This window comes from Paraburkholderia tropica (assembly GCF_914484835.1).
GTDB lineage: Bacteria > Pseudomonadota > Gammaproteobacteria > Burkholderiales > Burkholderiaceae > Paraburkholderia > Paraburkholderia tropica_A.
This window is the reverse complement of record NZ_CAJZAR010000048.1, coordinates 57672-115342: the sequence shown is the minus strand read 5'-3', so window position 1 is coordinate 115342 and position 57671 is coordinate 57672. Positions and strand designations below refer to the sequence as shown.

Here is a 57671-nt window from a genome sequence, read left to right as displayed (position 1 = left end):
CGCGCAGCCCGCGAGGCGCTGCGGGAGGCTGGCGTGCACACGCCGGACGTGCAGGATATGTGGTGCGGCGCCCAGCAAGCCGCGCATGCCGCGGGCGAAGCCGTGGCGCGCGCAGTTCACGGCGCGCAGGCGCAGACGCAGACTGCCGCGCAAACCGAGGCCGCGCGGCCGCCGATGCGCGAATCGCGCGTCGGTCCGCGTGCTGCCGCGTGGGCGGCGGGCGAATGGCATCGCGATGACTATCTTGCCCCGGGCATGTCGCGGCCGCTCGCTTACGGGCTGTATCTGCCGCCGGGGCTCGACACCACGGACATGCCGCTCGTGGTCATGCTGCACGGCTGCAAGCAGACGATGGATTCGTTCGCGGAAGGCACGCGCATGAACCTGCTGGCCGACAAGCACGGCTTCGCGGTGCTCTACCCGGAGCAGTCGGCGCAGGCGCATCCGCATCAGTGCTGGCACTGGTATGACGCGCGTCAGGCGGCGGGCGGCGGCGAGGTGACGGCGATCATCTCGCTCATCGATTCGCTCGCGCAGACGCACGGCTTCGACCGCTCGCGCGTCTATCTGGCGGGTTTGTCGGCGGGCGCGGGGCTGGCTTCGATGCTGGCGGTGCGCGCGCCGGGCCGTTTCGCGGCCGTGGCGCTGCATTCGGGACCGGCGTTCGGCGAGGCGCGCTCGGGCGTGTCGGCGCTAGACGTGATGCGGCGCGGATTGCATCACGATCCGGTCGCACTCGTCGACGATCAACTGGCGGGCCGCGCGTATCCGGGCATGCCGGCGCTGATCGTGCAGGGCGACGCCGATGCGGTCGTCGCGCCGGTCAATGCCGAGCAACTCGCGGCGCAATTCCTGCGTCTGAACGGTCTCGCCGATGCGGATGGCGTGCGTCGGGGCGTCGTGTCGCACGAAAGCGAGGGCGACGGCTACACGCTGCACGACTATGCGCGCGACGGCGCGAGCTTGGTGCGCCTGTGCCGCGTGAGCGCGCTCGATCATGCGTGGAGCGGCGGCGACGATACCGTGCCGTTCCACTCGTCGGCAGGCCCGGACGCCAGCGCGATGATCTGGGACTTTTTCGCATCGAAGCGCCGCGAAGCCGTGGCCGACGACTTCTACGAGGACGGCGAACTGGCCCAAGGCGCGGGCTGAGCACGGCAATTCGGCGGCAATTCGTTGAACAGATGCGACAATCCGTGTCGCATTAAGGGTTTACCCTAGTCAGGGTTTTCCCTATAATGGCTCTATTCCTTCCGCGGGCGAGTGCCCAAATTATCGGAGCCAGACCATGTACCTGATCAGCCGCTTTTTCCTGTTCCTCACGAAATCCGCCGAAACCTCGCGCAAAGAGCGCGAAGAAGCCTATCTGTCTGAATCGGCCGACATTTACGATCTGGAATTCCGCATGCGCAAGCTCGACCGCGAGAAGACCGGCCGTCAACCGTCGTGGATGAACCACTACGGCTAAGCCGGTCGGCGCAATCGCGTCGCCCTGGTTGCACTTGCAGTTGTTGCAGTATCCGCAGTTCCCAGTCGAAGTCCGAAAAGCAAACGGGGCGCACCATGGCGCCCCGCGGGTGTGACCAGCCGCATCGCGCGGCAGGCTTTAGCGTCCCGAACCCGGCGAATTCGACGAATCGGGCAGATCGGCGGCGGTTTTTTCCTGCACGCCGTAGCAGCCGCGATAGGTCGCGTAGAACGAGCAGTAGAGCATCGTCGTGACCAGAATGAGCGCCGGCATCAGGATCGCCAGCGCGAAATCACCGGCGCCCAGCGCGCGCAGCAGCGCCGACAGTCCCAGCGACACCCCGATCGACACGGCGAACCACAGCGCGCCGTACACCACGAACGCCCCCTTGTTGCGCCAGCAGCTCACGATGCTGAAGAACATCGCCTTGACCGGCGGCACGTCGTGCCACGCGGTCAGCACCGGCGCGAACCAGAACATCATCGAAACCGGCACGTAGGCCGCCAGCGAGGCGAGCACGGCGAACGGCACATTGGTGTTTTCCAGCGCCTCGGTGTCGAGCGAGCCGCCCAGCGTCATCAGGCGCAGCAGCGTGCCGCCGTCCACGAGCGCCGATGCCGCGAGCACCAGCGTCATCGCCACCACGTAAATCCCGCCCAGCACGAACAGATGCTTCGTGACCGCTTGCCCATACGAGCGGAAACCGTCGACGAGAATGGTCGGAAACACCGGCTTGCCCGCGATGGTGTCGCGGCATGCGGCCATGAAACCGACGGCGATGCCCGGCACGAAGATGAGCGGCAGCACGCCGCCGATCACCGGGACCGCGGAGATGAGCGTCATCGCCAGCAGATACGCGAAGAACAGCGTGAGAAAGGCGAGCGGATTGCGGCGGAACAGCCAGATGCCCTGGCGGAACCACACATAACCCTGCTTCGCGGGGACTTCGATCAGTTGCATGTACGGTGGGAATGTGCGTGAAAGGCGTCGGGCACGCCGGCGCGGCGCGCGCGCAGGATGCGCTCGAAATGGCCCGGATCGTGCGGCTTGAGCAGCTCGGCCGAGCGCGGCAGATAAAAATCATACAGGCGCGAGACCCAGAAGCGGTACGCGCCCGCGCGCAGCATGTCGGTCCAGTGGCGGCTTTCCTCGGGCGTGAACGGACGCACGGTCTGGTAGGCGCGCAGCATCGCTTCGACGCGCGCGGCGTCGAGTTCGCCGGTCGCGAGGTCGACGCACCAGTCGTTCACGGTCACGGCCACGTCGAACACCCACTTGTCGCAGCCCGCGAAATAGAAGTCGAAGAAGCCGCCGAGGCGCACCGTGTGGCCCGTTTCCGGGTTCGCGTGCGCGAACAGGGCGTTGTCGCGGAACAGATCGCAGTGGCACGCGCCGCCGGGCAGCGCGGCGTAGTCGTCGCTCGCGAAGAATGCCTGCTGATGCGCCAGCTCGCTTTCGAGCAGATCGCGCTGCGCGCCGTCGAGGAACGGCGCGACGGTCGGCACGGTCTCCTGCCACCAGGGCAGGCTACGCAGATTCGGCTGGTCGCCCGTGAAGTCGCGGCCCGCGAGGTGCAGACGCGCCAGCATCTGGCCGACTTCGGCGCAATGCTCGACGCCGGGCGCGAGTTCCGGCGCGCCGTCGAGCTTCGTGACGATGGCTGCGGGCTTGCCGTGCAGCAGGCCGAACAGCGCGCCGTCCTTGCGCGGCATCGGGTCGGGCACCGGCACGCGGTGCGAGGCCAGATGGCGCATCAGGTCCAGATAGAACGGCAGCTGCTGCGCCGTGAGCTTCTCGAAGATCGTCAGGACGTACTCGCCGCGCGTCGTCGTCAGGAAGAAGTTGCTGTTTTCAATGCCGGACTGGATGCCGCGAAATTCGACCACGTCGCCAAGATCGTAGTCGTGCAGCCAATGGGCAAGCTGGGTGTCGGTGACAGCGGTGAAGACGGCCATGCCTGAGGTCGTGAGGTGTTCGTAATCGGGGCCCGGTTCGCGGACGTGGCCGCTCGCGCCAGAAAGGTTTCAGGGGCGGCGTGCCAGGCGGGAGGCGGCGCGGACAGCGCACGCCGCCCGCGCGCGAAGGGACGTATCAGTAATGCAGGTTGATCGACGGCAGGCGCGTGCTGGCCTGGCCGTTCTGGCGGACTTGCGGCGAGGTGTCGGGGTTCGAGCTCATCGTGTAATGCGTGCCGAACTTCGATTGCACGTTGATCTCGACGGGCTTGCCCTTGTCGCGGTATTCGGTGATTTCGGTGCCGGTCGGGCTGACCTCGTGAAAGCTCGGCGTGCGCGGCACGTCGTTGATGTCGACCTTCGAGCTGACGCGCGCAGCCGGACGGTTGATCTTCTCCAGATTGGGCAGGCCGGCCCGTTCGTTCTCGGACTGGGCAGGCTGGGCGGACTGGGCCTCGACGGCGGTCTGGGCGTCGTCGGCCGGCGCAGCCATGGCGAACCCGCTGAACGCGAGCGTCGCCGCGGCGGCGGCTAGAAGGTGCGACTTCATTGTGATTCTCCTGTCGACCAGACCTGGCAGGTCAACGCCGTCATCTGGTCCCATGCAAGGGATGGGATCCTCCAATTCTAGCAAATTCGCGCCCCGATTCGCGTGTCGGGCCGCGCTTGCGGGGCGGCTCGCGTGCCCGCGCGGCGGGCCTCGCGCCGGGACGGGAAATCGCCCGCCTGCGCACAGGGCGATGTCAGATTGTCCTGCTTCCGTGCTAATGTCGTTCAAACGAACCAGGGCATACGACAATGAACAACGATATCAACGGGCGGCCCTTCATGACGCCACCACACGACTTTCCCGTCGAAGCCTTCGAAGACGCCGCCGACGCCGTCGCGCGCCTCGCGGCCATCTATGAGGCGAACACCTCGTTCCTGCGCGATGCGTTTGCGCGCTACCGCCGCGGCGAAGCGTTCGAGCGGCGCGTGCGCGCATGCTATCCGTTCGTGCGCATTCGCACGGCAGTGAACACGCATATCGACTCGCGGCGCTCGTACGGTTTCGTGGCGGGCCCCGGCGAATTCGAAACCACCGTCACGCGCCCGGACCTGTTCGGCAACTACTATCGCGAGCAGTTGCGCCTGCTCGCGAAGAACCATCACGTGTCGATCGAAGTGGGCGTCTCGGAGCAGCCCATTCCCGTTCACTTCGCGTTCGCCGAAGGCATTCACCTCGAAGGCGATCTCGACCGCGAGCGTCTCTTCGCGATGCGCGATGTGTTCGATACGCCCGACCTCGCGCAACTCGACGACCGCATCGTGAACGGCACCTACGAACCGGCGCACGGCGAGCCGTTTCCGCTCGCGTTGTTCACGGCGCCGCGCGTGGACTTCTCGCTGCATCGGCTCAAGCACTACACGGCCACGGCGCCCACGCATTTCCAGAACTACGTGCTTTACACGAACTACCAGTTCTATATCGACGAGTTCGTGAAGCTCGGCCGCGCGATGATGGCGCGCACCGACGACGCCGATCTGCGCAACTACCGCAGCGAATACACCTCGTTCGTCGAGCCTGGCGACGTGGTCACGTACAACGCGAATCTCGGCGAGCAGGACGACGAGGGCACGACGCCGGCGCGTCTGCCGCAGATGCCCGCGTATCACCTCAAGCGCGCGGACGGCAGCGGCATCACGATGGTGAACATCGGCGTGGGACCGTCGAACGCGAAGACGATCACCGATCACATCGCGGTGCTGCGCCCGCACGCGTGGATCATGCTCGGCCACTGCGCGGGGCTGCGCAACACGCAGCGTCTCGGCGACTACGTGCTGGCGCACGGCTATGTGCGCGAGGATCACGTGCTGGACGCCGATCTTCCGCTGTGGGTGCCGATTCCCGCGCTCGCCGAAGTGCAGGTGGCGCTCGAACGCGCAGTCGCGCAGGTCACGCGGCTCGACGGCGTGGAACTCAAGCGCGTGATGCGCACGGGCACGGTGGCGAGCGTGGACAACCGCAACTGGGAACTGCGCGATCATCGCGAACCGGTGCAGCGCCTCTCGCAGAGCCGCGCGATCGCGCTCGACATGGAAAGCGCGACGATTGCCGCGAACGGCTTCCGCTTCCGCGTGCCGTACGGCACCTTGCTATGTGTTTCGGACAAGCCGCTGCACGGCGAGCTGAAACTGCCCGGCATGGCCGATTCGTTCTATCGCGCGCAGGTCGATCAGCATTTGCAGATTGGCGTGCTGGCGATGGAGATCCTGCGCACGAACGGGCTGCATAAGCTCCACAGCCGCAAGCTGCGCAGCTTCGCGGAAGTGGCGTTCCAGTAACGCCGGGATTGGGCGGCGGGCGACTTTGCGCGATGCGCCGTTGCGTATCGCGCTGCCCGCCGTTCAAGCCGGCGCGGCGCACATGACGCTTGCGGGCAGACGCGCGTAGCGGCCGCCGTCGATGCGGATGGCGAGGTTGCGCGACTTCACGGTCATGGCGATACGCGTGAAGGGATCCACGGGAACCGCCGTGGGCTGCCGATAGCACACGCGCCGCAGCGCTGACTCGGCAGCAGCTTCCTGGTCGAGCAGCGCGTTCATCCGGTCGACCGAGCATAGCCAGCGGTGCAAGGCATACGATCCGATGATGCCAACGACTATTGCCGCAGCCGGGATGCCGAACAGGACTTCTACGGGCCATTCATTCATTTTCTGTACCGCTCCAGTGTGATTTTGGACAAGGTGAGTAGCGTGGCCAGCGCGTAAGCGGTGCAACTCAGCTTGTGAGGTGTGCCCCATGTTTCTCCAGCACCGACGCTGCCTTCGGGATGGAGGCTCAGCAGCCACATCGCAAAGATGCCGCACGATAAAACTAGCGCAAAGAAGGCAATGCAGTGATCGAGTATCCAGATCAAGTTATTCGCGCAGTTTCGACGTCTGGCCAGGCGATTTCGATGCGCCCAGCGGCGGCGCGCCGCGAATCGCGTGAGCGAAGGCGCGGGCGGTAAGGGCAGCCGTGGGCGGTGCGTGATCGAGAGATTCATGCACGGCAGCACCACGGCGAGCGCAGCGGCCATCATCGCCGGCGTGAAGAATTCCAGCGCGTGACAGGCGGCGCGGCCGCGTAGCGCGCAGATCTCGTCTCGCAACTTGTATTCGATGAGGATGAGCGCGAGCGGCGCGATCACGACGATCGCGGTCACGAGCAAATTCCAGCCGTATGTCCACGCGCGCGGCTCGCCTGTCTGCGCCGCGATGCAGTCGGATTGCGGTTCTACCGGTTCGATCAATTCGTCACCTGCCGTCGCCTGTTGTCCTTCGCTTCACTGTAGTCACGCGGTGCGCGTCCGAAAGCGCGTGACGCGGGCATGCAACAGGAAGCGGCCGTGCCGTGTGCGCTCGTGCAAGCGGCGTGCGGAAAAGGTCTGAAAACCGGGGTGGCAGGCCATTCGGCCTGGTGTGCGGGCGCGGGGCCGCTGTGGGCGCGTCGGCGGCGCGAGACCCGTCCGCCGAACGGGTGCGGCGAAGTTGACGGCGCACTCGTCGGCGAAGTCGTCGGCGAACTTGCCAGCAGGCGCAACGACAAACGGCGCTGCGCAAAAAAAGAGCCGCTCGTCAGCGGCCCGGAAATCGTGCCTTGCATCACACGAGTGAGACAAGTTTCACTCTAGGCGACGGATTGCTGCACTGCAAAATCAGCGCGCATAATCTTCAGAAGAAATCGTGGCAAGCATTGCGTGCTGTGTGTTTGGCGTCGCGTTGCAATGCAGTGTCCACGCAGTGTCCGCGCAGTGTCCGCATATTCAAATCGCATTCCGAATCAATCCGGGGCAGCCGCGTCGCGATTGTTCACTGCCCGAATCCGCTCAATCCAATCAGACTGCCCGCCGCCAGCAGCCAGAGCGGATGAATCTTCGTGCGGAACGCGAGCACGGCGCAGACGCCGGTGATCGCCCACGCGATCCACGTCGGGTCGGAGGCTTTGGCGATCAGCACGGCGCTTGCCGCCACGAGTCCCGCCGTGACCGGCACGAGCCCGCGCTGCGCGATGCGGCGCCACGGCCGGTCCTTGAAGCGGTCCCACGCGTGGAGCGCCGCGATCGTCACGAGCGAGGACGGGCCGAACTTGGCGATCGAGGTCACCAGCATGCCGGCCCAGCCGGCCACGTGCCAGCCGACGAGCGTCACGACCATCATGTTCGGGCCGGGCGCGGCCTGCGCGAGCGCGAACAGCGCGCTGAATTCGCTGGCCGGCATCCAGTGATGCACCTCGACGACCTGGCGCTGCATCTCCGGCAGGATGGTGTTGCCGCCGCCGAACGCGAGCAGCGAAAGCTGGCTGAAGATCGCGGCGAGCGCAACGAGTGTCGAAGTCATCGCGCACCGCCTTCGCGACGCGCGGCGCGCGCGGCCAGCGCGATGCCGAGCGGCGTCAGCACGAGCATCGTCGGCAGGAGCGGTATGCGCAGCGCGGCGATCGCCACGAAACCGAGCAGCGCGACCAACGCCGCCGCCTTGTCGTGACGCAGCGGCAGCACGATCTTGAGCGCCATCGACACCAGCAGTCCGGCCGCGGCCGCCGCGAGCCCGACGAACAGATGGCGCACGTGCGGGTCGTTCTGCGTGCGCTCGTAGAGCACGCCGAGCCCGATCACGACGATCGACGGCCCCGCGATCAGGCCGAGCAGGCCCGCGAGCGCGCCGCGCCAGCCGTGAAAGCGCATGCCGATCGCCACCGACAGGTTGATGACGTTGCCGCCCGGCAGGAACTGGCACAGGCCGAGCAGATCGGTGAATTCCGCGCCGCTGAGCCAACGGCGCTGCTCGACGATGGTGCGCCGTGCGAGCGGCAGCGCGCCGCCGAACGAGGTGAAGCCGAGGCCGAGAAAGCCGAGGAAGATTTCGCGCGCGCTGGGTGCGTGCGTGGCGCTCTGCGGCGCGGCATCGGCCTGATTGGCGGGGGCGGTGGAATCCGGGGGCGCGACGGCGGGCGTATTTTTCATGCGGGGACCTCTGAGGCAAGCCGTGAGCGTAGCGCCGATCGGCCTCGCCACAAAACGATTTTTTAGGCGTTCTCTTGTGATCTAGAATCACAAGCATGACACGCTCGCTTCCTCCCTTTCCCGCGCTGCGCGCGTTCGAAGCCGCCGCGCGGCACAACAGTTTCACGGCCGCCGCCGGCGAACTCCATGTGACTCACGGTGCCATCAGCCGTCAGGTTGCCGCGCTGGAGGCGTGGACGGGCGTGCAGGTGTTTCATCGGCACGGCAAGCGCGTCGCGCTCAACGAGCACGGCCGCCGCTATCTCGCCGCCGTGCAGGCCGCCTTCGACGACATCGCGCGCGCCACCGAGCAGTTGCGCGACACGGGCGCCGTGCGCGTGCTGCGCGTGAACGCGCTGCCCACCTTCGCGATGAAATGGCTGCTGCCGCGTCTTTCGCAGTTTCAGCGGCTCGCGCCCAATGTCGAACTGCGGCTGTCGACGTCGAATGCGCCGGTCGAGACGCTCGATGCGTTCGACGTCGCCGTGCGGCGCGGTCCCGCGCATTGGCGCGACTGCGCGAGCGGCCATTTTCTCGACGAAATGGAGTTGCCCGTTTGCAGTCCCGCGCTGCTCAAGCGTGCGCCGATCCAGCACGCCGACGACCTCGCGCGTCACGTCTTGCTGCATTCGGACACGCGTCCCGACGCGTGGCGCGCATGGCTCGCGGCAGCGGACGTGAAGGCGCGCTGCCGCAAGAAGCAGTCGTTCGATCACTTCTATCTGGCGCTGCAGGCGGCCGTGGATGGACTGGGCGTGGCGCTCGGCCCGCTGCCGCTGCTCGACGACGAACTGGCGTCGGGGCGGCTCGTCACGCCGCTCGCCGGTCCGCTGCTGGACGCGCGAGGCTATTGGTGGGTGGCGCGCCGCGAAGTGGCGGACGTGCCCGAGGTCGCGCAATTTTGCGGCTGGCTGGAGGAGCAGGCGCGCGCCCAGCCGGCGCAGGTCGCGGCGGCTTGATATCACGACCGATATCACGATCGATGTGGCGATCGCGGCGAGTGCGAACACGCGCCTGCAAGCCCGAAGAAAGCTGCAGAAATAAAAGCGGCGCGATGCCTGGCAGCGATCGCGCCTCGATAGCGATAAAGCGACGCTCACGCCGCGCGGGCCTCAAACCCGCGCGCCGCGACGTCAAGCTCGTTGCATCACGCCATCACAGATAGAACATGCGGTCTTCGTCCGAGTCGCCGCGCGTGGGATGTTCCTTCTCCCCTTCCTCGCCGCTGTCCTCGTAGAACTTCAGCACAGCTTCGAGCACCTGGTCCGGGTCGTCGATCACCTGCATCAGATCCATGTCTTCGGGATTGATGAGGCCCATCGGCACGAGCGCCGAGCGGAACCACGCGAGCAGGCCTTCCCAGAACTCCGCGCCCACCAGAATGATGGGGACGTGACGCGACTTCTTGGTCTGGATGAGCGTGAGCACTTCGGCCAGTTCGTCGAGCGTGCCGAAGCCGCCGGGCATCACGATGACCGCGTCCGAGTTCTTCACGAACGTGACCTTGCGCGTGAAGAAATGGCGGAAGCGCAGCGAGATGTCCTGCCACTGATTGCCCGACTGCTCGTGCGGCAACTCGATGTTCAGACCGACCGAAGGCGACTTGCCCGCGTGCGCGCCCTGGTTGGCCGCTTCCATGATGCCGGGACCGCCGCCGGAGATCACGGCGAAGCCCGCGTCGGACACTTTTCGCGCGATCGTGCTCGCCAACTGGTAGTACTTCGAGTCGGGTTTCAGGCGCGCGGAGCCATAGATGCTGACCGCTGGCCGGATCTCGGACAGGTATTCGGTCGCCTCGATAAACTCTGCCATAATCGTGAACATCTGCCACGATGCGCGCGCCTTCTTGGCCGTTGCGCGCTCTTGATCTGCGAGTGAACGCAGACTCGGAATCACTTTTCTCTTGTCCATAATGCCTGAAGAACTACGCGTGGAAACGAAGCTACAAACTGAGCTGGAAGGTAAGACCTTATTACTGGTCGACGGCTCCAGCTATCTCTATCGGGCCTTCCATGCGATGCCGGATCTGCGCGGTCCCGATGGCGAACCCACGGGCGCGCTTTACGGCATCATCAACATGCTGCGTCGAATGCGCAAGGACGTTACGGCAGAGTATAGCGCGTGCGTGTTCGATGCCAAGGGCAAGACGTTTCGCGACGACTGGTATCCCGAGTACAAGGCCAATCGGCCGTCGATGCCGGAGCCGCTCGCAGCACAAATCGAGCCCATCCACACGGCGGTGCGCGCGCTCGGCTGGCCGCTCCTGATGGTCGAAGGCGTGGAAGCCGACGACGTCATCGGCACGCTCGCGGCGCAGGCCGAAAAGCTCGGCATGAAGGTCATCGTTTCCACCGGCGACAAGGACCTCGCGCAGCTCGTGACCGACCGCGTCACGCTCATCAACACGATGACGAACGAAATGCTCGATCGCGAAGGCGTGATCGCGAAGTTCGGCGTGCCGCCCGAGCGCATCATCGACTATCTTTCGCTGATCGGCGACACCGTCGACAACGTGCCGGGCGTGAACAAGTGTGGCCCGAAAACGGCCGTGAAGTGGCTCACGCAATATGACTCGCTCGATGGCGTAATCGCGCACGCGGACGAAATCAAGGGCGCCGTGGGCGGTTATCTGCGCGACGCGCTCGACTTCCTGCCGATGGCGAGAAAGCTCGTCACGGTGGAAACGGCCTGCGATCTCGCACCGCATCTGGAGTCGATCGACGCGTCGCTCGTCACGCGCCCCGAAGCGCGCGAGGAACTGCGCGATATCTTCGCGCGTCACGGCTTCAAGACCTGGCTGCGCGAAGTGACCGAAGCGAGCCAGCAGAGCGAGACGGTGCCCGCCGCCACCCAGGGCAACGCGCCCGCCCAGGACGCGAACGTGCAGCCCGCCTTGTTCGTCGACGCGCCGCGCCACTACGAAACCATTCAGACGTGGGAGCTGTTCGACGCCTGGCTCAAGAAGATCGAAGCCGCCGAACTCACCGCGTTCGACACCGAAACCACGGCGCTCGATCCGATGGTCGCGAAGCTCGTCGGCATGTCGTTCTCGACCGAGCCTGGCGTGGCCGCGTATCTGCCGCTCGCGCATCGCGGTCCCGACGCGCCCGAGCAATTGCCGATCGACGACGTGCTCGCGCGTTTGAAGCCCTGGCTCGAAAGCGCGCAGCACAAGAAAGTCGGCCAGCACATGAAGTACGACGAGCAGGTGCTCGCGAACTACGGCATCGAACTGGCCGGCGTCGAGCACGACACGCTGCTCGAATCGTACGTGCTCGAATCGCATCGCACGCACGACATGGACAGCCTCGCGCTGCGCCATCTCGGCATCAAGACGATCAAGTACGAAGAGGTCGCGGGCAAGGGCGCGCAGCAGATCGGTTTCGACGAAGTGGCGCTGGAAACGGCCGCCGAATACGCCGCCGAAGATGCCGACGTCACGCTGCAACTGCATCGCGCGCTCTATCCGCAGATCGCGCCGGAGAAGGGCCTCGACTACGTGTATCGCAGCATCGAGCTGCCCACTTCGCGCGTGCTGCGCAAGATGGAACGCAACGGCGTGCTGATCGACACCGAGCGGCTCGACAAGCAGAGCGCGCAGATCGCCGTGCGTCTCGTCGAACTCGAACAGGAAGCGTATGCGCTCGCGGGCGGCGAATTCAATCTCGGTTCGCCCAAGCAGATCGGCCAGATCTTCTTCGAGAAGCTGCAGTTGCCGATCGTGAAGAAAACGCCGAGCGGCGCGCCGTCCACCGACGAAGAAGTGCTGCAAAAGCTCGCCGAAGATTATCCGCTGCCGAAGCTGCTGCTCGAACATCGCGGCCTCGCCAAGCTGAAATCCACTTATACGGACAAGCTGCCGCGCATGGTCAATGCGCAGACGGGCCGCGTGCATACGAATTACGCGCAGGCCGTCGCGGTCACGGGCCGTCTCGCGTCGAACGATCCGAATCTGCAGAACATTCCCGTGCGCACCGGCGAAGGCCGTCGCATTCGCGAGGCGTTTATCGCGTCGCCGGGCTGCAAGATCGTGTCGGCCGACTATTCGCAAATCGAGCTGCGCATCATGGCGCATATTTCGGGCGACGAATCGCTGCTCGCAGCCTTCGCGCGCGGCGACGACATTCACCGCGCGACCGCCGCCGAAGTGTTCGGCGTGACGCCGCTCGAAGTGAGCAACGATCAGCGCCGCATCGCCAAGGTCATCAATTTCGGCCTGATTTACGGCATGAGCGCGTTCGGGCTCGCGTCGAATCTCGGCATTACGCGCGACGCGGCGAAGCTCTATATCGACCGTTATTTCGCGCGCTATCCGGGCGTCGCGCGCTATATGGACGAGACGCGCATGGACGCGAAATCGCGCGGCTATGTGGAGACGGTGTTCGGCCGCCGACTGTGGCTGCCCGAGATCAACGGTGGCAACGGTCCGCGCCGCCAGGCTGCCGAGCGCGCCGCCATCAACGCGCCGATGCAGGGTACGGCCGCCGACCTCATCAAGCTCTCGATGATCGCCGTGCAGAAGTGGCTCGACGAGCGCAAGATCGGCACGAAGATGATCATGCAGGTGCACGATGAACTGGTGCTCGAAGTGCCCGACGCGGAACTCTCGGAAGTGCGCAAGTGCCTGCCGGAACTGATGTGCTCGGTGGCGAAGCTGAAGGTGCCGCTCGTCGCCGAAGTGGGCGTGGGCGCGAACTGGGAAGAGGCGCACTGAGTTTGTTTTTTACGTGCGCGCTTTACGCGCACGCTGAAGCCGCACCGTAACGAAGAAGCCGTAACCGCGCGAGCGGCATCGCGCAAGTGGGCGGAGCACATGCTATGCATGTGCTCGCCGGCCTTGCCGCCGCGCGTTCCGTCATCCGACAATGAACCGACGGCCGAAGGCCGCCGCTGTTTGCAGACTGTGTATCGAGGCAGGCACGCGGCGCGCATCGGACGTTCTATCGCCAATCGACATGCACGGAGAAACTATGCATCGCTTTATCGTAGTGGGAGGAGGTGCAGGCGGGCTCGAACTGGCGACGCGGCTGGGCGACCGTTACGGCGAAACGCGCGCGAAGCGCGGCCGTACGCACGCCTCGGTCACGCTGGTCGACCGCAATCCCACGCACATCTGGAAGCCGCTGCTGCACGAAGTGGCGGCGGGCAGCATGGACCCGTTCACGCAGGAACTCGAGTACGCGGCGCAGGCGCGCTGGCATGGCTTCGAGTTTCAGCAGGGCGAACTGATCGGCATCGACCGCGCGGCCAAACGCATCACGCTCGGCGTCGTGAACGACGAAGACGGCGCCGAACTGCTGCCCGAACGCGTGCTCGAATACGACACGCTCGTGCTCGCCATCGGCAGCACGACGCATTTCTTCGGTGTGCCAGGCGCGGCGGAAAACTCCATCGCGCTCGATACCGTCGCGCAGGCCGAGCGCTTTCGCAAGAAGCTCATCGCCGCCTGCATGCGCGCCGAACATCAGACGCCCGAACCCGTCACGCACGATCACGAAGGCAAGCAGGAGCCGCGCGTGCAGGTCGCGATCGTCGGCGCGGGCGCGACCGGCGTCGAATTGTCGGCGGAATTGCGCAACACCGCGCAGGTGCTTTCGGTGTACGGGTTGCACAAGCTCGATCCGAGTCACGACGTCGGCATCGTGCTGATCGAATCGGGGCCGCGCATTCTGCCCGCGCTGCCTGAGCGCGTGTCGTCGGCCACGACCGAATTGCTGGAGAAGCTCGGCGTGCGCATTCTGAGCGGCGAGCGCGTGACCGAGGTCGCGCCGGGCGTCGTGCGTACGGCGAGCGGCAAGGCCGTGCGCGCCGATCTCACGGTGTGGGCCGCCGGCATCAAGGCGCCGCAGATTCTCTCGGAACTCGACGGCCTGACCGTCAACCGGCTCGGTCAGCTGATCGTGCGCCGCACGCTGCAAACCGAGCTCGACGACAACGTCTTCGCGCTCGGCGACTGCGCCGCCTGCGAGTGGCCCGGCAACGAACGCGGTGTGCCGCCGCGCGCCCAGGCCGCGCACCAGGAAGCCTCGTTCCTGTTCCGCTCGATGGGGCTGCGGCTCGAAGGGCGGCCGCTGCCCGAGTTCACGTATCGCGACTTCGGCTCACTCGTGTCGCTCGGTCACTTCAGCGCGGTCGGCAGTCTGATGGGCGGGCTGATCGGCGGCAGCATGCTGATCGAAGGCCTGTTCGCGCGCTTCATGTACATGTCGCTGTACCGGCTGCATATCGCGGCGCTGCACGGCTACGCGCGCATGGTGCTCGACACCGTCGCGCACTGGCTGCGGCGCACGACGCTGCCGCGCGTCAAATTGCATTGATCCCACGATGCGCCTGCGGGCGCATTTTTCTTTGATGGCGCTGTTCTTATCGCGAGGAGCGTTGCATGCTCAAGCCCGAAGTCGATAGCCTCGTCCCGCACGTGCCGTTCGATCGGCGCACCTTTCTCAAGGCCGCGCTCGGCAGCGGATTCGCCGCTGCGGTGCTGCCGGTTTCCGCGCAGACCATCCACACCGATAGCGAAGGCCTCGACGCGGGCGAGATCGCGTTCCACTCGAACGGCACGCTCATTCCGGCGTATCGCGCGCAGCCGCGCGGCAAGACGCATCTGCCGGTGATCATCGTGATTCACGAGATTTTCGGCGTGCACGAGCATATCGCCGATGTCTGCCGCCGCTTTGCGAAGCTCGGCTATCTGGCCATCGCGCCGGACTTCTTCGTGCGCGAGGGCGACGCCTCGGTGTATCCGACGATCCAGCAGATCAACGAGAACATCGTGAGCAAGGTGCCCGATGCGCAGGTGCTCGGCGATATCGATGCGGCCATTGCCTGGGCGGGCGAGCATGGCGGCGATGTGAAGCGCGTGGGCGTCAACGGCTTTTGCTGGGGCGGGCGTTACGCGTGGCTTTATGCGGAGCACAATCCGCGCATCAAGACGGCGGTGGCGTGGTACGGGCGCGTGGTGGGCGATCACAACGCGAATACGCCGCAGAATCCGCTCGATCTCGCGGGCAGTCTGCAAGTGCCGGTGCTGGGGCTGTACGGACGCCAGGACACCGGCATTCCGCAGGACACGCTGGAGCAGATGAAGGCAGCCATCGCGCAGGGGCCGCAAGGCGCGCGCGGCTCGCAGTTCGTCGTCTACGACGACGCGGGGCATGCCTTTTTCGCCGATTACCGGCCGAGCTATCGCAAGGCCGATGCCGAGGACGGCTGGAAGCGCGCGATCGCGTGGTTCAAGGAACACGGCGTCGGTTGAGGCCGACGCCGTTCATCACACAACGCTCTCGCGTCGATCAGGGATTCGGCCCGGTCGCCACGGGTCGTGACGGATCGGCGACCCATTCGCTCCACGAGCCGCCGTACAGCGCCGCGCCATGCATGCCGGCGATCTCCATCGCCAGCGCGTTGTGGCACGCGGTGACGCCCGAGCCGCATTGCAGCACCACGTGCTCGGGCGTAATGCCCGGCAGCAGCGCCGTGAATTCCTCGCGCAGCGTGTGGGCCGACTTGAAGCGGCCGTCGTCGGTCAGGTTGTCCTTGAAGAAGCGATTCTTCGCGCCGGGAATGTGGCCGCCGACCGGATCGATGGTCTCGTTCTCGCCGCGATAGCGGTCGTTGGCGCGCGCATCGACCACGGTGAGTTCGTGCGACGTGAGATTGCGCACGAGGGCCGCCGCATCGACGGTCACCTGCAGCGGCGCGCCTGCCTTGAAGGTGCCTTGCGTGGCCGCGGGCACATCTTTCGCGAGTGGCAGGCTCGCGGCTTCCCAGGCTTGCAGGCCGCCGTCGAGCACCGCGACCGAGTCATGGCCGAGCCAGCGCAGCAGCCACCAGAGCCGCGCCGCGTACGAGCCGCCTTGCGCGTCGTAGGCCACGACCTGCTGGCCCGCGTTCAAGCCCCAGCTCGCGAGCGTGGCGACCAGCGAGGCGCGGTCCGGCAGCGGATGGCGGCCGTTCGTGCCGGTCTTGGCGCCGGACAGATCGCGGTCGAGATGCAGATAGCGCGCGCCCGGCAGATGACCGGCGGCATAGGCCGTTTCGCCCGCGCTCGGATCGGCCAGATCGAAACGGCAGTCGAAGACGAGCACGCTGCCCGGCGCGGCGCTCATGCGCTCGTGCAGGTTGGCGGCGGAGATCAGCGTGGTGTAGTGAGTGTGGGGCATGACGGCTCCTGGTATCGTGCGCGGCCGCCGGATGTGCGTGTGCACAGCGTGGGCCCGATGCCGTCAGTCTAAACAAAAAGACGGGCCGTAGCCCGTCTTTCCGTGATGCATGCGGTAGCGCGAAGGCGCTCGAACCGTGCCTAGATCGTGCCCAGTTCGCGGCGCAGAAACTCGTGAAAGTGCTGCATGCCGTCTTCCATCGGGCTCTGGTACGGGCCGACTTCCGAGACGCCGCGCTCCATCAGCGCGCGGCGGCCGGCGTCCATGCGCTCGGCGATCTCGTCGTCTTCGATGGCCGTTTCCATATAGGCGGCGCGCTCGGCCTCGACGAACTCACGCTCGAACAGCGTGATTTCCTCGGGGTAATAGAACTCGACGATATTGGTGGTCTTCTGCGTGCCGTTCGGAATCAGCCACGAACAGACGAGCACGTGCGGATACCACTCGATCATCAGATTCGGGTAGTAGACCATCCAGATCGCGCCGAACTCGGGCGGCTCGCCGTTGCGGAAGCGCAGGACCTCGTCGTGCCACTTGCGGTACGTGGGGCTGCCCGGCTTGCCGAGCTGGCTGTGCACGCCCACGGTCTGCACGCTGTACCACTCGCCGAACTCCCACTTCAGGTCGTCGCACGAGACGAACTGGCCGAGACCCGGATGGAACGGGACGACGTGGTAGTCCTCCAGATAGACCTCGATGAAGGTCTTCCAGTTGTAGTTGCACTCGTGGACCTCGACGTGATCGAACATATAGTCCGTGAAGTCGAGGTGTTTCGCGGGGCCGAGGCGCGCGAGATCGCGCGCGACGTCGCGCCCGGCCGACTCGAAGAGCAGGCCGTTCCACTTTTGCAGCGGCGTGTTGTTCAGGTTCAGGCAGGGCTTGTCCGCGAAGTGCGGCGCGCCGAGCAGTTCACCTTTGAGGTCGTACGTCCAGCGATGCAGCGGACATACAATATTGTCTGCGGTGCCGCGACCGTTTAGCATGATGGCCTGGCGATGGCGGCAAACGTTTGAGAGCAGTTCGATCTCGTTGCTCTTGTTGCGCACCAGCACGCGGCCCTCTTTTTCGCCGGGCAGCGCAAAATAATTCCCCGCTTCGGGCACCATCAACTCGTGGCCGACGTAGCGAGGACCTTTCTGGAAAAGCGTTTCGATTTCGCGCTGGAGAAGCGCTTCGTCAAAGTAAGCCGTGACTGGCAGCTGGCTTTGAATGGACTTCAGCTGCAATGCATTGCTCAGATTGGACATTCCCACTCCCGATGAAGACGTGAAAGCAGTGAACAACCCAACCATCGAAGATTCGATTTAGGGAGCCGGCTAGTATAACTGGTTTACCCCGGGGTGGGGTGGCTAAGTGACTGATTTTTGCCCGGTTTGCGGCGCAATTACGGCAGGAAGGCGACGAAAAAGCGACAATATCGCGGCGACCGCGGCCTTCCGGCACCGATTTGTGTAAGTCCACGTGATGTGGCCGCCGCGGAACAGAAGCCGGCGAGCGGGGCGGATGGGGGGCTTTTGCCGTAGAATGTCCGCCTTGTTTCATTTTGGCGACCACTGATGGCGAAAACGGCATCGAAAGACCGCGCTGGCGCGGCTCAGGAAGCTGGTGTACCGGACGGATCGCACGACCCGGCCGGGGCCGAGGCTCTGCCGGACAGCTATGAGGCGGCGCTCGCCGAGCTCGACGCGCTCGTGGCGCGCATGGAAGGCGGCAGCCTGAGTCTCGAAGAATCGCTGGCCGCGTATCGTCGCGGTGCCGTGCTGGTGAAGTTCTGCCAGCAGCAGCTCGAAAAGGTTGAACAACAGGTGCGCGTGCTCGACGGCGAAACGCTGCGGCCCGCTCCCCTCAATACGACAGGCTCCGCAATGGGCGGAGACGACGATCTATGACATTTGACCAATGGACCCGGCAGGTGCTCGACCGGGTCGAAAGCGCACTCGATCACTATTTGCCGGCAGCGGACGTTCAGCCCGCGCCGCTGCATGACGCGATGCGCTATGCCGTGCTCGGCGGCGGCAAGCGGGTGCGCCCGCTGCTTTGCCACGCCGCCGGCGAACTGACCCGCGCGACGCCCGAAGCGCTCGACGCAGCGGCCTGCGCGCTGGAGATGATCCACGTCTACTCGCTCGTCCACGACGACATGCCCTGCATGGACGACGACGACATGCGCCGCGGCAAGCCCACGGTACACGTCAAATATGACGAACCGACGGCGCTGCTGGTCGGCGACGCGCTGCAATCGCAGGCTTTCATTACGCTGACGTCGGACGTGCTGGACGCGCCCCGCCAGGCATCGCTCGTGCGCGAACTCGCGCTCGCGAGCGGTTCGATCGGCATGGCCGGCGGCCAGGCGATCGATCTCGCGAGCGTGGGCCATTCGCTCACGCGCGAGCAGCTCGAAACGATGCACCGTCTGAAGACGGGCGCGCTGCTGCGCGCGTCGGTCCGCATGGGCGCGGTGGCGGGCGACACGCCTTCCGCCGAGACGCTCGCGGCACTGGACAAGTACGCTGCGGCCGTGGGCCTCGCCTTCCAGGTGGTGGACGACATTCTCGACGTGACCGCCGACTCGGCCACGCTGGGCAAGACCGCGGGCAAGGACGCGAAGGACGGCAAGCCGACCTACGTGTCGATCATCGGTCTGGATGCTTCCCGCGCCCTCGCGCAGCAGCTGCGCGCCGACGCGCACGCGGCGCTTGAACCGTTCGGCGCGCGCGCCCAGCGCCTCGCCGAACTCGCTGACCTGGTGGTGAACCGGGTTAGCTGATTGCGCCAACCCGCCCGCGCGCATGAACGGGAAGTAATGCGCGACAGAAGTGCGGGAGCGCCCGATTTCCTACAATGGAACGACGATGTACGACTTGCTGAAAACCATTGACGACCCGGCGGATTTGCGCCGCCTTGATCGCCGCCAGTTGCAACCGCTTGCCGACGAACTGCGTGCCTTCGTTCTCGACAGCGTCTCGCAAACGGGCGGCCACCTGTCGTCCAACCTTGGTACGGTCGAACTGACGATCGCGCTTCATTACGTGTTCGACACGCCGCGCGACCGCATCGTCTGGGACGTGGGCCATCAGACCTACCCGCACAAGATTCTCACGGGCCGCCGCGACCAGATGCCGACGCTGCGTCAGTTCGGCGGCATTTCGGGCTTCCCGAAACGCGACGAATCCGACTACGACACCTTCGGCACCGCGCACTCGAGCACGTCGATTTCGGCGGCGCTCGGCATGGCCATCGCGAGCAAGCTCAAGGGCGAAAACGCCACGGGCATCGCCGTGATCGGTGACGGCGCGATGACGGCCGGCATGGCCTTCGAGGCGATGAACAACGCGGGCGTCGAAGACGACGTGCCGCTGCTCGTCATCCTCAACGACAACGACATGTCGATTTCGCCGCCGGTGGGCGCGCTCAATCGCCATCTCGCGCGCCTGATGTCGGGCCGCTTCTACGCCGCCGCTCGCGCGGGCGTGGAGCGCGTGCTGCGTCACGCGCCGCCGGTGCTCGATCTCGCCCGCAAGCTCGAAGAGCACGCGAAGGGCATGATCGTGCCGGCCACGCTGTTCGAAGAATTCGGCTTCAACTACATCGGCCCGATCGACGGTCACGACCTCGACTCGCTGATCCCCACGCTGCAAAACATCAAGGAACTGCGCGGCCCGCAATTCCTGCACGTGGTGACGAAGAAAGGCCAGGGCTACAAGCTCGCCGAAGCCGACCCGGTCCTGTACCACGGTCCCGGCAAGTTCAACCCGGCCGAAGGCATCAAGCCGTCGACCACGCCCGCCAAGAAGACCTACACGCAAGTGTTCGGCGAATGGCTGTGCGATGCGGCCGAGCTGGACAGCCGCGTCGTCGGCATCACGCCGGCCATGCGCGAGGGCTCGGGCATGGTCGAGTTCGAGAAGCGCTTCCCGGACCGTTACTTCGACGTCGGCATCGCCGAGCAGCACGCGGTGACGTTCGCGGGCGGTCTCGCAGCCGAGGGCCTCAAGCCGGTGGTCGCGATCTACTCGACCTTCCTGCAACGCGGCTACGACCAGCTGATCCACGACGTGGCGCTGCAGAACCTGCCGGTGATCTTCGCGATCGACCGCGCGGGCCTCGTCGGCGCGGACGGCGCGACGCACGCGGGCGCGTATGACCTCGCGTTCATGCGCTGCATCCCGAACATGATGGTCATGGCGGCGTCGGACGAAAACGAATGCCGCCAGATGCTCTACACGGCGCTCCAGCAGGACTGCCCGACGGCCGTGCGCTATCCGCGCGGCGCGGGCACGGGCGTCGCGACCGTCAAGCAGATGGCCGCGCTACCGGTGGGCAAGGGCGAAGTGCGCCGCGAAAGCGCCGCACCGGCAGGCAAGCGCGTGGCGATCCTCGCGTTCGGCACGATGGTTGCGCCGTCGCTGGCCGCTGCCGAAGAACTGGACGCCACCGTGGCGAACATGCGCTTCGTGAAGCCGGTCGACGCGGAGCTCGTCAAGCAGCTCGCCGAGACGCACGATTACCTCGTGACCGTCGAGGAAGGCTGCATCATGGGCGGCGCGGGTTCGGCCGTCGTGGAATCCCTGCTTGAAAGTGGGGTTATCAAGCCCGTACTACAATTGGGCCTCCCCGACCGTTTCATCGACCACGGCGAACCGGCCAAGCTGCTGGCAGGCTGTGGCCTCGACGCGGCAGGGATCGCGAAGTCGATTCGCGAGCGCTTTCTCGACCGCGCGGCGAACGCGTCCGGCAAGTCGGTGATGCGCGTCGCCTGAGTGGGATCGCGCTGAGCGGCGCCGCGGGTTTTCATCGGAAAACCCTTGCGTGCGCCGCCGCCGCCCACTCCACAATTGAACCGGCGGACGGGGTCTTGCACCCGCGCTCCGCCAGCCAGCGCCGGCTCATGCCGGCGCTTGCCATTTGCGCGCCGCAGTTCGGCGCGGCCTGAGGATAAGAACATGAATCAGATGAATCCGGCTTTCGTGATGCCGGACGTCCAGAGTTCCGTCGATACCCGCCAGATCCCGATCCAGCGCGTGGGCGTGAAGGGCGTGCGCCATCCGCTGACCGTGAAGACGGCGGCGGGCGAGGTGCAGCCGAGCGTCGGCACGTGGAATCTCGACGTTCATCTGCCCGCCGACCAGAAGGGCACGCACATGTCGCGTTTCGTGGCGTTGCTCGAAGAGAACAAGCAGCCGCTCGAACCGGCCACGTTCCGCGCGATGCTGGCCGCGATGATCGCGAAGCTCGAATCGCAGGCGGGCCGTATCGAAGTGTCGTTCCCGTACTTCGTGAAGAAGGTCGCGCCGGTGTCGGGCGTCGAAAGTCTGCTGGACTACGAAGTGACGCTCACGGGCGACGTGCGCGACGGCGTGACGCGCCTGTTCCTGCAAGTGCTCGTGCCGGTCACGAGCCTGTGCCCGTGCTCGAAGAAGATCTCGCAGTACGGCGCGCACAACCAGCGCTCGCACGTGACGATGAACGTGGAATTCGACGGCGATCTGGCGGTCGAGGAATTGATCGTCATCGCCGAGCAGGAAGCGTCGTGCGAACTGTGGGGCCTGCTCAAGCGCCCGGACGAGAAGTTCGTGACCGAGCGCGCGTATGAGAATCCGAAGTTCGTCGAGGATCTCGTGCGTGACGTGGCCGTGCGCCTGAACGCCGACGCGCGCGTGATCGCCTATACGCTCGAAGCCGAAAACTTCGAGTCGATCCACAATCACAGCGCTTACGCCGTGATCGAGCACGACAAGCGCGTATCGGCCTGATTGAGCCGCGCGCGTTGCTGGTGCTAGTGACGTAAAAAAAGCCGCCCGAAAAGGCGGCTTTTTTATTGCGCCGATGGCGCGGGAGGCAGGCCGCTTACTGCTGCGCGAGCGACGTCAGATCCCAGCGCGGCTTCACCGTGAACGCGTAGTCGTGCGTCGCCTGGTCGGGCCAGCGCTGAAGGCGCAGCGCGCCCGCGAGCGCGATCATCGCGCCGTTGTCGGTGCACAGCGAGAGATCGGGGTAATGCACCTCGAAGCCGCGCTTTTTCGCTGCTGCCGAGAGCTTTTCGCGCAACTGCTTGTTCGCGCCCACGCCGCCCGCGACCACGAGGCGCTTCATCTTCGTCTGCTTGAGCGCGGCCAGCGACTTGGCGGCCAGCACGTCCACGGCCGCATCGACGAAACCGCGCGCGATATCGGCCTTGCCCTGTTCGCAGATGTTCGGGCCGAGCTTCTTCACATGCGTGAGCACGGCGGTCTTCAGGCCGCTGAAGCTGAAGTCGAGATCGCCCGAATGCAGCATCGGACGCGGCAATACGATCGCGCCCGGCGTGCCGAACTCCGCGAGCCGCGAGACTTCCGGGCCGCCCGGATAGCCGAGGCCGAGCAGCTTGGCGGTTTTGTCGAAGGCTTCGCCGGCGGCGTCGTCGAGCGTTTCGCCGAGGGTTTCGTAGACGCCGACATCGGTCACGCGCATCAGCTGCGTGTGGCCGCCGGAGACCAGCAGCGCAACGAACGGAAACGGCGGCGGCGCGTCGACCAGCAGCGGCGAGAGCAGGTGCCCTTCGAGATGGTGGATGCCGACGGTCGGCCGGTTCCACGCCATGGCGAGCGCGTTGGCGATGCTCGCGCCCACCAGCAGCGCGCCCGCGAGACCGGGGCCCTGCGTGAAGGCGATGGCGTCGATGTCGCTGCGCGCCGCGCCGCTTTTCGCGAGCACTTCCTCGAGCAGCGGCAGCGCGCGGCGGATATGGTCGCGCGAGGCGAGTTCGGGCACGACGCCGCCGTACTCGCGATGCATGGCGATCTGCGAATGCAGCGCGTGCGCGAGCAGGCCGCGCTCGCTGTCGTAGAGCGCGAGGCCGGTTTCGTCGCAGGAGCTTTCGATGCCGAGTACGAGCATGGTGGGGCGCGCAACGGTGGGCAAAGAGGCGCGAACCGTCGCTAAAACAAAGTAAAAGGGAAGCCTGAAAGTATAGCAGTGCGCGCGCAAGCCGGCTGACGGGCGAATGGGGCGCTGCCGTACAGGTAAAATGCGCGCCATGGAATCATTCGACATCGCCGTGATCGGCGCAGGGGCGGCCGGCATGATGAGCGCGGCGGTGGCCGGCCAGCAGGGGCGCCGCGTGGCGCTGATCGATCACGCGCCGCGCCTCGCGGAAAAAATCCGCATTTCGGGCGGCGGACGCTGCAATTTCACGAATCTGCACGCCAGTCCCGCCAACTATCTCTCGAACAACCCGCATTTCTGCCGCTCGGCGCTCGCGCGCTACACGCCGCGCGACTTTCTCGCGCTGCTGCGCCAGCATCGCGTGACGTGGCACGAGAAGCACAAGGGCCAGCTGTTCTGCGACCAGTCGAGCGAGGCCATCATCGACGTGCTGCGCGCCGAATGCGACGCCGGGCGCGTCGCGTGGCGCCGCCCGCTGCCGGTCGAGGAGGTTCATCACGCCGACGGCGCGGGCTTCGTGCTCGGCACGCCTCAGGGCCAGATCCGCGCGAAGGCGCTGGTGATCGCCACGGGCGGCCTGTCGATCCCCAAGATCGGCGCGACGGATTTCGCCTATCGCCTCGCCAAGCAGTTCGGCCACAAGCTGATCGACACGCGCCCGGCGCTCGTGCCGCTCACCTTCGCGCACGACGAATGGGCGCCGTACGTGCCGCTCGCGGGCGTCTCGCTGGAGGTCAACGTGGCGACCGGCGAGCGCAAGACCGGCGGTGCTTTCGACGAGGATCTGCTGTTCACGCACCGCGGTCTGTCCGGCCCCGGCGTGTTGCAGATTTCGAGCTTCTGGCAGCCGGGTCAGCCGATCCGCGTGAACCTGCTGCCCGAGCGCGACGCCACCGAGGCGCTGATCGAGGCGAAGGGCGCGACGAAGCGTCAGATCGGCAATCTGCTCGCCGAATGGGTGCCCGCGCGGCTCGCGCACGCGTGGCTGGAGACGCATCAGGTGCCGCTGGAGGCGCGTATCGCCGATCTGCCGGACAAGACGCTGCGCCGCATCGGCGAAGGCATCGCGAAGTGGACGCTCACGCCCACCGGCACCGAGGGCTACAAGAAGGCCGAGGTGACGCGCGGTGGCGTGGACACGCGCGAACTGTCGTCGGCGACGATGATGAGTCAGCGTGTGCCCGGACTCTATTTCGTGGGCGAGGCGGTGGACGTGACCGGCTGGCTCGGCGGTTACAACTTCCAGTGGGCGTGGGCTTCCGGCGTGGCCGCGGGCGAGGCGGCGGCGGCGTTTACGGGCGCCGCCTGACGGGGTATTCCGACGAGGTTGGGGCGCGTGTCGAGCGGGGTTTGAGCAGGACGCGCGCGGGTCCGCGCGGCGTCCGGGCAAGGCTCCGGGAGGCCCGCCAGGCGTGGGCGAGGCTTGACGTTTACCTGTCTGTCTTTTAAAAAACCCTCTGCTATACTCGATCCTCTTTACCCCCGATCCGTTATTGGAAAATGACGACCATCCGCGTAAAAGAAAACGAACCCTTTGAAGTCGCCATGCGGCGCTTCAAGCGCACGATCGAGAAGAACGGGCTGCTGACCGAGCTTCGTGCGCGTGAGTTTTACGAGAAGCCTACGGCTGAACGAAAGCGCAAGAAGGCGGCGGCGGTAAAGCGGCATTTCAAGCGTCTGCGCAGCCAGATGCTGCCGAAGAAGATGTACTGATTCCCGCGCCGTCATGGCTTTTCCGTTCGCGGAAACCCATGACGGCGCAAGCAGCGTGGCGCGGGGCTGAGCTCGCATGTCGGGCGCAGCCGCGCGCCGCGTTGTCCTCTGGTGTGGTCGCAACCCAGTCGAATCCGCACCGACCCGCCTGGAAACGCTTCCAGGCGGGTTTTTGCATTCGCTTTTGCGTTTCTGCGATGCTTCGGTACGATGTTTCGGCAGGACGACCTCACTGCCCCGGGTTTCCGGGTTTCTGCAACCAACGCAATTCAGGTGAGTGATGAGTCTCAAAGACCGGATCAACGACGACATGAAGGCCGCGATGCGCGCGCGCGAAAGCGAGCGTCTCGCCACGATTCGTCTGCTGCTCGCCGCCATCAAGCAACGTGAAGTCGACGAGCGCGTGACGCTCGACGACGCGGGCATCACGGCGGTCATCGACAAGATGATCAAGCAGCGCAAGGACTCGATCAGCCAGTTCGAAGCCGCCGCCCGTGCGGACCTCGTCGAAAAGGAACAGGCCGAGCTGGCCGTTCTGGCCACGTACATGCCCGAGCAGCTTTCGGACGCCGAAATCGCCGCCGAAGTGCAGGCCGCGGTCGCCCAGGTGGGCGCGGCGGGCCCGCAGGACATGGGCAAGGTCATGGGCGTGCTCAAGCCGAAGCTGGCCGGCCGCGCCGACATGACGGCCGTCTCCGGCCTCGTCAAGGCCGCGCTCTCGAAGTAAAGGCACGCTCTCGCGCGGTGCCGGCGTCTGCATGACGGCCGGCCGCCGCGGCGAGGCGAAAGCCCGTCACGGGCGCTGCGCAAGCGCGCCCCCGTTTTACGCCAACCGAGCGACCAGGCCCCGATGATTCCGCATTCGTTCCTGCAGGATCTGCTAAACCGCGTCGATATCGTCGACGTGGTGGGACGCTTCGTGCAGCTCAAGAAGGGCGGCGCGAATTTCATGGGTCTCTGCCCGTTCCACAACGAAAAGAGCCCCTCGTTTACCGTTAGTCCAACGAAGCAGTTCTATCACTGCTTCGGCTGCGGCGCGCACGGCACCGCCATCGGCTTCCTCATGGAGCACGCGGGGCTGTCGTTCCCCGAGGCCGTCAACGAACTCGCGCAGTCGGTCGGCCTGACCGTGCCGCAGGAACCGTCGCCCATGCGCGGCGGCGGCTTTGGCGGCGGCCGCCCCGGACAGGGCGGCCAGAGCGGCGAAGGCGGCTATGCGCCGGGTGTCTCGAAAGCCGTCACGAACGCGCTGTCGGACCTCATGCAAACCGCCTGCGACTACTACCGCAAGCAGCTGCGCAGCGCGCCCAATGCGATCCAGTACCTGAAAAAACGCGGCCTGACCGGCGAAGTCGCGGCCCGCTTCGGGCTCGGCTATGCGCCCGATGGATGGCAGAACCTCGAATCCGCGTTTACCGATTATCGCGACGACTCGCTCGTCGAAGCCGGCCTTGTGATCGTCAGCGAGAAGCAGGACGCGCAAGGCCAGGCACGCCGCTACGACCGCTTCCGCGACCGCGTGATGTTCCCGATCCGCAACGTGAAGGGACAGGTGATCGGCTTTGGCGGCCGCGTGCTCGACGGCGGCGAGCCCAAGTATTTGAATTCGCCCGAAACGCCTCTATTTAACAAGGGCAGCGAGCTGTACGGGCTGTTCGAGGCGCGTCTGGCGATCCGCGAGCAGCATTACGTGCTGGTGGTCGAAGGCTATATGGACGTGGTCGCGCTCGCCCAGCTCGGGTTCCAGAACGCGGTGGCCACGCTGGGCACCGCCTGCACGCCGATCCACGTGCAGAAGCTGATGCGTCAGACCGATACGGTGATCTTCAGCTTCGACGGCGACTCGGCCGGCCGGCGCGCGGCACGGCGCGCGCTCGACGCGTGCCTGCCGCATGCGGCCGACAACCGCACGATCCGCTTCCTGTTCCTGCCCACGGAGCACGACCCGGACAGCTACGTGCGCGAATTCGGTACCGAGGCGTTCAAGGAGCAGGTCGACCGCGCCATGCCGCTGTCGCAGTTCATGCTGAACGAGGTGCTGGCGGGCAAGGAGCTGGATCAGCCGGAAGGCCGCGCCCGCGCGCTGTTCGACGCCAAGCCGCTGCTCCAGGCGCTGCCGGCGAACGCGCTGCGCGCGCAGATCATGCACATGTTCGCCGACCGGCTCGACGTGCCGTTCGAGGAAGTGGCGGCGCTCTGCGAGGTCGACGCGCGCATCGCCCAGGCGGCGCGCCAGGCGCCCGCGCGCAAGGACCGGCACCTCGTGACCGGTATCGAGCGCAAGGCGCTGCGCAACCTCGTGATGTATCCGCGCATCGTGGCGCAGCTCGACGAGGAGGCCGAACAGGCGCTCATCACGCTCACGCGCCACGGCGAGCTGTTCGAGGAAGTGACCACTCACGCGCGCGCGCTGGGCGACGCGGCGGAGTTCCAGTTGCTTTCGGATCTCTTGCGCAATGGGGCCAATGCCCCCACGTTCGAGGAGATTTTTCGCGAAATTCTGGACTATGATGAAAACGTTCGGGATTTGCTGATGAAAAACCCAGAAGACGGTGCCGTGCAGGAGGAGCGCCGCGAGCAGGAACGGCTCGTGAGCGAAGAAATGACGGCGGCAATCCTGAAAATGCGCTTCGACGCCTGCAGCGAGCGGCTGGACGTGCTTTCGCGGCAATCGAGGCACACGCCCGAGGAACTGGCCGAATACGTTAAATTGAATCAGACACGGGCTGACATGAAACGTCAGCTCGGGCTGTAAGGGAGGCGTGCGCGGGGGCGATTATTACCGTGCGTGCTAAAATTAAAGGTTTTCAGCGGTTTGTTTTTGTTTTTTCCGGGCGGGCAGCTCAAGTATCACTCGGAGGTCGTTTCGCCGGGTGATGCCGAAAGGTGTCCAGTTTCCAGCAAGGGGCGGAATGGCAATGGCAAAGACTACAGGCGGAAAAAAGGCGACAGGCACAGGCTCGACGGAGCCGACCGGCAAGGTCACGAATGCCCAGGACGCCCCATCCGCCAGTTCCCGCCGCAAGGCGGCAACCGCCAGTCATGAAGTACCCGCAGTTCGGAAGAAAGCCATGGCTGCTTCGGCCGCGCGAGCGGCGCCAACCCGTGCGGCGAAAGCCGCCACGCATCCGGCAACGAAGCGGTCCGGTGGTCCGAGTAGTGCAAGGCAAGTGCCTGCCGTTGCGGACGATGCGGCAGAGCGCGAGGCTCCAGTATCCACGGTTCAAGAGGCTGATGTCCAACAGCCGCGAGTCGAGACTACAGCCGGTACGGCGAACTCCATGACGAAAAAGCTGAATGAAGTGTCCGTCGATGACGACGCAAACCAGAGCGAGGAAAGCACGCCCACCCCGGCGGCCAAGGGTGAGAAGACCACCCGTGCGCGCGACCGGCGAGCGAAGGAAAAGGCGCTGCTGAAGGACGCGTTCGCGTCGTCGCAGCCCGGTACCGTCGAGGAACTCGAAGAACGCCGCAACAAGCTGCGCGCGCTCATCAAGCTTGGCAAGGAGCGCGGCTACCTCACCTACGCCGAAATCAACGATCACCTCCCGGACAATTTCACGGAAACCGAGGCGATCGAAGGCATCATCAGCACGTTCAACGACATGGGCGTCGCCGTCTACGAACAGGCGCCGGATGCCGAAACGCTGCTCCTCAACGACAACGCGCCCAACGCCTCTTCCGACGACGAAGTCGAGGAAGAAGCCGAAGTCGCGCTCTCGACCGTCGACTCCGAATTCGGCCGCACGACCGACCCCGTGCGCATGTACATGCGCGAAATGGGCACGGTCGAGCTGCTCACGCGCGAAGGCGAAATCGAAATCGCCAAGCGTATCGAAGACGGCCTCATGCACATGGTCATGGCGATCTCCGCTTGCCCGACCACGATCGCCGACATCCTCGCCATGGCCGAGCGCGTCGCGAACGACGAGATTCGCGTCGATGAGCTCGTCGACGGCCTGATCGATCCGAACGCCGAGGACACCGACGGCTTCAACGCCAAGGAAGCGGAAGAGATCGAGAACGAAAGCGAGGAAGACGAAGAGGAAGAGGAAGAAGAGGAAGAAGAAGAGGACGACGACGGCGCGGCGCAGGCGACGGCCAACGCGGCGCAGCTCGAAGCCCTCAAGCGCGCTTCGCTCGAAAAATTCGCGCTCATCAGCGAATGGTTCGACAAGATGCGCCGCGCGTTCGAAAAGGAAGGCTACAAGTCGAAGGCCTACCTGAAGGCGCAGGAAACCATCCAGACCGAACTGATGTCGATCCGCTTCACGGCGCGTACCGTCGAGCGTCTGTGCGACACGTTGCGCGCGCAAGTGGACGAAGTGCGCCAGGTCGAACGCCAGATCCTGCATACGGTCGTCGACAAGTGCGGCATGCCGCGCTCGGAGTTCATCACGCGCTTCCCGGGCAATGAAACCGACCTCGACTGGTCCGACAAGGTCGTGGCCGAGAATCACGCGTATAGCGCGATTTTGTCGCGCAATATTCCGGCGATCCGCGAACAGCAGCAGCGCCTGCTCGATCTGCAGGCGCGCGTGGTGCTGCCGCTCAAGGACCTCAAGGAAACCAACCGTCAGATGGCGGCGGGCGAGCTGAAGGCGCGTCAGGCCAAGCGCGAAATGACCGAGGCCAATTTGCGTCTCGTGATCTCGATTGCGAAGAAGTACACGAACCGCGGCCTGCAGTTCCTCGACCTGATTCAGGAAGGCAACATCGGCCTGATGAAGGCGGTGGACAAGTTCGAATATCGGCGCGGCTACAAGTTCTCGACCTACGCCACGTGGTGGATCCGTCAGGCCATCACGCGCTCGATCGCGGACCAGGCGCGCACGATCCGCATTCCGGTTCACATGATCGAGACGATCAACAAGATGAACCGCATTTCGCGGCAGATCCTGCAGGAAACCGGTCTCGAGCCGGATCCGGCCACGCTCGCCGAGAAGATGGAAATGCCGGAGGACAAGATCCGCAAGATCATGAAGATCGCGAAGGAGCCGATCTCCATGGAAACGCCGATCGGCGACGACGACGATTCGCATCTGGGCGACTTCATCGAAGACACCAACACGGTGGCGCCGTCGGACGCCGCGTTGCACGCTTCGATGCGCGACGTGGTGAAGGACGTGCTCGACTCGCTCACGCCGCGCGAGGCGAAGGTGCTGCGCATGCGTTTCGGTATCGAGATGAGCACCGACCACACGCTGGAAGAGGTCGGCAAGCAGTTCGACGTGACGCGCGAGCGGATTCGCCAGATCGAGGCGAAGGCGCTGCGCAAGCTGCGTCACCCGAGCCGCTCGGACAAGCTCAAGTCGTTCCTCGAAGGGAATTGATCGGTTTGCGCGCTTGCGATGCGCTGTAATCGGTAGGCAGCGCAAGCGAAAGCAAGGATCGGATGGTCAGGCCGGCCTGGTTTCGTGTAGTATGTCGGCCTGCCGTCGAAAAGCCCGGCCTTTGGCAGACCGGGCTTTTTTGTTGACGCTGTCTTTGTCGTAGCTTTGTTGGGCCGGACGCCGTGTTGGTTGCAGGCAGCGGACTCATAATCCGCCTCCGAAAGGACGTCGTGGGTTCGAACCCCACCCGGCCCACCAGGTCATACGCACTCGAATTACGCTTCAATCGTCGGGTTGAAGCACAAAAATGCCGGCCCTTGTGGCCGGCTTTTTTATTATCGGCGGGCTTGTTCATCATTCGCGCATCGCTCGAACGCGCACACGTTATTGCTTCATTTTCCCCGCGATTCCGATGCATTCTGAATCGAAACTGAATCGGCAGCGATTGCTCACGATTGAGCGCGATTGGCATTTACCATCAAACCTTTTTAAAATCGGCCGATATTGCGATTGGCACCGCGACTCACCACGCGATTCGCACCGTATTTCACACCAGGATTCACAACAAGATTCCCACGCGCGAACCGGGCATTCAAAAACATGCAGTACCAGAAAACCATGTCGATGGCCGCCGCGTTGGGCCGCTGCCTGTTGTGCGCGCTGATCGTCTGCGCGATACCGCGGCTCGCCGTTGCCGATTGCATCGACGATGCCGCAGCCTTCCAGCACGTCAACGTCAGCTTGATGCGCGCGATCGCGCAGGTGGAATCGGGGACGCAGACTCGCGTTATCAATACCAATAGCAACGGCACCGTCGATATCGGCCTCATGCAGATCAACAGCTCGTGGCTGCCGCGGCTCGCGCAGGAAGGGATTACCGAGCAGAGCCTGTTCGATCCCTGTACCAATGCTTATGTCGGCGCGTGGATACTCGCGGAAAATATCCGCCAATTCGGCCCGACATGGAATGCGATTGGCGCGTATAACTCCCCATCTGCCGATAAGCGTCTCGCGTATGCGCGTAAGGTTTATGCTGCTGCCCAATCGCTGTCCAGTTCGCCGGATTCGTCCATGCCCATTTTGCCGCCTTCGTATATTCCGCCTCAGGACTACAACCCGTTTGCGACGCTGGAAGTGAATCAGCCGCACGTGGGCGCCGCGCCGCGCGTGCCTGCCGCGTTGGTGGCGAAGCCGGGGTCGTCGGCGATCGCGTCCGCGCCGCCTGGCGCGTATAACTTCGGCTGGGCGGTGTCCGGCGCCGATGCGGCGAAGCCCGTCCAGGTATTCGACGACGGCGCGAAGATCTATGTCCAGTTCAGCGACATGAAGCGCGCGCCCGCCATTTTCGCGGACACGCCGCGCGGGCGCGTCGTGCTGCGCTGGGAGGCGCAACCGCCTTATGCGGTGATCGTGTCGTCGGAGCAGCGGCTGATTTTCCAGATCGGCGGGGCGGAGGCGCGCGCGCAGCGAACCGGCACGACGCCGACGCCATCGATACAACAGACGGCCAATGCGTCGGCCAATACAGCGGCCAATACAGCAGCGAATGCAACGTCGGCCGCCTCGGCGCCACCACCCAGCGCGCGCAACGCAGCCGATAAAACGGCCGATGCGCTCTGGTACGCGACCATGTCGCATCCGATTCCCGCATCGGCGAAGGTCGCGGCGCAGCCTGAGCCGGTTGCGGCGGTGGCCGCGCCTGCGGTCGCCGCGCCGGTGCCGACGCCCGCCGCGAAGCCTGCCGCCTCGAATTCCGGCACCAGCGCGCTCTGGTACATCACGAAATAAACGCGTGCGGCGAAGCGCCGGGCGTGGGACACAATCCACCCGATCGCAATCTGGCAAAAGAGGCAAGTCGATGAGCAAGGCCCCGATGATTGAAGTCCCCGGTTCGACGACGCGGCGCGCGGCGTCCGCGATGGGTTCGGGGCCGGGTGCGAACGAGGCGCACGGCGCGGGATCGGCCCAATCGTTGGACGATGCCGCGCCTGCCGCGACGCATGACGGCAAGACGCTGTTCGCCTATGTCGGCACCTATACGCCGCACGGTCTCGGCATCCATCGATTTCGCGTCGATCGCGCGACGGGCAAGCTCGACGCGCTCGAACCGGTGCAAGGCATCGAAAATCCGGCCGCGCTGGCGATCGACGCCCAGCAACGCATTCTGTACAGCGTGAGCGAGGTGAGGCAGTACAACGGCACGCCGAACGGTTCGGTCAGTGCGTATGCGATCGAGCCGGGCACGGGCGCGCTGCGTCTGCTCGGCACGGTCAATTCGCAGGGCGCGGCGCCGGTGTATCTGAGCCTGCATCCGACTGGCCGCTTCCTGCTGGTCGCGAACTATCACAGCGGCAGCGTGGCCGTGTTGCCCGTCGCGAGCGACGGCACGCTGGGCGAAGCGGTGTCCGTGCAGGCGCCGCAAGCGCCCGCCGGCGCGCAGCACGCGGCGGAGGGCGTGCCGGGCAGCTTCGCGATCAGCGATCACGACGGCCCGCACGCACATGCGATCGTGCCGTCGCCCGATGGCCGCTTCGCGATCTCGACCGATCTGGGCGTCGATCGCACCTACGTGTGGCGGTTCGATGAAGCGAGCGGCGCACTCACGCCAGGCGAGCCGCCTTATGTGGCGGCGTCGCCGGGCGCGGGGCCACGCCATGTCGTGTTTCATCCGAACGGACGCTATCTTTACGAGGTCACCGAGGAAGCGTCGACGCTCGTCTGTTATGGCTACGATGCGCAGCGCGGCGTGCTCACGCTATTGCAATCGGTTTCGACGCTGCCGCCCGGTTATCAAGGCACGAGTTTCGCCTCGACCATCCTGCTCTCGCACGATGGCCGCTTCGTCTACGTCGCGAACCGCCTGCACGACACGATCGTGCAGTTCGGCATCGACGAGCATGGCCTCGTGCATCGTATTGCCGAAACGCCGACCGGCGGCGATTATCCGCGTGTGATTCGTTTCGATCCGTCGGGGCGCTTTCTTTATTCGTTGAATCAGCGCAGCGACCATATTGCGATTTTCGCGGTCGATCAGGCGAGCGGCAATCTGCACTTCACGGGGCATTACGTGGGCGTGGGCAGTCCGTCCGATATTGCGTTTGTCTGGGCCTAGCCGCACGTAAAGATAAGGACTCGATGGTATCTCGATCGAGTCCTTCCTGCGCTTCGATCAATTCGATATCCTGATCATTTTGCGAGTGCATATCGTAGCGCGCGCCAAAGTCGCTTCGCACAACGCCGCAATCTGAATAATTCTTCAGCGTTCCCCGTTAGCGTTTCGAAAACGCTCTGAAAGCTTGGCCGGCATCCGCAGGTAAATTGATCGTTCAATCAATATAAACCCTTGTTCCAGGCGCATTGCCAGCGCGTCTTGTCGTTTCCGCGCAATTGCTCGTCGCAATTGCTACGTTGACCGGTTTTTTGCCGGACGACCATGTGTCATGGGCTGCACGGCGTCGCGGCGGCCCGTCCACACGGAACCGACCGACGCTGTGCATTCCCAAGGAGAACAAGATGTGCCGATTCCAGACACTGCAAGCCTGCGCGCTCCTGTTTGCCGCAGCCGCCTGTTCGAGCGCCTTTGCCGCTGACCCGGCCCAGTGCAAGGCCGTGCGTTTCGCCGACGTCGGCTGGACCGATATCGCCGCGACCACGGGCGTGGCCTCGACGATACTCGCGGGCCTCGGTTATACGCCGACGAAGACGATCGCATCGGTGCCGATCACGTTCGCGGGGATCAAGAGCAAGCAGATCGACGTGTTCCTCGGTTATTGGTCGCCGACGATGGACCCGATCATCGAGCCGTTCACAAAGGCGGGCACGATCAAGGTGCTGCAAACGCCCAATCTCGTCGGCGCGAAATACACGCTCGCGGTGCCCGATTACGTGTATCAGGGCGGTCTGCACTCGTTCCAGGACATCGCTAAATACGCCGATAAATTGCAGGGCCGCATTTACGGCATCGAGCCCGGCAACGACGGCAATCAGCTGATCCAGAAAATGATCGACGGCAATCAATATGGCCTCGGCAAATTCAAGCTGATCGAATCGAGCGAGGCGGGCATGCTCGTGCAGGTGAACCGCGCGGTGCGCGAGAAGCAATGGATCGTCTTCCTTGGCTGGGAACCGCATCCGATGAACGTGCAGATGAAGATCGATTACCTCGCGGGCGGCGACGACGTATTCGGTCCCAACTACGGCGAGGCGCGCGTGCTCACGGCAGTGCCGCCCGATTACAGCGCACGCTGCCCCAACGTGGCGAAACTCGTTTCGAACCTGCAATTCACGACGGCCATCGAAAACCATCTGATGGTGCCGATCGCCAACAAGGAAGATCCGAACAAAGCCGCCGCCGACTGGCTCAAGACCAATCCGCAGGTGCTCGACAAATGGCTCCAGGGCGTCACGACGCTCGACGGCAAGCCCGGCTTGCCCGCCGTGCGCGCGTATCTCGGCGCGAACTGAATGGGCTGGGCATCGAGCCGGGCGCGCCTCTTGCTAATACGCGCGGCGGCATAGGGAATCGGTGCGCGGAACAATCTTTTGAATCTCGTGCGCGGCGCGCGTTGAATACGCGATGCCGCGCACGCGCGTCAGCACGTTTCCGCACGCGTTTGCATTCGCCGTATTCCCCTATTGGCCCGGTGATTTTGGCTGTTTAGCGTTCAACGAGAGGAGGAGGCAGATGGAGCAAGCGGGATTTCGACCGCGCTCGGCCGACGAGGCCGGCGCTCGCAGCGCCCACGGTCATGCATTGCAGCGCGGGCTCACGTGGAAAGACGCGTTCTGGGTCACGAGCGGTGTGCCGGCGGGCGTGCTGTTCACGATCGGCGGCGTGTGCGCGACCATCGGTCAGCCCGCCTGGGCGATCTGGATCGCGTCGATCACGATGGGCCTCGTGCAAAGCGCCACGTATGCGGAAATCTCGGGACTCTTTCCGCATAAATCGGGCGGCGCATCGGTGTATGGCGCGATTGGCTGGGTGCGATACAGCAAGATGATCGCGCCCGTTTCGGTGTGGTGCAACTGGCTCGCGTGGTCGCCCATGCTCGCGCTCGGTTGCGGGCTCGCCGCGAATTACGCGCTCGCCACCTTGTTCGCACCTGACGCCGCCATTCTGCAATGGCGCTGGACGCTCGCGCATCTCGACTTCATCAAGCCCGGTCTCACGCTGCGCATCAACGCGACATTTCTGATTGCGGCCGCGTTTCTGCTCATTACATTCCGGCTGCAACATAGCGGCGCATCGAAGGCCGCGAAAACGCAGAAGATTCTCGGCATCGCATCGCTCACGCCGTTATTGATCGTCGGCCTCGTGCCATTCGTCACGGGCGACGTGCCCGCGACACATCTCTTTCCCTTGCTGCCACTCGGCCACGATGCGCACGGCAATCTCACGGCCTCGTTCTTCGGCGCATGGAGCGGGCAAGGCGTCGTCATGGCATTGGGCGCGATGTTCATGGCCGGCTGGGCCTCGTATGGTTTCGAAACCGCGGTGTGCTACACGCGCGAATTCCGCGATCCGCGTCGCGATACGGCGCGCGCGATCTTCTGGTCCGGCGCTCTGTGTCTCGTCGTGATGACGCTCGTGCCGCTCGCGTTCCAGGGCTCGCTGGGCATGCAGGCGATGCTCGATCCGCGCATCGGCGACGGCACCGGCGTGGGCACCGCCATGGCCACGATGGTGGGCGGCGGCGCATGGGTCGGCAACGCGGTGGTCGTCATGCTGATGCTGTCGATTCTGCTGATCGTCATGACGTCGATGATGGGATCGTCGCGCACGCTCTATCAGGCGTCGCTCGACGGATGGCTGCCGCGCTATCTTTCGCGCGTCAACGAGCATGGCGCGCCGACGGCCGCAATGTGGACCGATCTCGGGTTCAATCTCGTGCTGCTCGCGATGTCGGACTATATGACGGTGCTGTCGATTTCGAATGTCTGCTACATGCTGTTTGTTTTTCTGAATCTGCAATCGGGCTGGATACACCGCATGGATCGCGGAAAGTGGGAGCGGCCGTTCCGTTGTCCCACGTGGCTGCTCGTGCTGGGTGCGCTGTGTGGCTACGCGAATCTTGTGTTCGTGGGCGCGGGTGCGAATCTGCAAGGCGAGGGCACGTTACGCGATGGTTTGATTGCGATGCTGCTGATCGTACCGGTGTTCGCGTTCCGCCATTATCTTCAGGATCGCGGACGATTCCCGGCGGGCAGCGCGCTCGATATGGAAGTGGAGGTTCCGAAGCGCAGCGTCTGGTTGAATCTCGCACCGTATGGCGCGCTGATTGCGGCGGCGTTGACGATTGCGGTCTCGCATTATTGGGCCGCTCGCGTTTGAATCGTTGATAGTGTGTGGAAGGCGCTGCGTGGGAGTCGGATTCGTCGACTCCGCGCAGCGCCTTTTTTGTTGGACGCAAAAAAACTGGGGCTTCGTGTGAAGCCCCAGCAGTTTTATTCAATGCGCTATTGCATCAAGAGATCGCCTGAACCTGTTTCTCCGGGCGCGTGGCGGTGCGTTTCACCTCGCCGCCGCGCGCGGGCGCACCATTCGCCACATAATAATCCGCAGTCGAACGCGCGAGCGCCTGCTTGCCGCGAATCCGGTCGGCGATCTTCTCCGCCATCATGATCGTCGGCGCATTGAGATTGCCGGTGGTGATGAGCGGCATGATCGACGCATCGACCACGCGCAATCCGTCCAGCCCATGCACGCGGCCTTCGTTATCCACGACGGCCATATTGTCGTAGCCCATCGCGCACGAGCATGACGGGTGATACGCCGTTTCGGCGCGCGTTCGCACGAATGCATCGATTTCCGCGTCGCTTTTCAAATCGGCGCCAGGACTGAGCTCTTGTCCACGGAAGCGATCGAGCGCTGGCTGCGCGATGATCTCGCGCGTGATGCGGATGGCGTCGCGAAACTCGCGCCAATCGAGCGCCTCAGCCATATAGTTGAAAAGAATCGACGGATGCTGACGCGGATCGCGCGAGCGCAGCTTCACGCGTCCGCGGCTCGGCGAACGCATTGAGCCAACATGCGCCTGAAAGCCGTGCATCTTGATCGCATTCGAGCCGTTGTAATTGATCGCCACCGGTAGAAAGTGATATTGAATATTCGGCCAGGGATCGTCGTCGCGCGTGCGGATAAAGCCGCCCGCTTCGAAATGATTACTCGCGCCGATGCCGGTGCCGCGGAACATCCATTCGAGACCGATCGCCGGCTGATTGTGCAGCAGCAGTGCAGGATAGAGCGACACGGGCTCCTTGCACGCATACTGCATATACATTTCCAGGTGGTCCTGAAGATTCTGCCCGACGCCTGGCAAATCGAGCACGATGGGAATATCGAGTTCCCGCAACCACGCGCCCGGACCCACGCCCGAACGCTGCAATATCTGCGGCGAAGCAATCGCGCCCGCGCACAGCAGCACTTCGCGGCGCGCATAACGCGTGATGCGCGCGTGGCCGTCGAGAAACACCACGCCTTGCGCACGCTTGCCGCTAAAGAGAATGCGATCGGTGACCGCGTGCGTGACGATATCGAGGTTCGAACGGTGTTTTGCCTGATCCAGATAGCCGCGTGCGGTGCTCGCACGCCGGCCTTTCGCCGTGACCGTGCGATCCATCGGACCAAAGCCTTCCTGGCGATAGCCATTGAGGTCGTCGGTGTGCGGATAGCCTGCTTGCACGCCCGCTTCGATCATCGCTTCGAATAGCGGATTGACGCCGGGCTTGCTGGTCGTGACGTGTACGGGACCGTCGCCGCCGTGATAATCGTTCGCGCCGACGTCGCGCGTTTCGGCCTTGCGAAAATACGGCAGGCAATCGTGATAGCTCCAGTTTTGAAGGCCTTCGCGCTCGGCCCAACCGTCGTAGTCGAGCGCATTGCCACGGATATAGCACATGCCGTTGATCAGCGATGAACCGCCCAGTCCCTTGCCGCGCCCGCATTCCATGCGCCGGTTGTTCATGTGCGGTTCGGGATCGGTTTCGTAGGCCCAGTTGTAGCGCCGCCCTTGCAGCGGATACGCGAGCGCCGCGGGCATTTGCGTCCGAAAATCGAAACGGTAATCGGGACCGCCGGCTTCGAGCAGGAGCACGCGAACGTTGCGGTCTTCGGTCAGCCGCGTCGCGAGCACGTTACCCGCCGAACCCGCGCCGATGATGATGTAGTCATAGTCTTGCGCTGCCATGCCGGGCTCCCTCAAAAGACGGGCTGATACGGTCCCAGTTCGACCTGGACGGATTTGAGGCGCGTGTAGTGTTCGAGCGTCGTGATACCGTTTTCGCGTCCCACGCCGGATTGCTTGTAGCCGCCCACGGGCATTTCGGCAGGCGATTCGCCCCAGGTATTGATCCAGCAAATGCCGGCTTCGAGGTGATGAATCACGCGATGCGCGCGCGAGAGATTCTCCGTGACGACGCCCGCGGCGAGACCATAAAGCGTGTCGTTGGCGCGCGCGATCACTTCGTCTTCATCGCTGAACGAGAGCATGCTCATAACTGGGCCGAAGATTTCTTCGCGCACGATCTTCATGTCGTCGCGGCAATGGGAGAACACCGTGGGCGCCACGTATTGCCCGCGCGCGAACGCGCCGTCGACGAGCCGCTCGCCGCCCGCGAGCAAGCGTGCGCCTTCGCGCTTGCCGCTCTCGATGTAACCGAGCACCTTGTCCAGTTGCGCCGCGCTCGCGAGCGGGCCAAAGTTGGTGGACGGATCGGTGGGCTGGCCGATACGAATGCGCGCCACGCGAGCGAGCACGCGCGCCTCGAATTCGTCTCGTATGGATTCCTGAACGAAAACCCGGGTGCCGTTCGTGCACACCTGGCCCGCGCTGAAGAAGTTGGCCGTTACGGCGATGTCGGCGGCGCGGTCGAGATCGGCGTCTTCGAATACGATCAACGGCGACTTGCCGCCGAGTTCCATCGTCACTTCCTTGAGCGACGAACCGCCCGCAGCGGCCATGACTTTCTTGCCCGTTTCGACACCGCCGGTAAACGAAATCTTCTCGATGCCCGGATGAGCGCTGAGCAGTGCGCCCACGCGGCCATCGCCTTGCACGACGTTGAACACGCCCGGCGGCACGCCCGCTTCGATATAGATTTCCGCGAGCTTCGCGGCGGAAAGCGGCGTGATTTCGCTGGGTTTGAAAATCATCGCATTACCCGCCGCGAGCGCGGGCGCCGATTTCCAGCACGCGATCTGAATCGGGTAATTCCAGGCGCCGATGCCTGCCGTCACGCCCAGCGGTTCGCGCCGCGTATACACGAACGAACTCTCGCGCAGCGGAATTTGCTGGCCTTCGAGTGCGGGCGCGAGGCCCGCATAGTATTCGATCACGTCCGCGCCCGTGACGATATCGACGGCACGCGTTTCCGCGATGGGTTTGCCGGTGTCGTGCGTTTCGAGTTCGGCGAGCGCGTCGTTACGCTCGCGCAGCAGCTCGACGGCGCGGCGCAGGATGCGCGAGCGCTGCATGGCCGTCATCGCGGCCCAGACACGCTGGCCTTCGCGCGCGGACTGCACGGCACGGTCGATATCGGCGGCGCTGGCTTGCTGCACCGTCGCGAGCGTTTCGCCGCTGGCGGGATCGAGCGTGTCGAAAGTTTCGCCACTGGTGGCGTCGACGTACGTGCCGTGAATGAAGAGGCGTTCGAGCGGGTAGTGAGGCATCGGGGGCATCGCCATGACTCCGGGGTTAGGCCGACTTGCGCGTGCGCGCCTTGGCGCGCGCGTCGAGCAGCAGGTCGATGTAATCGTTGGCAAGCCGCAAGGCGGCTTTCGTGTCGAAGGGTTCGCCGGTCGTCGCGCCGCGCAGCCAGAGTCCGTCGATCATGGCGGCGAGCCCCGTAGCGGCGCGCCGGGACGCGACGCGCGGCAGGGCTTTTTCGAATTCAGCGCAGAGGTTCGAATAGAGCCGCCGCGTATTCACGCGTTGCAGACGGCGCAGCGCGGGCTGATGCATGCTCTCGGCCCAGAACGCGAGCCAGGTTTTCATGACCGGCGTATTGACCTGCGAGACGTCGAAATTCGCGGCGACGATCGCACGCAGACGCGCGCGCGGCTCGGGCTTCGCGGCCAGGCGGCGGCGCATGGTGGCTTCCCACAGGTCGCGCAATACGTGGCGCATGGTGGCTTCGAGCAGCCCGTCCTTGCCGCCGAAATAATGGCTGACGATACCGGTCGAGATATTGGCGCGCTGCGCGACAGTCGCAAGCGTCGTGCCCGACAGACCTGCCTGGTCGATGGTCTGAAGCGTCGCATCGATGAGTTGGGCGCGACGCAGGTCGCGCATTCCGATCTTGGGCATGATGATTCTGGACGGACGGGGAGGACTTCACTCTAATTATTTTTTATTGAATGATCAATCAATAAAAACGTTGCGTTCACGCTGCGACGCATTTGCAAAAGCGCACGTCGGATTGTCGATGGTCGGGCCGCTCGCAACGCCTCGCGAGCCTTGCTGCATAACGATTTGCACGCTTTTCTCAGGGTTGTCCACGCATCGCACATGTCGCGCCAGCGCCAGTGCGCGTCGTTTGCGCGCAAGTTGCGCGAGATTTGGACGCTTACGTTTGGTCCGTCCGCACGGGCTGGCAACACGCTGTCAGACCTTGAAACGCGGCTCATTTCAACCGTATCGCGAGTCACGAGAGACCGACACCATGAGAAAAGCAAACGCACTGGTACTGACCGCAATCGCACTGGCGCTTTCCACCCTGGCGAGCACAAGTCACGCACAAAGCAGCGTCACGATGTACGGCATCATCGATGCGGGCGTGACTTACGTAAGCAATGCAGGCGGCTCGCATCAAGTGAAATTCGACGACGGCATTTCGTATGCGAACCGCTGGGGCATCAAGGGCACGGAAGATCTCGGCGGCGGCGTGAAAGCGGTGTTCGAGCTCGAGAGCGGCTTTCACCTCGGCAGCGGCACGCTCGCGAATGGCGGTTCGCTATTCGGCCGCGCGGCCTATGTCGGCTTGCAAAGCGATTGGGGCACGCTCACGTTCGGCAATCAGATCGACATGACCCAGGAGATGGTTTATCTCTTCAACGTCACGGCATGGGCGAGCGGTTACGCGATCAATCAAGGCGACTTCGACCGGATGAATGGCGACCATCTGCCGAATTCGGTGAAGTTCATGTCGAACACGTATGGTGGTTTCCAGTTCGGCGGCATGTATTCGTTCAGCAACACGCCGGGCGATTTTCATACGGGCAGTGCATGGAGCGTGGGCGCGCAATATCAGCACGGTGCGTTCGCAATGGGCGCGGCTTATACGCAGTTGAATAATCCGTCCGGTATTTATGCATTCGATCCTTATGCGATGATCGGCGTGCATACGTTCTTCGGCCGCCCGACCGTAAGCGTCGATCCCACCACGGGCGCGGTCACCGATCTCTATGCGGACAGCGCGTTTCCCGTCGATAAACAAGGCACATTCGGTGTTGGCGCGAGTTATGCGATTGGCGACGTGACCTTGATGGGCGACTTCACTTATACGCAAATCAAGGCGTTTGGCGAGAGCGAGCACATGCTCGTGGCCGAAGGCGGCGCCGATTGGCAGATCACGCCCGCGCTCGCGCTGATTGGCGGCTACCAGTACACGCATTTCGACGGCCATCACTGGAATCAGCTTTCGGCGGGGCTGCATTACGCGCTGTCGAAACGCACCGACGTTTATGTGTCCGGCGACTGGCTGAAGGCTTCGCAAGGCGTCGACGCCGTGATCGGCTATAGCTTCACGCCGTCGTCGACCACGACGCAAGCCGATGTGCGGATCGGCATGCGCCATTCCTTCTGATTTTTTAAGCGAGCGCCGCGCATGGCGCGGCGCAGCAAGTCTTTTAATCGTCAGACGGCCAATGAATGCGGTAGCCAACATCGCGCAACCAGTCCGCGATCCACGCTTCTCCATAGGTCGATGCGGCGAGTTCCCGGGAAGCCTCATAGCGAATGATTTTGCGGCTTTCATCGGCTATTTTGCGCATTTTGCTATGGTGGCCGAAAATGTGCCGGACGGATTCGCGGCTATGCAATAGCGGTGCGGCATGCTCGATGGAGAAGCGTTTGGCGATATCCAGTGGCGGGAATTTTACGCCCGCTCGTTCGAGCACCTGCCGTGCGCAAAGGCAGAGCCACACGTCTTCGTTCACTTCGTCGCCGTCCCACTGCATCGCATGAGGCGCGTCGGCGCTAATCGAAGGGACCGGAATCTGGAACGGAATCCTCAGGCTTCGTGGAGCGTCCAGCAATTTCTTGCTGCGCAAACTGAAGCCGCCATTGAAGATGTTATCGACACGCGCGCCGCGTAGGACATCCTCAACCCATGAAAAGCCACGGCGAAAGACCGGCTGATCGTGTTGATAGACGCGCGCCAGTTGAATGGGTGCGCCCAGATAGTCGTAATCGAAAAACTCGGGTCTCCAGTTTCTCGAATCGACAGCCCAACCGTCATCCTGAACAACCAGCGCGAATTCAGTCTCGATAAATTGACCGAGCGAATAGAGTATAAAAATCGAATACTCGAGATATCCAAAAGGCTTGACTTGAATGTGTCGAACGCGGTCCTGCATGCCGGCCGGTCGGGCCGGGCTGATCAGCAAGCCCCGGCTGCCAGGTAACTGCTGCATGCTGAGTTCGATCGCCGAAAGCGCACCCGACGCGACCGCCTGCAATCCCGTTACGCTAACCACGGTAATACGCGAAAAATCGCTCAAAGTTCGCCGCCCTGTTAATGATCGGGAATAGTCGCTTTGGAAAGGGAAGGCGACGGCGTGAAAGCGAATGCTTTCACTGCGTAAGAAAATGCTAGCGTGCGCCTTCTGCGGCAGACATCGGATACGTCTGAATTAATGCGCTCGTCATTCGCGGCGCATTCGTGACCAGAGCCTCGCGCCGCTAGCCTTGTGGCCGTCTGCCAGGGGCGCATCGACCCGCCATCGCGGCGGTCTGAATCCCACGTCGCCCGGCACCCGCCCCCCCGCCCAGACGCCGCTCCGCCCCGGCTGGCGGGGCCATCCACGCGCAATGGCGCTTTTGTTCTATCGGATGCGCGCTCCGATTTGGTCTACTCATTCCAACGTCACTCATGCCACTCCACGCCGGAGAAGTCAGATGAATGTCAGCGTCTTCGACCTGTTCAAGATTGGGATCGGCCCGTCCAGCTCGCATACCGTCGGTCCGATGGTTGCCGCTTGCCGCTTCGTGTCCCATATCGAGGACGCCAATCTGCTGGGTTTTGTGCGCCGCGTGAAAGCCGAGTTGTACGGCTCGCTCGGCGCGACCGGCAAGGGGCACGGAACCGACAAGGCCGTGCTGCTCGGCCTTGAAGGAAACTTGCCCGATTCGATCGATCCCGACCAGATCGAGCCGCGTCTCGCCGCCATTCGCTGCGAGAAAACCCTGACGCTGCTCGGCAAGCAATCGATTCGTTTCGACGAAAAAGAATGCATCGGCTTTTATCGCCGAACGATGGGCGGCGCGAACACCTTGCATTCGAATGGCATGCGCTTTCAGGCCTTCGATGAAAACGGCCAGTTGCTGATCGAGAAAGAGTATTACTCGGTCGGCGGCGGCTTCGTGGTGAATCGCGAAGGCGATCGCGTCAACGGCGTGCGCGCCGGTCACGAGATGCCGTATCCGTTTCGCACCGGCGAAGATCTGCTGCGCGTCTGCAATGCGAGCGGCCTGTCGATCGCCGAAGTCACGTTCGCCAATGAAAGCGCCGCGCGTGCGCCTGAAGACGTGCGCGAAGGCCTGATGGCGATCTGGCGCACGATGGCCGCGTGCGTGGAGCGTGGCTGCAAGATGCACGGCCAGTTGCCCGGGCCGATGCAGGTCAAGCGCCGCGCCGCCGATCTCGCCGTGCAATTGCGCGCGCGCTCCGAAGAGGCGCTGCGCGATCCGCTCTCGATGCTCGATTGGGTCAATCTCTACGCGATGGCGGTGAACGAGGAAAACGCAGCGGGCGGCCGTGTTGTCACCGCGCCGACCAATGGCGCAGCCGGCGTGATTCCCGCCGTGCTCCACTACTACGTGAAATTCGTGCCCGGCGCGAATGAAAAAGGCATCGTCGATTTTCTGCTGACCGCCGCTGCGATTGGCGTCATTTACAAGGAAACGGCCTCGATTTCCGGTGCCGAGGTGGGTTGCCAGGGCGAAGTGGGCGTGGCCTGTTCGATGGCCGCTGCCGCGCTCGCAGCCGTGATGGGCGGCACGCCGTTGCAGGTCGAGAATGCCGCCGAAATCGGCATGGAACACAACCTCGGCATGACGTGCGATCCCGTCGGCGGCCTCGTGCAGATTCCCTGCATCGAGCGTAACGCGATGGGCGCGATCAAGGCGCTGAACGCCGCGCGTATGGCGCTCAAGGGCAACGGCCAGCATTACGTCACGCTCGACAACGTCATCAAGACGATGCGCGAAACGGGCGCCGACATGAAGACGAAATACAAGGAGACGTCACGCGGTGGACTCGCCGTGAACGTCATCGAATGCTAATGGAAATGCGCAAACGGAAACACGCAAAGGGGTCTGCGAGATGAGCCGCTATTCGATATTCAGTCTGTTCCGCAACGGGTTGTCGTATCACGAGAACTGGGAGCGGCAGTGGAGAAGTCCCGAGCCGAAAAAGGAGTACGACGTGGTGATCGTCGGCGGCGGCGGACATGGTCTCGCGACCGCGTATTACCTCGCGAAAGAGCACGGCGTGAAGAACGTCGCGATTCTGGAAAAGGGCTGGATTGGCGGCGGCAATACCGCGCGCAATACCACCATCGTGCGTTCGAATTATCTGTGGGACGAGTCGGCCGCGCTTTACGAAAAGGCCATGAAACTGTGGGAAGGACTCGCGCAGGATCTCAACTACAACGTGATGTTCAGCCAGCGCGGCGTGATGAATCTCGCGCATACGCTGCAGGACGTGCGCGACACCGAGCGCCGCGTGAATGCGAACCGGCTCAACGGTGTGGATGCCGAATTCCTGACGCCGGAACAGATCAAGGAAATCGAGCCGACGATCAATCTGCATAGCCGTTATCCGGTGCTGGGCGCGTCGATTCAGCGCCGTGCGGGCGTGGCGCGCCACGACGCCGTGGCGTGGGGCTTCGCACGCGGCGCGGATCAGGCGGGCGTGGACATTATTCAGAATTGCCAGGTAACCGGCATTCGCCGCGACGGTGGCCGCGTGATCGGCGTCGATACGGTGAAGGGCTTCATCAAGGCGAAGAAAGTGGCAGTGGTCGCCGCGGGCAATACCACCACGCTTGCCGATATGGCCGGCGTGCGCCTGCCGCTCGAAAGCCATCCGTTGCAGGCGCTGGTGTCGGAGCCGATCAAGCCGGTCGTGAACACGGTGATCATGTCGAACGCGGTGCACGCCTATATCAGCCAGTCCGACAAGGGCGATCTCGTGATCGGCGCGGGCGTCGATCAATACACCGGTTTCGGCCAGCGCGGCAGTTTCAACATCATCGAAGGCACCTTGCAGGCGATCGTCGAAATGTTCCCGGTGTTCTCGCGCGTGCGCATGAATCGCCAGTGGGGCGGCATTGTCGACGTCTCGCCGGACGCGTGCCCGATCATCAGCAAGACCGACGTGAAAGGCCTCTATTTCAATTGCGGCTGGGGCACGGGCGGCTTCAAGGCGACGCCCGGTTCGGGCTGGGTGTTTGCACACACCATCGCGAACGACGAACCGCATCCGCTCAATGCGCCGTTCTCGCTGGACCGCTTCTACACCGGCCATCTGATCGACGAACACGGCGCGGCCGCCGTGGCCCACTAATCAACGCACACAGGACACACACATCATGCTGCTGATCGAATGCCCCTGGTGCGGGCCACGTGCCGAAGTCGAATTCACCTGCGGAGGCGAAGCGGAAATCGCGCGCCCGCTCGACACCGACGCGCTGAGCGACAAAGAGTGGGGCGACTATCTTTTCATGCGCCACAATCCGCGCGGCGTGCATAAAGAGCAATGGCTGCACGCGCAAGGCTGCCGCCGCTGGTTCATGGCCACGCGCGATACCGTGACTTACGAAATTCAAAGCTACGAGAAGTTCGGTGCGAGCCATCACGCGAGCAACGAAAAGGATCAGGCAAAAGGGAGCGCACAGCGATGAGCCAGAAGAACCGCCTCGGCGCCGGTGGGCGCATCAACCGCGCGATTCCGCTGACGTTCACGTTCAACGGCCGCACGTATCAGGGTTATCAGGGCGATACGCTCGCTTCCGCGCTGCTCGCGAACGACGTGCATTTCGTCGCGCGCAGTTTCAAATATCACCGCCCGCGCGGCATCGTGACGGCGGATGTGGCCGAGCCGAATGCCGTCGTGCAACTCGAACGCGGCGCGCATACCGTGCCGAACGCGCGCGCGACCGAAATCGAGTTGTATCAAGGGCTGGTCGCGAATAGCGTCAACGCCGAACCGAACCTCGAAAACGATCGCATGGCGATCAATCAAAAGTTCTCGCGCTTTTTGCCCGCGGGCTTTTACTACAAGACGTTTATGTGGCCGCGTAAATGGTGGCCGAAATACGAAGAGAAGATTCGCGACGCGGCGGGCCTCGGCAAATCGCCCGAAGTGCGCGACGGCGACCGCTACGACAAGTGCTTCGCGCATTGCGATGTGCTCGTGATCGGCGGCGGCCCGACGGGTCTCGCGGCGGCGCATACGGCCGGTCTGAGCGGCGCACGTGTGATGCTGATCGACGACCAGCGTGAGCTGGGCGGCAGCCTGCTCGGCTGCAAGGCGGAGATCGACGGCAAACCCGCGCTGCAATGGGTCGAAAAGATCGAAGCGGAACTGGCCGCGATGCCCGACGTGAAGATCCTCTCGCGCAGCACGGCGTTCGGCTATCAGGATCACAATCTCGTGACCGTCGCGCAACGCTTGACCGATCATCTGCCGGTTTCCACGCGCCACGGTTCGCGCGAATTGCTGTGGAAGATCCGCGCGAAGCGTGTGATTCTCGCCACGGGTGCGCAAGAGCGTCCTATCGTGTTCGGCAATAACGATTTGCCGGGCATTATGCTCGCGTCGTCGGTGTCGACTTATCTGCATCGTTATGGCGTGATTCCGGGCCGCAATGCCGTGGTGTTCACGAATAACGATGCGGGTTATCGCTGCGCGCTCGATCTTAAGGCGTGCGGTGCGAACGTCACGCTTGTCGATTCACGTTCGCAAGGCAGCGGTGCACTGCAAAGTGCCGCGCGCCGCCAGGGCGTGAAGATCATGAACAACGCCGCGATCATGGCGGCACACGGCAAACTGCGTGTGAATGCCGTGGACGTGGTCGCGTATGCGAGCGGCAAAACCGGCGCGAAACAAGCGACGCTGCCGTGCGATCTCGTGGCGATGTCGGGCGGCTTCAGCCCCGTGCTGCATCTGTTCGCGCAGTCGGGCGGCAAGGCACTCTGGAACGATACGAAAGCCTGCTTCATGCCGGGCAAGCGCGTGCAACCCGAAGTGAGCGTGGGCGGGGCGGTGGGCGAGTTCAGTCTCGCGCGCGGCCTGACGCTCGCCGTCGATGCGGGCATCGACGCGTCACAAGCGCTCGGCTTCAAACTCGGGCGCCCGAACGTGCCGAAGACGGCGGAGATCAGCGAATCGCCGCTCGAACCGCTGTGGCTCGTGGGCAGCCGTGCAGAGGCGGCGCGTGGCCCGAAGCAGTTCGTCGATTTCCAGAACGACGTCTCGGCGGCCGATATTCTGCTCGCGGCACGCGAAGGTTTCGAATCGGTCGAACACGTCAAGCGTTATACGGCGATGGGTTTCGGCACCGATCAGGGCAAGCTCGGCAATATCAACGGCATGGCGATTCTCGCGGCGGCGCTCGGCAAGACGATTCCTGAAACCGGCACGACGACGTTCCGCCCGAATTACACGCCGGTGACTTTCGGTACGTTCGCGGGACGCGAACTCGGCGACTTTCTCGATCCTGTGCGCAAGACCTGCATTCACGAATGGCACGTCGAAAACGGTGCGATGTTCGAGGACGTCGGCAACTGGAAACGCCCGTGGTATTTCCCGAAGCGCGGCGAGGATCTTCATGCGGCCGTGAAGCGCGAATGTCTCGCGGTGCGCAATAGCGTGGGCATACTCGATGCGTCGACGCTCGGCAAGATCGATATTCAAGGACCGGACGCCGCCAAACTGCTCAATTGGGTTTATACGAATCCGTGGAGCAAGCTCGAAGTCGGTAAATGCCGTTACGGCCTCATGCTTGACGAAAACGGCATGGTATTCGACGACGGCGTGACCGTGCGCCTCGGCCCGCAGCATTACATGATGACGACCACGACCGGCGGTGCCGCGCGCGTGCTCACGTGGCTCGAACGCTGGCTGCAAACCGAATGGCCCGATATGAAAGTGCGGCTCGCTTCGGTGACCGATCACTGGGCGACGTTCGCGGTGGTCGGGCCGAAAAGCCGCAAGGTGCTGCAAAAGATCTGTGAAGACATCGACTTCGATAACGCCGCGTTTCCGTTCATGTCGTATCGCAACGGCACCGTCGCGGGCGTGAAATCGCGCGTCATGCGTATCAGCTTCTCGGGCGAACTCGCGTATGAAGTGAATGTGCCGGCGAATGCGGGCCGCGCCGTGTGGGAAGCGCTGATGAAAGCGGGCGCCGAATTCGATATCACGCCGTACGGCACGGAAACGATGCACGTGCTGCGTGCGGAGAAGGGCTACATCATCGTCGGCCAGGATACCGATGGGTCGGTGACGCCGTTCGATCTCGGCATGGGCGGTCTTGTTTCGCAGACCAAGGACTTCCTCGGCCGACGCTCGCTCAAGCGTTCCGATACCGCAAAAGAAGGGCGAAAGCAGTTCGTCGGCCTGCTCACCGACGATCCGCAATACGTGCTGACCGAAGGCAGCCAGATCGTCGCGGAAAGCGCGCGCGCCGGCAGCGATGGCACCATGCCGATGATCGGTCACGTAACGTCGAGTTATCAAAGCCCGATTCTCGAACGCTCGATTGCGCTCGCCGTCGTCAAGGGCGGATTGGACAAGATGGGCGAACGCGTGGTGATTCCGCTCGCCGACGGACGGCGTGTGGGCGCGAAGATCGTCAGCCCGGTTTTCTACGATATTGAAGGGGTGCGTCAGCATGTGGAATGAAACGAGAGATCCGATGCCCCTCGCGGAGCGTGCGGTTAGCGTGAATCTGGAGTCGCCGTTTATCGGCGTGGACGATTTGCTCAAGGCGCAGGACGCGCGCCTGTCGAAAGCGTTCGTCTTGCGCGAGCAGCCGTTTCGCGATCTGGTGAATGTGCGCGGTGAATTGAGCGATCCGGCATTCGTCGCGGCATTCGAGCGGACTGTCGGCTGCCGTCCGCCCGCCGCGCCGAATACCGTGGCGCGCAGCGCCAATTACGACGTGCTGTGGCTCGGCCCCGACGAATGGCTCGTGCGTTCGAGCGCGCCCGTGCGCGCGGGCGTGCTCGAAGCGAAGCTCGCGCCTGAATTGGGCGAGTGCTACGCGGCGGCCGTCGACGTCGGCAGCGGCTATACCGTGGTGGAGATCGAAGGCACGCGCGTGCGCGAAGTGCTGTCGCGCGGTTGCCCGCTCGATCTGCATCCGTCGCTGTTCAAGCCGGGACAATGCGCGCAAAGCCTCTATTTCAAGGCCTCGATCGTGTTGATCCCCATCGCGGCGGATCGTTTCGAACTCGTCATTCGACGCAGTTTCGCCGACTACTTCTGCCGCATCATGCTCGATGCCGCCGCGTCGATCACGCCATGAAGATCGTCGATGGAACGTTCGACGCAGCGGTCGGCGCGTTCGATGGCACGCATGGGCGCGGACGTGGCTGGAGCGTGTTTGTCGAAGCGCTCAGCGTGCCCGCGCGCATCGGCATTCACCCGCATGAACATGGCCAGCCGCAGCCGCTCGTGATCGACGCGCAACTCGGCTATGGCCGCGCGCCAAAAGAAGCGGGCGACTGGATCGATTATGAAAGCTGGTGCGCGCGCATTGCGGATTTTCTCGCGCACAAAACGCATACGCGCCTGCTCGAAACGCTGGTGGCCGATATGGCGGCGCTGTCGTTTCGCGAATGGCCCGCATTGGAGACGCTCACGCTCGCGGTGCATAAGCCGAAGATCCGGCCCGGCACGCGGCGCGTGGGTGTGTCGCTTGAATGGACGCGCGCGGATTATCTGCAATGGAGCGCGACGGCGGTGAATACGTGATTGTCGGCATGGTGCAAACACGCGTCGGGTTTTGCATGGTTTGAAGGGTCCACACGGCGCTACGCTCGAACCATCGCCGCTGCAGAAGTCGCTCTATAACGCAGCGGCGGTTTCCATCTACAACGAAACGGAGACAAGCGATGAGTGGCAATCGAGGCGTCGTGTATCTGGGACCGGGCAAGGTCGATGTGCAGAAGATCGATTATCCGAAGATGGTCGATCCGAGCGGCCGCAAGATCGGTCATGGCGTGATACTCAAGGTCGTCAGCACGAATATCTGCGGCTCGGATCAGCACATGGTGCGCGGACGCACGACGGCGCCGGTCGGCCTCGTGCTGGGACATGAAATCACGGGCGAAGTGGTCGAGGTCGGCGGCGACGTCGAAACGCTCAAGCTCGGCGATCTCGTTTCCGTGCCGTTCAACGTGGCGTGCGGGCGTTGCGCGATGTGCAAGGAGCAGAACACCGGCGTGTGCCTGAACGTGAATCCGTCGCGCGCGGGCGGCGCCTACGGTTACGTCGATATGGGCGGGTGGATCGGCGGTCAAGCCGAATACGTGCTCGTGCCGTATGCCGATTTCAATCTGCTCAAATTCCCCGATCGCGATCAGGCTATGTCGAAGATTCGCGATCTCACCTGTCTCTCGGATATTCTGCCGACCGGCTATCACGGCGCTGTAACGGCAGGCGTGAAGCCCGGATCGACGGTCTATGTCGCGGGCGCGGGTCCGGTCGGCATGGCGGCGGCGGCATCGGCGCGTTTGCTCGGCGCGGCGTGCACGATCGTTGGCGACATGAATGCGGAACGTCTCGCGCATGCGAAGGCGATGGGTTTCGAAGTCGTCGATCTCTCGAAAGACGCCACGCTCGGCGAACAGGTCGAGCAGATTCTCGGCAAGCCCGAAGTCGATTGCGCCGTGGATTGCGTGGGTTTCGAAGCGCATGGTCACGGCGCCTCGGGGCATGCGGAGGAGGCGCCCGCCACGGTGCTCAATTCGCTGATGGAAATTACGCGGCCCGCGGGCATGATCGGCATTCCGGGTCTTTACGTGACCGACGATCCGGGCGCGCGCGATATCGCCGCGCAGCACGGCAGCCTGAGCATCCGCTTCGGCCTCGGCTGGGCGAAATCGCACACCTTCCATACCGGCCAGACGCCGGTGCTCAAATACAACCGCAATCTCATGCAGGCGATTCTGTTCGATCGTTTGCCGATTGCGAAAATCGTCAACGTCTCGGTGATTTCGCTCGACGAAGCGCCGCAAGGCTATAAGCAATTCGATGGCGGCGCGCCGCGCAAGTTCGTGATCGATCCGCACGGCATGCTGGCGGCTTAATCAATCAAGATCGATGCGATGAAAAAGCGGGCGACCGGTGTGAGCCGGTCGCCCGAATGGCGTTGCTTCAAAGCGTTAGAGCGTTAAAGCGTTAGACGTGCGCGCTGAGCATCGGCAGCAAGGTCTTGGGCGTATCGGCACCGGATAGCGGCGCGAGGCGCTTGCGGCGCTCGGCGGTGGGCGCGCTGCCGAATGCGTCGCGATAGCTCTTGCTGAAATGACACGCCGACTGAAAGCCGCAAGCCATCGTAATCTGCATGATCGACATATCGGTTTGCAGCAGCAGTTCGCGTGCGCGGCGCAGGCGCAAGGTCAGATAGTAATGCGTGGGCGTCATGCCCAGATGCTCATGAAAGAGCCGCTGCAACTGACGTTGCGACATATTCGCGAGCCGCGCGAGTTCCTCGCGTGACAGCGGCTCCTCGATGTTGTTCTCCATGAGCGAGATGACTTCGAAAAGCGACTTGTTCGCCGAACCGAGCCGCGCGACCAGCGGCATGCGTTGTTGCGCGCTGGTGTCGCGCACGTGCTCGACCACGAACTGCTCGGCGATCTGCGTGACGCGCGCCGTCCCCACGCGCGTGGTGATCAGATTGAGCATCATGTCGAGCGGCGCGACGCCGCCGGTGCAGGTCACGCGGTCGCGATCGATCACGAACAGTTCCTTGAGAAAGCGCGTGGACGGAAATTCCTCTTTCAGCGCCGACATGTTTTCCCAGTGAATCGCGCACGCATAGCCGGCAAGCAGGCCCGCCTTGGCGAGCGCGTAAGTGCCGGTGCACAGGCTGCCGAGCACGACGCCCGAGCGCGCGAAACGGCGCAGCACGGCGAGATGCGCGGCCGTGGTGGCGCGCTGCACGTCGATGCCGCCGCAGACGAAGACGATGTCGGGCTGTCCGACGCACTCGGCCGGGCCGGTGTCGATGGACAGGCCGTTGCTCGATGCGACCGGACCGCCGTCCGGGCTGATGATCGACCAGCGGTAAAGTGGCTGCCCGCTCAGGTAGTTAGCCATGCGAAGCACTTCGATGGCGTTCGTGAACGCGATCATCGTGAAGTCGGGCAGCGGCATAAACGCGAAGTGCGCTAACGACGCTGTGCGGTCGGGCAACATGTGGGGGGCCATTCCTTTGTAGTCGGTAGCCTGAGAAGGCCGGGGTCCCGGGCCAGGCTACCGCAATTCTGGAATCGGGCAAGGGCAGTGTGCCATGCGGCAAAACCCTAAGTCCACGACGTCAAAAATCCGCGCTGCACAAAAAACACGAGCGTGCGGCAATGCTGGTGCAGCGCTGCTCTGGTTGCTGGCGGCGTGCACCATCAAAACCACATCGCCCTTGCGCGGTGCATGAAAAACTTGTTTCGGATCGGGAAGTATTCGATTCCGCATAGCCGCTCGTATCGGTACCTACGCGTGTCGATCCACTTTAAGTCCACTTCCGGATTCCACCCGCGCTTCGAACCGCCTGCGGCCTTACTTGTGAAAAATGGACGCGGATGGCGGAAAAGGTAAAGAACGCGTCTGAATTCATACATCGGCGCCGAATTCGAACGACAAGAATAGAGCCGTCGGCCAGAACCTTGCGCAACGGCGGCTAAGCCAGGCGGGGCGGGCCTTCTGCGTTACCGGCCAATTCTTTCCATTCGTCACGGACGCCTTATGTCGAACACGGAATCGTTCTTCTCGAAGACGCTCGCTCAGCGCGACGCCGCAGTGCGCGGCAGCGAATGCGCAGACGAAATCGAAACGCTCGCCATCGATCGTCTGAAGAATCCGAATTCGTGCTCGGCCAGCGCTTCCCGGTCGGCACGTACGCATAAAGCGCATCACGCGTAGCACCCAATCATTCACATCCCCACGCCCGTTTCGGAGTCGGCAATGAGCAACCTGCACGAAAACAGCATCATCATCGATGGTCTGAACATTTCGAAGTTCGACCGCTCGGTATTCGAGGACATGCGCAAAGGCGGGATTACCGCGGCGAACTGCACGGTGTCCGTGTGGGAGAGCTTCACGAAGACCGTCGATAACATCGCGCAGATGAAACAGCAGATTCGCGACAACAGCGAATTGCTCACGCTCGTGCGCACGACCGACGACATCCAGCGCGCGAAAAAGGAAAGCCGCACGGGTGTGATTCTCGGCTTCCAGAACGCGCACGCGTTCGAAGACAACATCGGCTATATCGAAGCCTTCGCCGATATGGGCGTGCGTGTGGTGCAGCTTTGCTACAACACGCAAAATCTCGTGGGCACCGGTTGTTATGAACGCGACGGCGGCCTGTCCGATTTCGGCCGCGAAGTGATCACGGAAATGAATCGTGTGGGGATCATGGTCGATCTTTCGCACGTGGGCGGCAATACGTCTTCGGAGGCGATCGCGTTTTCGAAGAAGCCCGTGTGCTATTCGCACTGCCTGCCTTCCGGCCTCAAGGAACATCCGCGCAACAAGAGCGACGCGCAGCTCAAGGAAATCGCCGACGCGGGCGGGTTCGTCGGCGTGACGATGTTCGCGCCGTTCCTCAAGCGCGGCATCGACGCGAGCGTCGAAGACTATATCGAAGCGATCGACTACGTGGTGAATCTGATCGGCGAGGATTCGGTCGGTATCGGAACCGACTTCACGCAAGGTTACAGCGTGGACTTCTTCGACTGGCTCACGCACGACAAGGGCCGTTATCGCCGCCTGACGAATTTCGGCAAGGTCGTGAATCCCGAAGGCATTCGCACGATCGGCGAATTTCCGAACCTCACGGCCGCGATGGAACGCGCGGGATGGAAAGAATCGCGCATCCGCAAAATCATGGGCGAAAACTGGGTGCGCGTATTCCGCGACGTCTGGGGCGCGTGATTTTGACGTGATGCATTTCACGTGATTCATCGCGCAAGAATCGATACCACTCAATATAAAAATCGCCATTCCGAAACCCGATGGGCGGATGCCGTTTGCAAACGGCATCCGCATCGCAGCAAACCTATAACACGCTTGATCTGGAGCCCCACGACATGCAACCGCAACTGCCGATCGACGTCGATGCGAATACTGGCGTCTGGACGACCGACGCCCTGCCGATGCTCTATGTGCCGCGTCACTTCTTCACCAACAATCACACTGCTGTCGAAGAGGCGTTGGGCCGCGAGACTTACGCGGAGATTCTTTACAAGGCCGGTTATAAATCCGCGTATCACTGGTGCGCGAAGGAAGCCGAGAAGCACGGCATGAGCGGCATGGCGGTATTCGAGCATTATCTGAAGCGCCTTTCTCAGCGCGGCTGGGGTCTCTTCACGATTGTCGAAGCCGATCCGGCGACGGCGCGCGCGCGTATCGAATTGCGTCATTCGTCGTTCGTGCTTGCGCAGCCGGGCAAGCACGGCAAGCTCTGCTACATGTTCGCCGGTTGGTTCGCGGGCGCGATGGACTGGGTGAACGACACAGCGGGCCAGGGCACGCATGCGCCGCGCGCGCAATCGAAAGAAGTGCAATGCGCGGCGGAAGGTCATGCGCATTGTGTTTTCGAAGTGTCGCCGATCGCGGCCTGACGCATTCCGCGCGACCGAATCATCCGCTGTATAAAAGTCCCTGCATTACGACATACACGACGAATTACGCGAATACCCGAGGCCGTCAGCGATGCGCTATCCACACTTGTTCAAACCCTTGACGCTCAATCAACTCACGCTGCGCAACCGCATCGTGAGTACCGCCCACGCCGAGGTGTATGCCGAGCCGGGCGGGCTGCCGGGCGACCGCTATATCCGCTATTACGAGGAGAAGGCCAAGGGCGGCGTCGGCCTCGCGGTGTGCGGCGGGTCGAGTCCGGTGTCGATCGACAGTCCGCAAGGCTGGTGGAAATCGGTGAATCTCTCGACCGACAAGATCGTCGATCCGCTCGCGCGTCTCGCGGAAGCCATGCATCGGCACGGCGCGAAGATCATGATTCAGGCCACGCATATGGGACGCCGTTCGGCATTTCATGGCGAGCATTGGCCACATCTGATGACGCCGTCGGGCGTGCGCGAGCCGGTGCATCGCGGCAATGCGAAGATCATCGAGGTGGAGGAAATCCGCCGCATTATCGGCGACTTCGCGGCGGCGGCGAAACGCGTGAAAGACGCGGGCATGGACGGCATTGAAATCTCCGCCGCGCATCAGCATTTGATCGACCAGTTCTGGAGTCCGCGCACCAACTTTCGCACCGACGAATGGGGCGGCTCGCTGAAGAACCGATTGCGTTTCGGCGTGGAAGTGCTCGAAGCGGTGCGTGAAGCGGTCGGCAAGGACTTTTGCGTCGGCCTGCGCATGTGCGGCGACGAATTCCACGAAGACGGCCTCGATCACGAGCAATTGAAAGAGATCGCGCAGGCGATGGCGGAAACCGGTTTGATCGATTACATCGGCGTGATCGGTTCGGGCGCGGATACGCACAATACGCTCGCCAATTGCATGCCGCCGATGGCGCTGCCGCCCGAGCCGTTCGTGCATCTCGCGGCGGGCATCAAGTCGGTGGTGAATCTGCCGGTCATGCACGCGCAGAGCATTCGCGATGCAGGGCAGGCCGAGCGCTTGCTCGCGAACGGCATGGTCGATCTCGTGGGCATGACGCGCGCGCAGATCGCCGACCCGCATATGGTGATCAAGATTCGCGATGGCCGCGAAGATGAAATCAAGCAGTGCGTGGGTGCGAATTATTGTATCGACCGCCAGTACAACGGCCTCGACGTGCTGTGTGTGCAGAACGCCGCGACGTCGCGCGAAGCAACCATGCCGCACGTGATCGAAAAATCGCGCGGACCGAAGCGCAAGGTGGTCGTGGTGGGCGCCGGTCCGGCGGGCCTCGAAGCGGCGCGCGTGGCGCGTCTGCGCGGTCACGACGTCGTGCTGTTCGAAAAGAGCGACGCTGTGGGCGGGCAGATTCTGCTCGCGGCCAAGGCGCCGCAGCGCGAGCAGATGGCGGGCATCGTGCGCTGGTTCGATATGGAAACGAAGCGCATCGGCGTCGATCGCCGTCTCGGTGTGGCCGCCGACGAGAAGACCATTCTCGCCGAGAAGCCCGACATCATCGTGCTCGCGACCGGCGGTTCGGCGTTCACGCAGCAGGTGCCCGCGTGGGGCGTGGAAGAGGGGCTTGCCGTGAGTTCGTGGGACATTCTCTCGGGCCGCGTGGAGCCGAAGCAGAATGTGCTGGTCTACGACGGCGTGAGCACGCATGCGGGCGCGGGCGTGGCCGATTTCATTTCGAGCCGCGGCTCGAAGGTGGAAATCGTGACGCCCGATGTGAAAGTGGCCGACGACGTGGGCGGCACGACGTTCCCGATTTTCTATCGGCGCCTCTACGCGCAGGGCGTGATTCATACGCCGAATTACTGGCTCGATCGCGTGTACGAGGAGGACGGCAAGAAGATCGCCGTGCTGCGCAATGAATATACGGAGGAGCAGGAGGAGCGTGCCGTCGATCAGGTCGTGATCGAAAACGGCAGCACGCCGAACGACGCGCTCTACTGGACGCTCAAGACGGAGTCGCTCAATCGCGGCCAGGTGGACGTGCACAAGCT

48 protein-coding genes and 1 tRNA gene (2 of these 49 cut by a window edge) are annotated in these 57671 nt (G+C 63.7%); 33 read left to right on the top strand and 16 right to left on the bottom strand.

Annotated features, from left to right (window positions below; all coding sequences use genetic code 11):
* A protein-coding gene (locus tag LDO54_RS16155; RefSeq protein WP_224011694.1) for an extracellular catalytic domain type 1 short-chain-length polyhydroxyalkanoate depolymerase crosses the window boundary here: on the top strand, positions 1-1152 show its 3' portion. It extends 63 nt beyond the left edge of the window; the window shows 1152 of its 1215 coding nt (coding positions 64-1215); the start codon falls outside the window, past its left edge; it ends in the stop codon at positions 1150-1152.
* Positions 1153-1288: 136 nt separating this feature from the next.
* Positions 1289-1468, top strand: a complete 180-nt coding sequence (locus tag LDO54_RS16150; protein WP_224011693.1) for a DUF3563 family protein — start codon at positions 1289-1291, stop codon at positions 1466-1468.
* Positions 1469-1606: 138 nt separating this feature from the next.
* Here LDO54_RS16150 and LDO54_RS16145 read toward each other — a convergent pair whose 3' ends face one another.
* The 3 genes from LDO54_RS16145 to LDO54_RS16135 form a co-directional block, all read right to left on the bottom strand.
* Positions 1607-2428 carry a BPSS1780 family membrane protein gene (locus LDO54_RS16145; RefSeq protein WP_224011692.1) on the bottom strand — a complete coding sequence of 274 codons (822 nt, stop codon included), beginning with the start codon at positions 2426-2428 and terminating at the stop codon, positions 1607-1609.
* Entirely contained in the window at positions 2419-3423 is a 1005-nt protein-coding gene (locus LDO54_RS16140) for a homoserine kinase (protein ID WP_224011691.1), read from the bottom strand. Before LDO54_RS16140 ends, LDO54_RS16145 begins: the two co-directional genes overlap by 10 nt.
* Positions 3424-3559: 136 nt before the next feature.
* The gene (locus LDO54_RS16135; protein ID WP_224011690.1) at positions 3560-3973 is read right to left on the bottom strand and encodes a hypothetical protein; all 414 of its coding nucleotides are present in this window, start codon (positions 3971-3973) and stop codon (positions 3560-3562) included.
* 248 nt (positions 3974-4221) lie between these two features.
* On the opposite strand from LDO54_RS16135, the gene LDO54_RS16130 reads away from it, so the two are divergent.
* Positions 4222-5748, top strand: coding sequence for an AMP nucleosidase (locus tag LDO54_RS16130; protein ID WP_224011689.1), 1527 nt, complete (start codon positions 4222-4224; stop codon positions 5746-5748).
* Between the two features lie 63 nt (positions 5749-5811).
* On the opposite strand, the gene LDO54_RS16125 is transcribed toward LDO54_RS16130, so the two are convergent.
* The 4 genes from LDO54_RS16125 to LDO54_RS16110 form a co-directional block, all read right to left on the bottom strand.
* Positions 5812-6117 (bottom strand): hypothetical protein, encoded by a 306-nt coding sequence (locus LDO54_RS16125; RefSeq protein WP_224011688.1) that lies wholly within the window; start codon positions 6115-6117, stop codon positions 5812-5814.
* Positions 6114-6611 carry a hypothetical protein gene (locus LDO54_RS16120; protein WP_224011687.1) on the bottom strand — a complete coding sequence of 166 codons (498 nt, stop codon included), beginning with the start codon at positions 6609-6611 and terminating at the stop codon, positions 6114-6116. Before LDO54_RS16120 ends, LDO54_RS16125 begins: the two co-directional genes overlap by 4 nt.
* A 646-nt stretch (positions 6612-7257) precedes the next feature.
* Positions 7258-7785, bottom strand: coding sequence for a chromate transporter (locus LDO54_RS16115; protein WP_224011686.1), 528 nt, complete (start codon positions 7783-7785; stop codon positions 7258-7260).
* Complete coding sequence (locus LDO54_RS16110) at positions 7782-8411, bottom strand: chromate transporter (protein WP_224011685.1); 630 nt, start codon at positions 8409-8411, stop codon at positions 7782-7784. Before LDO54_RS16110 ends, LDO54_RS16115 begins: the two co-directional genes overlap by 4 nt.
* Positions 8412-8506: 95 nt before the next feature.
* Between LDO54_RS16110 and LDO54_RS16105 the strand changes: the two genes are divergently transcribed.
* Entirely contained in the window at positions 8507-9409 is a 903-nt protein-coding gene (locus LDO54_RS16105; RefSeq protein WP_224011684.1) for a transcriptional regulator GcvA, read from the top strand.
* A gap of 196 nt (positions 9410-9605) precedes the next feature.
* Here LDO54_RS16105 and LDO54_RS16100 read toward each other — a convergent pair whose 3' ends face one another.
* On the bottom strand, positions 9606-10361 hold the full coding sequence (locus LDO54_RS16100) for a TIGR00730 family Rossman fold protein (RefSeq protein WP_224011683.1): 756 nt from the start codon (positions 10359-10361) through the stop codon (positions 9606-9608).
* Between the two features lies 1 nt (position 10362).
* Between LDO54_RS16100 and polA the strand changes: the two genes are divergently transcribed.
* The 3 genes from polA to LDO54_RS16085 all read left to right on the top strand — a co-directional run bounded on the left by polA (position 10363) and on the right by LDO54_RS16085 (position 15705).
* Positions 10363-13164 (top strand): DNA polymerase I, encoded by a 2802-nt coding sequence (gene polA / locus LDO54_RS16095; RefSeq protein ID WP_356790171.1) that lies wholly within the window; start codon positions 10363-10365, stop codon positions 13162-13164.
* 256 nt (positions 13165-13420) lie between these two features.
* Positions 13421-14767 (top strand): NAD(P)/FAD-dependent oxidoreductase, encoded by a 1347-nt coding sequence (locus LDO54_RS16090; protein WP_224011682.1) that lies wholly within the window; start codon positions 13421-13423, stop codon positions 14765-14767.
* 65 nt (positions 14768-14832) lie between these two features.
* On the top strand, positions 14833-15705 hold the full coding sequence (locus LDO54_RS16085; RefSeq protein ID WP_224011681.1) for a dienelactone hydrolase family protein: 873 nt from the start codon (positions 14833-14835) through the stop codon (positions 15703-15705).
* A gap of 37 nt (positions 15706-15742) precedes the next feature.
* Here the strand turns inward: LDO54_RS16085 and LDO54_RS16080 are convergent, their stop codons facing one another.
* Positions 15743-16612, bottom strand: coding sequence for a sulfurtransferase (locus LDO54_RS16080; protein ID WP_224011680.1), 870 nt, complete (start codon positions 16610-16612; stop codon positions 15743-15745).
* A gap of 140 nt (positions 16613-16752) precedes the next feature.
* Positions 16753-17859: an aromatic ring-hydroxylating oxygenase subunit alpha gene (locus LDO54_RS16075; protein WP_224011679.1), complete on the bottom strand. Its 1107-nt coding sequence runs from the start codon at positions 17857-17859 to the stop codon at positions 16753-16755.
* Between the two features lie 309 nt (positions 17860-18168).
* On the opposite strand from LDO54_RS16075, the gene LDO54_RS16070 reads away from it, so the two are divergent.
* From LDO54_RS16070 to folE2, 4 genes are all read left to right on the top strand, one after another.
* Complete coding sequence (locus LDO54_RS16070; RefSeq protein WP_224011678.1) at positions 18169-18501, top strand: exodeoxyribonuclease VII small subunit; 333 nt, start codon at positions 18169-18171, stop codon at positions 18499-18501.
* Positions 18498-19379, top strand: coding sequence for a polyprenyl synthetase family protein (locus LDO54_RS16065; protein ID WP_224011677.1), 882 nt, complete (start codon positions 18498-18500; stop codon positions 19377-19379). Before LDO54_RS16070 ends, LDO54_RS16065 begins: the two co-directional genes overlap by 4 nt.
* An 85-nt stretch (positions 19380-19464) precedes the next feature.
* A complete protein-coding gene (dxs, locus tag LDO54_RS16060; RefSeq protein ID WP_224011676.1) occupies positions 19465-21372 on the top strand; it encodes a 1-deoxy-D-xylulose-5-phosphate synthase in 1908 nt (635 codons plus the stop codon).
* A gap of 183 nt (positions 21373-21555) precedes the next feature.
* Complete coding sequence (gene folE2, locus LDO54_RS16055) at positions 21556-22365, top strand: GTP cyclohydrolase FolE2 (protein WP_224011675.1); 810 nt, start codon at positions 21556-21558, stop codon at positions 22363-22365.
* 94 nt (positions 22366-22459) lie between these two features.
* Here the strand turns inward: folE2 and tsaD are convergent, their stop codons facing one another.
* Complete coding sequence (gene tsaD / locus LDO54_RS16050) at positions 22460-23488, bottom strand: tRNA (adenosine(37)-N6)-threonylcarbamoyltransferase complex transferase subunit TsaD (RefSeq protein ID WP_224011674.1); 1029 nt, start codon at positions 23486-23488, stop codon at positions 22460-22462.
* A 139-nt stretch (positions 23489-23627) separates the two neighbouring features.
* On the opposite strand from tsaD, the gene LDO54_RS16045 reads away from it, so the two are divergent.
* The 10 genes from LDO54_RS16045 to LDO54_RS16000 all read left to right on the top strand — a co-directional run bounded on the left by LDO54_RS16045 (position 23628) and on the right by LDO54_RS16000 (position 36913).
* Positions 23628-24845, top strand: a complete 1218-nt coding sequence (locus tag LDO54_RS16045; RefSeq protein ID WP_224011673.1) for an NAD(P)/FAD-dependent oxidoreductase — start codon at positions 23628-23630, stop codon at positions 24843-24845.
* Positions 24846-25036: 191 nt separating this feature from the next.
* Positions 25037-25249 carry a 30S ribosomal protein S21 gene (gene rpsU / locus LDO54_RS16040; protein WP_065059953.1) on the top strand — a complete coding sequence of 71 codons (213 nt, stop codon included), beginning with the start codon at positions 25037-25039 and terminating at the stop codon, positions 25247-25249.
* 280 nt (positions 25250-25529) lie between these two features.
* Entirely contained in the window at positions 25530-25976 is a 447-nt protein-coding gene (locus LDO54_RS16035; protein ID WP_224011672.1) for a GatB/YqeY domain-containing protein, read from the top strand.
* Positions 25977-26099: 123 nt separating this feature from the next.
* Positions 26100-28004 (top strand): DNA primase, encoded by a 1905-nt coding sequence (dnaG, locus tag LDO54_RS16030; protein WP_224011671.1) that lies wholly within the window; start codon positions 26100-26102, stop codon positions 28002-28004.
* Between the two features lie 163 nt (positions 28005-28167).
* The gene (gene rpoD / locus LDO54_RS16025; RefSeq protein ID WP_224011670.1) at positions 28168-30582 is read left to right on the top strand and encodes an RNA polymerase sigma factor RpoD; all 2415 of its coding nucleotides are present in this window, start codon (positions 28168-28170) and stop codon (positions 30580-30582) included.
* 170 nt (positions 30583-30752) lie between these two features.
* A tRNA-Ile gene (locus LDO54_RS16020) sits at positions 30753-30840 on the top strand.
* Positions 30841-31182: 342 nt separating this feature from the next.
* Positions 31183-32370 (top strand): transglycosylase SLT domain-containing protein, encoded by a 1188-nt coding sequence (locus LDO54_RS16015; protein WP_224011669.1) that lies wholly within the window; start codon positions 31183-31185, stop codon positions 32368-32370.
* 70 nt (positions 32371-32440) lie between these two features.
* The gene (locus tag LDO54_RS16010) at positions 32441-33694 is read left to right on the top strand and encodes a lactonase family protein (protein WP_224011668.1); all 1254 of its coding nucleotides are present in this window, start codon (positions 32441-32443) and stop codon (positions 33692-33694) included.
* 401 nt (positions 33695-34095) lie between these two features.
* Complete coding sequence (locus LDO54_RS16005; protein ID WP_224011667.1) at positions 34096-35046, top strand: choline ABC transporter substrate-binding protein; 951 nt, start codon at positions 34096-34098, stop codon at positions 35044-35046.
* Between the two features lie 220 nt (positions 35047-35266).
* Entirely contained in the window at positions 35267-36913 is a 1647-nt protein-coding gene (locus LDO54_RS16000; protein WP_224011666.1) for an APC family permease, read from the top strand.
* Positions 36914-37046: 133 nt separating this feature from the next.
* Here LDO54_RS16000 and betA read toward each other — a convergent pair whose 3' ends face one another.
* The 3 genes from betA to betI are packed head-to-tail and all read right to left on the bottom strand — an operon-like array spanning position 37047 to position 40886.
* Positions 37047-38768, bottom strand: coding sequence for a choline dehydrogenase (betA, locus tag LDO54_RS15995; protein ID WP_224011665.1), 1722 nt, complete (start codon positions 38766-38768; stop codon positions 37047-37049).
* 11 nt (positions 38769-38779) lie between these two features.
* Complete coding sequence (betB, locus tag LDO54_RS15990; protein ID WP_224011700.1) at positions 38780-40249, bottom strand: betaine-aldehyde dehydrogenase; 1470 nt, start codon at positions 40247-40249, stop codon at positions 38780-38782.
* A gap of 25 nt (positions 40250-40274) precedes the next feature.
* Positions 40275-40886, bottom strand: coding sequence for a transcriptional regulator BetI (gene betI, locus LDO54_RS15985; RefSeq protein WP_224011664.1), 612 nt, complete (start codon positions 40884-40886; stop codon positions 40275-40277).
* A 355-nt stretch (positions 40887-41241) separates the two neighbouring features.
* Between betI and LDO54_RS15980 the strand changes: the two genes are divergently transcribed.
* A complete protein-coding gene (locus LDO54_RS15980) occupies positions 41242-42384 on the top strand; it encodes a porin (RefSeq protein WP_224011663.1) in 1143 nt (380 codons plus the stop codon).
* Positions 42385-42427: 43 nt separating this feature from the next.
* On the opposite strand, the gene LDO54_RS15975 is transcribed toward LDO54_RS15980, so the two are convergent.
* Positions 42428-43300, bottom strand: coding sequence for a DUF5672 family protein (locus tag LDO54_RS15975; RefSeq protein WP_224011662.1), 873 nt, complete (start codon positions 43298-43300; stop codon positions 42428-42430).
* A 397-nt stretch (positions 43301-43697) separates the two neighbouring features.
* On the opposite strand from LDO54_RS15975, the gene LDO54_RS15970 reads away from it, so the two are divergent.
* From LDO54_RS15970 to fdhA, 7 genes are all read left to right on the top strand, one after another.
* Positions 43698-45083 (top strand): L-serine ammonia-lyase, encoded by a 1386-nt coding sequence (locus LDO54_RS15970; protein WP_224011661.1) that lies wholly within the window; start codon positions 43698-43700, stop codon positions 45081-45083.
* Positions 45084-45123: 40 nt separating this feature from the next.
* Positions 45124-46368 carry a sarcosine oxidase subunit beta family protein gene (locus LDO54_RS15965; protein ID WP_224011660.1) on the top strand — a complete coding sequence of 415 codons (1245 nt, stop codon included), beginning with the start codon at positions 45124-45126 and terminating at the stop codon, positions 46366-46368.
* 25 nt (positions 46369-46393) lie between these two features.
* Positions 46394-46705 carry a sarcosine oxidase subunit delta gene (locus tag LDO54_RS15960; RefSeq protein ID WP_224011659.1) on the top strand — a complete coding sequence of 104 codons (312 nt, stop codon included), beginning with the start codon at positions 46394-46396 and terminating at the stop codon, positions 46703-46705.
* Complete coding sequence (locus LDO54_RS15955; RefSeq protein ID WP_224011658.1) at positions 46702-49710, top strand: sarcosine oxidase subunit alpha family protein; 3009 nt, start codon at positions 46702-46704, stop codon at positions 49708-49710. Before LDO54_RS15960 ends, LDO54_RS15955 begins: the two co-directional genes overlap by 4 nt.
* Complete coding sequence (locus LDO54_RS15950; protein ID WP_224011657.1) at positions 49700-50335, top strand: sarcosine oxidase subunit gamma; 636 nt, start codon at positions 49700-49702, stop codon at positions 50333-50335. Before LDO54_RS15955 ends, LDO54_RS15950 begins: the two co-directional genes overlap by 11 nt.
* Positions 50332-50784, top strand: a complete 453-nt coding sequence (locus tag LDO54_RS15945; protein WP_224011656.1) for a dihydroneopterin aldolase — start codon at positions 50332-50334, stop codon at positions 50782-50784. Before LDO54_RS15950 ends, LDO54_RS15945 begins: the two co-directional genes overlap by 4 nt.
* A 140-nt stretch (positions 50785-50924) precedes the next feature.
* Entirely contained in the window at positions 50925-52121 is a 1197-nt protein-coding gene (fdhA, locus tag LDO54_RS15940) for a formaldehyde dehydrogenase, glutathione-independent (RefSeq protein WP_224011655.1), read from the top strand.
* Between the two features lie 91 nt (positions 52122-52212).
* Here fdhA and LDO54_RS15935 read toward each other — a convergent pair whose 3' ends face one another.
* A complete protein-coding gene (locus tag LDO54_RS15935) occupies positions 52213-53235 on the bottom strand; it encodes a GlxA family transcriptional regulator (protein ID WP_224011654.1) in 1023 nt (340 codons plus the stop codon).
* A 543-nt stretch (positions 53236-53778) separates the two neighbouring features.
* Here LDO54_RS15935 and LDO54_RS15930 point away from each other — a divergent pair.
* From LDO54_RS15930 to LDO54_RS15915, 4 genes are all read left to right on the top strand, one after another.
* Positions 53779-53955 carry a hypothetical protein gene (locus LDO54_RS15930; RefSeq protein ID WP_224011653.1) on the top strand — a complete coding sequence of 59 codons (177 nt, stop codon included), beginning with the start codon at positions 53779-53781 and terminating at the stop codon, positions 53953-53955.
* A 42-nt stretch (positions 53956-53997) separates the two neighbouring features.
* Positions 53998-54969: a dipeptidase gene (locus tag LDO54_RS15925; protein ID WP_224011652.1), complete on the top strand. Its 972-nt coding sequence runs from the start codon at positions 53998-54000 to the stop codon at positions 54967-54969.
* A gap of 155 nt (positions 54970-55124) precedes the next feature.
* On the top strand, positions 55125-55658 hold the full coding sequence (locus tag LDO54_RS15920; RefSeq protein WP_224011651.1) for a DUF5943 domain-containing protein: 534 nt from the start codon (positions 55125-55127) through the stop codon (positions 55656-55658).
* Positions 55659-55749: 91 nt separating this feature from the next.
* Positions 55750-57671: the 5' portion of an NADH:flavin oxidoreductase gene (locus LDO54_RS15915; protein WP_224011650.1), read on the top strand. Its footprint extends 142 nt past the window's final position; the window shows 1922 of its 2064 coding nt (coding positions 1-1922); its start codon is at positions 55750-55752; its stop codon lies beyond the right edge, outside the window.

Excerpts from the sequence above, each read along its gene's own strand:
- LDO54_RS16035 (WP_224011672.1), top strand. The coding sequence starts at position 25,530 with ATGAGTCTCAAAGACCGGATCAACGACGACATGAAGGCCGCGATGCGC.
- LDO54_RS16075 (WP_224011679.1), bottom strand. The coding sequence starts at position 17,859 with ATGTCCAATCTGAGCAATGCATTGCAGCTGAAGTCCATTCAAAGCCAG.
- LDO54_RS15955 (WP_224011658.1), top strand. The coding sequence starts at position 46,702 with ATGAGCCAGAAGAACCGCCTCGGCGCCGGTGGGCGCATCAACCGCGCG.
- LDO54_RS15935 (WP_224011654.1), bottom strand. The coding sequence starts at position 53,235 with ATGTTGCCCGACCGCACAGCGTCGTTAGCGCACTTCGCGTTTATGCCG.
- LDO54_RS16115 (WP_224011686.1), bottom strand. The coding sequence starts at position 7,785 with ATGACTTCGACACTCGTTGCGCTCGCCGCGATCTTCAGCCAGCTTTCG.
- dxs (WP_224011676.1), top strand. The coding sequence starts at position 19,465 with ATGTACGACTTGCTGAAAACCATTGACGACCCGGCGGATTTGCGCCGC.
- dnaG (WP_224011671.1), top strand. The coding sequence starts at position 26,100 with ATGATTCCGCATTCGTTCCTGCAGGATCTGCTAAACCGCGTCGATATC.
- polA (WP_356790171.1), top strand. The coding sequence starts at position 10,363 with ATGCCTGAAGAACTACGCGTGGAAACGAAGCTACAAACTGAGCTGGAA.
- rpoD (WP_224011670.1), top strand. The coding sequence starts at position 28,168 with ATGGCAAAGACTACAGGCGGAAAAAAGGCGACAGGCACAGGCTCGACG.
- LDO54_RS15980 (WP_224011663.1), top strand. The coding sequence starts at position 41,242 with ATGAGAAAAGCAAACGCACTGGTACTGACCGCAATCGCACTGGCGCTT.
- LDO54_RS15945 (WP_224011656.1), top strand. The coding sequence starts at position 50,332 with ATGAAGATCGTCGATGGAACGTTCGACGCAGCGGTCGGCGCGTTCGAT.
- LDO54_RS16080 (WP_224011680.1), bottom strand. The coding sequence starts at position 16,612 with ATGCCCCACACTCACTACACCACGCTGATCTCCGCCGCCAACCTGCAC.
- betA (WP_224011665.1), bottom strand. The coding sequence starts at position 38,768 with ATGGCAGCGCAAGACTATGACTACATCATCATCGGCGCGGGTTCGGCG.
- LDO54_RS16135 (WP_224011690.1), bottom strand. The coding sequence starts at position 3,973 with ATGAAGTCGCACCTTCTAGCCGCCGCCGCGGCGACGCTCGCGTTCAGC.
- LDO54_RS15960 (WP_224011659.1), top strand. The coding sequence starts at position 46,394 with ATGCTGCTGATCGAATGCCCCTGGTGCGGGCCACGTGCCGAAGTCGAA.
- LDO54_RS16090 (WP_224011682.1), top strand. The coding sequence starts at position 13,421 with ATGCATCGCTTTATCGTAGTGGGAGGAGGTGCAGGCGGGCTCGAACTG.
- LDO54_RS16005 (WP_224011667.1), top strand. The coding sequence starts at position 34,096 with ATGTGCCGATTCCAGACACTGCAAGCCTGCGCGCTCCTGTTTGCCGCA.
- LDO54_RS15930 (WP_224011653.1), top strand. The coding sequence starts at position 53,779 with ATGTCGAACACGGAATCGTTCTTCTCGAAGACGCTCGCTCAGCGCGAC.
- LDO54_RS16010 (WP_224011668.1), top strand. The coding sequence starts at position 32,441 with ATGAGCAAGGCCCCGATGATTGAAGTCCCCGGTTCGACGACGCGGCGC.
- LDO54_RS16110 (WP_224011685.1), bottom strand. The coding sequence starts at position 8,411 with ATGAAAAATACGCCCGCCGTCGCGCCCCCGGATTCCACCGCCCCCGCC.
- LDO54_RS16105 (WP_224011684.1), top strand. The coding sequence starts at position 8,507 with ATGACACGCTCGCTTCCTCCCTTTCCCGCGCTGCGCGCGTTCGAAGCC.
- LDO54_RS16150 (WP_224011693.1), top strand. The coding sequence starts at position 1,289 with ATGTACCTGATCAGCCGCTTTTTCCTGTTCCTCACGAAATCCGCCGAA.
- LDO54_RS15965 (WP_224011660.1), top strand. The coding sequence starts at position 45,124 with ATGAGCCGCTATTCGATATTCAGTCTGTTCCGCAACGGGTTGTCGTAT.
- LDO54_RS16045 (WP_224011673.1), top strand. The coding sequence starts at position 23,628 with ATGGAATCATTCGACATCGCCGTGATCGGCGCAGGGGCGGCCGGCATG.
- LDO54_RS16145 (WP_224011692.1), bottom strand. The coding sequence starts at position 2,428 with ATGCAACTGATCGAAGTCCCCGCGAAGCAGGGTTATGTGTGGTTCCGC.
- LDO54_RS15925 (WP_224011652.1), top strand. The coding sequence starts at position 53,998 with ATGAGCAACCTGCACGAAAACAGCATCATCATCGATGGTCTGAACATT.
- LDO54_RS15970 (WP_224011661.1), top strand. The coding sequence starts at position 43,698 with ATGAATGTCAGCGTCTTCGACCTGTTCAAGATTGGGATCGGCCCGTCC.
- betI (WP_224011664.1), bottom strand. The coding sequence starts at position 40,886 with ATGCCCAAGATCGGAATGCGCGACCTGCGTCGCGCCCAACTCATCGAT.
- LDO54_RS16130 (WP_224011689.1), top strand. The coding sequence starts at position 4,222 with ATGAACAACGATATCAACGGGCGGCCCTTCATGACGCCACCACACGAC.
- LDO54_RS16000 (WP_224011666.1), top strand. The coding sequence starts at position 35,267 with ATGGAGCAAGCGGGATTTCGACCGCGCTCGGCCGACGAGGCCGGCGCT.
- tsaD (WP_224011674.1), bottom strand. The coding sequence starts at position 23,488 with ATGCTCGTACTCGGCATCGAAAGCTCCTGCGACGAAACCGGCCTCGCG.
- LDO54_RS16065 (WP_224011677.1), top strand. The coding sequence starts at position 18,498 with ATGACATTTGACCAATGGACCCGGCAGGTGCTCGACCGGGTCGAAAGC.
- LDO54_RS16085 (WP_224011681.1), top strand. The coding sequence starts at position 14,833 with ATGCTCAAGCCCGAAGTCGATAGCCTCGTCCCGCACGTGCCGTTCGAT.
- LDO54_RS16100 (WP_224011683.1), bottom strand. The coding sequence starts at position 10,361 with ATGGACAAGAGAAAAGTGATTCCGAGTCTGCGTTCACTCGCAGATCAA.
- betB (WP_224011700.1), bottom strand. The coding sequence starts at position 40,249 with ATGCCTCACTACCCGCTCGAACGCCTCTTCATTCACGGCACGTACGTC.
- folE2 (WP_224011675.1), top strand. The coding sequence starts at position 21,556 with ATGAATCAGATGAATCCGGCTTTCGTGATGCCGGACGTCCAGAGTTCC.
- rpsU (WP_065059953.1), top strand. The coding sequence starts at position 25,037 with ATGACGACCATCCGCGTAAAAGAAAACGAACCCTTTGAAGTCGCCATG.
- LDO54_RS15950 (WP_224011657.1), top strand. The coding sequence starts at position 49,700 with ATGTGGAATGAAACGAGAGATCCGATGCCCCTCGCGGAGCGTGCGGTT.
- LDO54_RS16125 (WP_224011688.1), bottom strand. The coding sequence starts at position 6,117 with ATGAATGAATGGCCCGTAGAAGTCCTGTTCGGCATCCCGGCTGCGGCA.
- fdhA (WP_224011655.1), top strand. The coding sequence starts at position 50,925 with ATGAGTGGCAATCGAGGCGTCGTGTATCTGGGACCGGGCAAGGTCGAT.
- LDO54_RS15920 (WP_224011651.1), top strand. The coding sequence starts at position 55,125 with ATGCAACCGCAACTGCCGATCGACGTCGATGCGAATACTGGCGTCTGG.
- LDO54_RS16015 (WP_224011669.1), top strand. The coding sequence starts at position 31,183 with ATGCAGTACCAGAAAACCATGTCGATGGCCGCCGCGTTGGGCCGCTGC.
- LDO54_RS16070 (WP_224011678.1), top strand. The coding sequence starts at position 18,169 with ATGGCGAAAACGGCATCGAAAGACCGCGCTGGCGCGGCTCAGGAAGCT.
- LDO54_RS16140 (WP_224011691.1), bottom strand. The coding sequence starts at position 3,423 with ATGGCCGTCTTCACCGCTGTCACCGACACCCAGCTTGCCCATTGGCTG.